Genomic DNA, 57,671 nt, shown 5'->3' with positions numbered 1-57,671 from the left:
ATTCCCATTCCTGGTATCAGGATCAAAGGAACACCTGCATACAGTCCCATTAACATGGTTCCTAAAAAACTAACGAGAATAGTGGCAATCATACCAGCTTCCAGAGAAACTCCAGCCTCATTTAGAATGGAGCCATTTACTACGACAATATATACCGTGGTTAAATATCCAATTAACCCAGCAACAATTTCTGTACGAAGATTAAGTTTCCCTTTTTTATCTGGTCTTTCATTCGAAAAAGCCATGATATCTCCTCATCGTACTTACATCCCTCTCCCACCCGATTATGGCAAGGAAGATGAGTACCTGCTGAAGTTCCCTTCAACCAATTACTCTGTCGTACTTTGCCTGTAATCCACAAATGATTATTCTACACTTTTTTGTTATAATTTACAATAGAACGATAACCTATACGTTAAAATGGCGGTGAGATAATGAAATATAATTCAGTCTTTGATATTATTGGTCCGGTGATGATTGGGCCGTCTAGTTCACATACAGCAGGTGCAGCTCGCATTGGGAAAGCTGCCCGAAACCTATTTGGTCAAGAGCCAACATGGGCAAAAATACATCTCTATGAGTCTTTTGCCAAGACTTATAAGGGTCACGGCACAGACTTTGCGCTTGTAGGCGGATTACTTGGCTATGAAGCCGACGATAAAAGGATTAGTAAATCACTAGAAACAGCGAAGGAACGGAATATAACTGTTGAATTCATCGAAGATAGTGCTGCAGTTAGTCATCCCAATACAGCTAGATTAATTATTGGGAATGCATCTGGATCACTTGAACTTGTCGGTATATCAATTGGTGGAGGTAAAGTGGAGATTACGGAGCTAAATGGGTTTGATTTGAGGCTATCAGGAAATCATCCAGCTATCTTGATTATGCATAATGATCGATTTGGTGCCATAGCCTCTGTTACAAGGATATTAGCTAAATACGAAATAAATATTGGGCATATGGAAGTTAACCGGAAAGATGTGGGTAAGGAAGCATTAATGGTAATTGAAGTAGACCAAAATGTGGAGGATGCCGTTCTGAAGGAATTAGAAAGCGCTGATCATATAGTAAGAATAGCAAAAATTGACAGCTAGTTCTGTCGAGAAGGAGGGATCCACGTGTTTCGAACAGTAAAGGAATTAGTGGAGATAGCTGAAACGGAAGAAATACAATTGTCCGAAGTCATGATAAGACAGGAAATGGACGTGAAAAATAAATCCCGTGAAGAAATATATGAAGAAATGGAAAGAAATCTTCAGGTAATGGAAAAGGCGATTGAGGATGCGTTGCAAGGGGTTCAGTCGGTTACGGGCCTTACAGGCGGGGATGCGGTCTTAATTCAAAAGTATATGAAAGAAAAAAATCCGCTTTCAGGAAATTTAATGCTTGATGCAGTAAGTAAAGCGATGGGCACAAATGAAGTAAATGCAGCCATGGGTACAATTTGCGCTACACCGACTGCAGGTAGTGCGGGCTGTGTACCAGGCGCGCTTTTTGCTGTAAAAGAGCAGCTAAACCCGACTCGCGAACAAATGATTCGCTTTCTATTTACAGCAGGGGCATTTGGCTTTGTAGTTGCAAATAACGCTTTTATTTCAGGAGCTGCAGGAGGATGCCAAGCAGAGGTGGGATCTGCTGGCGCGATGGCAGCAGCAGCTATAGTTGAAATGGCTGGCGGTACTCCACAGCAATCTTCTGATGCTTTTGCAATGACGCTGAAAAATATGTTGGGCTTGGTTTGTGATCCTGTTGCAGGATTGGTTGAGGTTCCTTGTGTTAAACGTAATGCTGCAGGCTCCTCCTTGGCAATTGTTTCGGCGGATATGGCCTTAGCCGGTGTAACAAGTCGTATTCCGTGTGATGAAGTAATAGGTGCCATGTACCGAATTGGAAAGCAAATGCCTTCTAGTTTAAGAGAAACAGGGGAAGGCGGGTTAGCGGATACGCCGACTGGCCGGTTATTAAAAGAAAAAATATTTGGTATGTCTGTATAGGAAGTGTTAGTCATATGCTGAATGAATCAATAGAAACTTTAAAAGGTGTCGGTGAGAAGTATGCCGAGTCACTGGCATCTCTAGATATAAAAACAATTGAGGATTTGATGTATTATTTTCCATACCGTTTTGATGTGTTTGAAGTTAAGCCGCTTGCTGAACTGATACATGATGACAAGGTAACAATTGAGGGTAGGGTAGTACATGATCCTTCCCTCTCTTTCTTTGGGAAAAAGAAATCGCGATTATCCTTTACACTAGAGGTAGAAAATATAGCTGTCAAAGCGGTCATGTTTAATCGTGCCTTTGCCAAAAAACAGATTAATGCAGGGGATACGGTTACATTGGTGGGAAAATGGGATGCACATCGCCTACAAATAACCGTAAGTCAATATAAAAAAGGACCGGCAGCTTCACAAGAAGAAATCCAACCGGTTTACGCTGTGAAGGGTGACATTACGCCTTTTCGCTTGAAAAAAACAGTGAAAACAGCACTAGAAGCTTACGGAGATCAGTTGGATGAAATATTGCCAGAAAACTATTTAAACGCGTATAAGCTTCCGGATAGAAAACAAGCTGTTACCTCCATGCATTTCCCTGCCAACAGATTGGCTCTTAAACATGCGCGTAGGAGGTTTATATACGAAGAATTTCTACTCTTTCAACTTAAAATGCAACTCTTACGAAAATGGAAAAGAGAAGCAACGGATGGAAATGCACAGCAATATGACAAACAACAGGTGGAAGATTTTATTGGTTCGTTCCCATTTCCCTTAACAAATGCACAACAAAAGGCATTGGGGCAAATCTTAAACGATATGCGTTCACCATATCGGATGAGTCGTATGCTGCAAGGAGATGTAGGTTCAGGTAAAACGGCTGTTGCCGCAATCTGCTTACTGGCATCGATTACAGCAGGAAAACAAGGCGCTTTAATGGTGCCAACGGAAATTTTAGCAGAGCAGCATTATCAATCTTTATCTGATTTGTTTGGGGAGCGTGCAAACATCACCTTATTAACTGGTTCTGTAAAAGGGAAAAAGCGAAAAGAAGTATTACAGGCTATTGCAGAGAAAAAGGTGGATATTGTGATCGGCACGCACGCTCTTATTCAGGAAGAGGTCACATATCACAACCTAGGTTTTGTCATAGTTGATGAGCAGCACCGATTTGGAGTAGCACAACGACGAATGTTAAGAGAAAAGGGCCTTTACCCTGATGTGTTGTTTATGACGGCAACGCCGATCCCTCGTACACTTGCTATCACAGCATTTGGTGATATGGATGTATCCGTTATCGATGAAATGCCTGTAGGAAGAAAAGAAATTGAGACTTATTGGACGAAAGAAAATACGTTAGACAGGGTGCTTCGCTTTATTGAAAAGCAAGTAGCAGCAGGAGAGCAAGCTTATGTCATTTGTCCGCTAATTGAAGAATCGGACAAGCTAGACATTCAAAACGCTGTAGAATTACATCAACAACTTGAAACATTTTATCCTCCTGAGGTGAAGGTAGGTTTGATGCATGGACGCTTACATACAGAAGAAAAAGATGACGTCATGCAACAGTTTTCAAAAAATGAAATTCAGATTCTTGTCTCTACAACAGTTGTTGAGGTAGGTGTAAATGTTCCCAATGCTACCATTATGGTAATTTATGATGCGGAACGTTTTGGGCTTTCCCAATTACACCAATTACGAGGTAGAGTCGGTCGAGGTGATAAGCAGAGTTATTGTATTTTAATTGCTGATCCAAAGGGTGAAGTAGGAAAAGAACGTATGCGTATTATGACAGAAACTACGAATGGATTTGAGCTATCGGAAGAGGACTTGAAATTAAGAGGGCCAGGAGATTTCTTTGGTAGGAAACAAAGTGGGATGCCGGAATTTAAAGTTGCTGATATGGTCCATGACTATCGCGCCTTAGAAACTGCCCGAAATGACGCTCAGGAAATTATCGAGAAAGGAATGCTGGATACAAATCCTGCTTTTTCTGCGCTGAAAAGTATGCTGGAAAAGGACGCTGCACTCACGGATAAATTAGATTAGATCCTTGCATAAATGTACAAGGTATTATATATTACTATTAGGACCAAGTCTTAATATGTAGTTTCTACGTAATTAATTCGATGTGGACGGTGTATCAATGCGAAGAACGAAAACAGAACGCCAGCTGATGCTGAAAGAAACAATTGAACAAACACCTTTTATCACAGATGAAGAGCTATCAAGGAAATTTTCTGTTAGTATCCAAACAATTAGGCTGGATAGATTGGAGTTATCGATTCCCGAACTGCGCCAGCGTATAAAGTCGGTTGCGACAGATCAGTGGAATGAAACGGTAAAAGCTCTACCGCTAGAGGAAGTCATTGGTGAGGTTATTGACCTTGAACTAGATCAACGGGCTATCTCTATCTTGGATATTAGCAGTGATCTTGTATTTTCAAGGAATAAAATAGCACGGGGACATCATTTGTTTGCCCAAGCTAATTCACTTGCTGTTGCGGTTATCAATGATGAACTTGCACTAACTGTTAAAACTGAGCTTAAATTCATTCGTCAGGTCAAACAGGGAGAACGGGTGATAGCCAAGGCTACGGTAGAAGGAAAAGATGATAGTGGCAAGTCAATTGTTCACGTTAACAGCTTTGTAGAAAACGAACTGGTTTTTACAGGTGTATTCCATATGTACCAAACTAGTGGACACAAAGGAGAACAAGATGATGAGATTAGCAATTGATGCAATGGGTGGAGATCATGCACCAGAAGAAATCGTACGTGGTGCTATCGAAGCAGTTTCCGAAATTGACAATTTGCATATCACGTTATATGGTGATAAAGCAAAAATTAACCAATACTTATCTACGAACGAAAATATTGATGTTGTACATACAACCGAAGTTATAACAAGCGATGATGAACCAGTAAGGGCAGTACGTAAGAAAAAAGATGCTTCTTTAGTGGTAATGGCCAAAGCAGTAAAGCAAAACCAAGCAGATGCGTGTATCTCTGCGGGCAATACTGGTGCCTTAATGAGTGCAGGTTTATTTGTCATTGGTAGAATCCCGGGGATTGAACGACCGGCATTAAGTCCAACGCTACCAACCCTTGATGGGAAAGGATTTTTACTTTTAGATGTAGGGGCGAATGTTGATGCAAAGCCTTCACATCTTTTACAATACGCCATAATGGGCTCTGTATATGCACAGAAAGTTAGAGGGATTGCTGAACCAAAGATAGGTTTACTTAATGTTGGCACAGAGGACGGCAAAGGAAACGATCTGACAAAACGAGCTTTTTCTCTCATGAAGGAAGCACCAATTAACTTTGTTGGCAATGTAGAGGCACGTGATTTATTGTCAGGTGTAGCTGATGTTGTTGTTACGGATGGATTTAGTGGGAATGTTGCTTTAAAGACGATTGAAGGAACTGCTGAATCAATGTTTTCTATGCTTAAGCAAGTGTTTATGGGATCGCTCAAAACAAAGCTTGCAGCCGGTGTTATGAAAAAAGATTTAACTAAACTGAAAAATCAACTTGATTACTCAGAATATGGTGGAGCTGGATTGTTTGGACTGGGTGCACCTGTTATTAAAGCACATGGTTCATCCAATAGCAGAGCAATATTTAATGCAATAAAGCAAGCGTGCCATATGGTGGAATTTAATGTGACAGACACGATAAAAGAAACAATTGAAGCAATGGAAATAGATAAGGAGGATAACGTATGAAAAAAGTAGCATTTATGTTTCCGGGACAAGGGTCACAGGCTGTTGGTATGGGAAAAGATATCTTTGAAGAGTTTTCCGATGTGCAACAGTTGTACCAGGAAGCTGATCAAGTACTGAATAAAAATCTGTCCGAATTAATGTTTGAGGGACCAAAAGATGAACTAACCGAAACAGAGAACGCACAGCCTGCCCTCCTTCTATCAAGTATTGCTTTGCACTCGTTATTGCTTAAAGAAGAAATCCAGCCCGTAATGGCTGTTGGACACAGTTTAGGCGAATATAGCGCATTAGTTGCTGCGGGCGCTTTATCTATTGAAGAGGCATTGCCGTTAGTAGCCACTAGAGGTAGGTTAATGGAAGAAGCCTTTCCTAAAGGACAAGGTACAATGGCGGCGGTTTTAGGTCTTGACGAAGAGGCTATTGCTTCAACGCTTGCCAAAGTGGAAAATGAAACAGTTAATATTGCTAATCTGAATTGCCCAAGGCAAGTTGTTATCTCAGGTTCACAGGCAGGTGTAGAGCTAGCTACGTCTCTATTAAAAGAGCACGGTGCTAAACGAGTGCTTCCTCTTAATGTGAGTGGGCCATTCCATTCCACATTAATGCAACCAGCAAGTGAAGCATTTTCTAAGTACTTGGATGAAGTGAAGATCAACGATGCTTCTATCCCTGTATACGCAAATGTCTCTGCCGCACCTGTAACCGAAAGTAGGAAGATTAGAGAATTATTAATCGAACAATTATATTCCCCAGTTCGCTTTGAAGAATCTATTCGCCATATGCTTAATCAAGAGGTCGATGCATTTGTTGAAGTAGGAAATGGTAAGGTGCTAAGTGGTCTTGTGAAAAAAATTGATAAAAGTGTTAAGACATTTGCTGTACAAGATACGGCATCCCTTCATGAATTTATTTCGTGGTATAAGGAGGAAGCATAATGTTACAAGGGAAAAATGCCTTGGTAACCGGAGCTTCGCGTGGTATTGGACGGGAAATAGCTTTGGAACTGGCAAGACAAGGAGCGAATGTTGCCGTTAATTTCTCTGGTAACGAAGCAAAAGCTCAGGAAGTCGTTGAAGAGATTAAAGCAATCGGCTGTAATGCTATTAAGGTACAAGCAGATGTAGCAAATGAAACAAGTGTTAAAGAAATGGTTAAAGAGGTAATTGGTGAGTTTGGCACCTTAGATATACTTGTCAACAATGCTGGTGTAACCAGAGATAATTTATTGATGCGTATGAAAGAAGAAGAATTTGATCAGGTTATTAACACAAATCTTAAAGGCGTATTTGTTTGTACCAAGGCGGTAACACGTCAGATGATGAAACAAAAATCTGGCCAAATCATTAATGTTTCATCCATTGTTGGAGTAAGTGGTAATCCTGGACAAGCTAACTATGTAGCTGCAAAAGCAGGCGTGATTGGCTTAACCAAAACAACCGCTAAGGAACTTGCTTCACGTAATATTCGTGTTAACGCGGTAGCTCCAGGGTTCATATCAACTGATATGACAGATGCATTGACCGAAGAACAGCAAGCAGGAATGCTAGACATGATTCCACTAGGGAAATTAGGGAAACCTGAAGAAGTGGCAAAAGTTGTTCGATTCCTTGCTTCAGAAGATGCTTCTTATATTACTGGCCAGACCATTCATATCGACGGTGGAATGGTTATGTAATAAAAGCAATAGTGACTTTCTTTGAAAGGAGGTGAAGAGAGAATGGCAGACGTGTTTGATCGTGTAAAAGCTATTATCGTAGATCGTTTAGACGTTGACGAGTCAAAAGTAACGATGGAAGCTTCATTTAAAGATGACCTAGAGGCGGATTCTTTAGATGTAGTGGAATTAGTTATGGAATTGGAAGACGAATTCGATATGGAAATCGCTGACGAAGAAGCTGAAAAAATTAATACAGTGGGTGACGCTGTAAACTACATAAACAGTTTATAGTCCCGCAAACCTAAAAATTATAAAAAAATTGAAAGTCTCGCATTTTAGCGAGACTTTCGTATATAACAACAAACTTAGGGGGTGAAAATGAATGGAAATCGCGCAATTAGAAAAAGAATTAGCTATACGGTTTGACAATCATGAGCTGATTAAACAAGCCTTTACACATTCATCTTATGTGAATGAGCATCGTAATGAAACGGTTGTAGATAACGAACGTTTGGAATTTCTGGGAGATGCTGTACTTGAACTTGGTGTATCACAGTATCTTTTTAAGGAAAATGAAGAAATGCCAGAAGGAGAAATGACAAAGCTCCGAGCAGCAATTGTATGTGAGCCATCCTTAGTAAATTTTGCGAGGGATTTAGATTTTGGTAAGTTCATTCGTCTTGGCAAAGGGGAAGAACAAACGGGTGGTAGAGAACGGCCGGCCTTATTGGCAGACGTTTTTGAAGCATTTCTGGGAGCACTTTATTTGGACAAAGGCTATTCAGAGGCATTAGCCTTTTTGGAACGTCATGTCTTTCCGAAAATCACTACAGGTGCTTTTTCGCATGCGATGGATTATAAAAGCCAGTTACAAGAGCTTGTACAACAATATAAACATCAAACGATTACGTATAGGATTATTGATGAAACAGGCCCTTCCCATGACAGGGAATTTTTAGCCGAAGTACAGATAAGTGAAAAGGTTACAGGCACAGGTAAGGGGAGAACAAAGAAAGAAGCTGAGCAAAGAGCAGCAAAGGCTGCCCTAGACAAATATCAACCATAATATAAGTAAAGCAAAGGGCCGCTCCAGGAAGAGCATCCTTACCACTTTCATACAATTTGAAAAGGCTGTGAGATTTATTTGCTCACAGCCTTAATCTGGTTTATTAGTTTTTTCTTACGGAACGTAATTCTTCAATAAACGCCTGTGCCTCTGAAGCACTTAGACGCCCTTTCTGTACAACAATTTCATACATCAGTTTCAAGTCATCATATTTATTCAAATCATAATCTTCCGGATCTAAAATTGTTCGGTTAACTACATCAAGCCGTTCTCCTAATTGTTCTAGAATGAAAGACATATTTTCTTTGTTTGGATTTTCTAAATTCATAACAACACCCCGTATAAATAATTATCTCATTTTCTTTTTATCATAACATAATTGAACACATTGAAGTACAAAGATTGCGATTATCCTATGAATGAACATTCGAACATTATCCTTTTTTTCCTTCTAAACATGTCAGTATGCTATGATTGTGGTAAAATAAATGCGGTAAAAAACTACATAATAACATGACAAGCATATAAAAGACGCTTTCGCTATTCTGGTAGTTGGCACTATAATGGGATTTTATAGTAGCCTAAAATCGATTGATAACAAAAACCAATTATATATTTTTAATAATTAACGTAATAGTGTTTTATATAAATGTACGTGTTCAATAAAGAGGACGAAAAGCCGGTAGGTAAAAAAGCAATGCTATTGGAAGCATAGAGGATAGGGAGTATGATTTTATAAACTGGTATGCTAGACATATTATATTAATATCAGTGTTTCTAAAAACCTACCCATGTACCTTTTACACGGTTTTTCAAATAGGAGAATGTATATGTATTTAAAAAGGCTGGAGAGTGTTGGCTTTAAGTCATTTGCTGAAAGAATCTCTGTGGACTTTGTTCCAGGAGTCACGGCAGTAGTAGGGCCAAACGGCAGCGGGAAAAGTAATATAACAGATGCGATTCGCTGGGTACTGGGCGAACAATCAGCTAAATCACTGCGCGGATCTAAAATGGAAGATATTATTTTTCAAGGTAGTGATTCTAGAAAGGCATTGAACGTTGCAGAGGTAACCCTTGTCCTTGATAATCAGGATCAAGCATTGCCGGTTGATTATGAGGAAGTAAGTGTTACAAGAAGGGTTTACCGATCAGGGGATAGTGAATTTTACATGAACAAACAAGCCTGTAGGTTAAAGGATATTGTTGATCTGTTTATGGATTCAGGACTTGGTAGGGAAGCCTTTTCTATCATTAGTCAGGGGAAAGTCGAAGAAATATTAAGCTCTAAGGCTGAAGAAAGACGTACTATCTTCGAAGAGGCTGCAGGAGTACTCAAGTACAAGCAAAGAAAGAAAAAAGCAGAATATAAACTGGCTGAAACACAGGAAAATCTTAATCGTGTAGAAGATATTATTTATGAAATAGAGCAACAAGTAAACCCATTAAAGGCTCAGGCTGATAAGGCAGAAAGATATGTGAGTTTAAAGGAAAAGCTAAAACAAGAAGAAATTTCCTTTCTGATTACCGAAATTGAAAACTTGCATAATGAGTGGCAAAATCTACTGGATGACGTCGAAAAAGACAAACGTATCGAGTCGGAAATGAAACGAAACATTCAGCAAAAAGAGGCTGCAATGGAGGAAGAACAACAGGCAATAAATCGGTTGGACAACAAGATTGAAGAAATGCAAGCCCAGCTTCTTTCTGCTACAGAAGAACTTGAGAAGAGTGAAGGGAAAAAGCAGCTGCTTTTTGAAAGATCGAAGCATTTTTCTGAGAATAAAGAAAAACTAGAAGCACAAAAACATGAGGCCTCTACTCGTGTTGGGACATTGCATGATCAATTGGTTGTAGAACGAAAAAGTCTACATGAACTTCAGGAATTACGCAAAGAAACGCTGAAGCGTGTTAAACAGTTAGAAAAGGATTTAACAACAAACCAAGAGGACATAGCAGAAAAAATTGAGGATTTAAAATCAGAATACATTGAGTATCTTAACAAGCAAGCAGCAAAACGAAATGAAAAACAATCGATTGCCCAACAGATGCAACAAATGAACGGCAAAAAGGATAAGCAGGATGGGAAATTCCAAGACCTTGTTAAATCACGGCAAGAACTGCTTGGCAGTTTAGAAGTATATGAAGCCGATTATCAAAAACAGGAAAAAGACGTCAAAGATCATAAAGCGGAAATAGAATCGATTAAGACAGAGCTACGAAACGCAAGAAACACGTTTCAAGAACAGCAGACAAAGCTTTATCAAGGATATCAGTATATTGAAAAATTGAAATCGAAAAAAGAAATGCTTGAGGAAATGAAGGAAGATTTCCAAGGCTTTTTCCAAGGCGTAAAAGCAGTTTTAAAAGCACGCGAAGAGAAAAGGCTACAAGATATTCACGGTGCGGTAATAGAGCTTGTTGATGTGCCTAAGAAATATATTACAGCAATGGAAACAGTATTAGGAGGGCAATCACAGCATATTGTGGTCCAGCATGACCAAGCTGCCCGCAGAGCAATCTCCTGGCTTAAACAAACAAATAATGGACGTGCTACTTTTCTCCCAATGGAGTCCATTCAAGAGCGCTTTGTTTCAAAGGATCTGTTAACAAAAATAGAGAATCATCCGGGCTTTATTGGGATAGCTTCACAGCTTGTTTCTACAGACCCTGCATATCAACGTGCTGTCAACCACTTGATGGGTCACGTTATTATTGCGGACACGTTAAAAGATGCAAATGACATTGCCCAACAGGTTATGCGTAGGTACCGTATTGTGACGTTGGAAGGTGATGTGGTAAATCCTGGAGGCTCCATGTCAGGTGGTGCACAGAAGAAGACGAACCAATCCCTTTTCTCCCGGGAACAAGATTTACAAGAAATGACAGAAAAACTAACTGCTTTCCAGGAGAAAACCATTGCATTTGAAAAGCAGGTTGCAGAACAAAAAGCAAACGTTGCAAAGCTTGAGAAGAAACTCCCTAGTAAAGAAGATGAGCTATCCCAAAAGCAGAGGCTACTGCAGGAGACACATGATCAGTTACGTGAGTTGCAATTGAAAAAGGAAACGCTAGATGACAACTTAACGATTTATGATCAAGACAAACAACAGTTTAATGAGGATACAGAGCATTTCCAACAGCGGGAAGAAAAGCTAACTGAAGAATTGACTCAGATAAAGAACGCATTAGAGAACATTCAGTCGGAAATCGATCAGTTATCAAGCAAAGAAGCCACTATGAAAGAGAATCATGGGGAGATGCAACAAGAGCTTCATGAAAAACAAGTGCTGTTAGCTGAGCAGGAAGAGCGATTGAAAAATCAGCGGGAGAAGTCAGATAGTGTTGAAAAGCAATTATCTGAAGCAAAGCAGCAGTATGACCGTTTTGCCGGCGAACTAAATGACTTGTTAGAATATGAGCTATCAGAGGAAAGCGAGCAAGAGATTGAAGTTACAATTGAACGAAAAAGTGAAGAAAAACAAAGCTTAACAGCAGATATACAAAAAGAGCGTACGGCACGTCAGAAACGTACACAATTACTTCAAGAGAAGGATAAAGAACTGAAAGAAGAGAATAATGCACATCAAGAGCAGGTAAAGCGGATAAATGAACAGGAAGTGAAGGTTAACCGAGTTGATGTTGATTTAGAAAATCGCCTTTCTCATCTCCAGACTGAATATACCATTACATTTGAAAAAGCGCAGGCATCCTATGAGAAGGCAGAAGATATGGAAGCAGCCAAAGCTAATGTACAGCAATTAAAACAGGAAATTGATCAACTGGGTACGGTAAACCTTGGAGCAATTGAAGAGTATGAACGAATTTCAGAGCGCTATTCCTTTCTAACAGATCAGCAAGCAGACCTTGTGGAAGCTAAGCAAACACTGTATGCAGTTATAGCTGAAATGGATGAGGAGATGAAAAAGCGCTTTGACGATACGTTTTCCAAAATTAAAGCAGAGTTTACCGAGGTATTCCGCCAGCTATTCGGTGGAGGCAATGCTGAATTGAAGCTAACAGATCCAAAAAATCTTTTGGATACAGGGGTAGACATTATCGCGCAACCACCTGGTAAGAAACTCCAACACCTTGGTTTATTATCTGGTGGTGAAAGAGCGTTAACTGCTATTGCTTTATTATTTGCTATTCTAAGGGTTCGTCCCGTTCCTTTCTGTGTATTGGATGAAGTAGAGGCAGCCTTGGATGAAGCAAACGTCGCCCGTTTCGCGAAATACGTGAATCATTACAGTAAGAACACGCAATTTATCGTGATTACACATCGCCAGGGTACAATGGAGGAAGCCGATGTGTTGTATGGTGTTACCATGCAGGAATCCGGTGTTTCTCGACTGGTTTCTGTCCGACTTGAAGATACGAAAGCATTAGTTAAATCATAAGGGGGTTACAATCATGGGTTTTATGGATAAATTTAAAAGTCGTTTTAAACAAGACGAGAACGCAGAAGAAGTCTCTACGAAATATAAAGAGGGAATGAAAAAATCACGACAGACCTTTTCGGGGAAAATTAATGATTTAATTGCACGTTATCGAAAAGTAGATGAGGACTTTTTTGAGGAGCTTGAGGAGGTTCTAATTTCTGCAGACGTAGGCGTAACAACTGTTATGGACCTGGTGGAAGAACTTAAAATGGAAGTAAAGCGACAAAATATTAAAGATACAAAGGATATTAAGGAAGTCATCTCTGAAAAGCTTGTTGAAATTTATTACGGTGAGGATGACGAAAAGATTGAGGGCTTGAAACTAGATGGAGAAGACCTTTCTGTTATTTTGGTCGTTGGCGTGAACGGCGCTGGAAAGACAACTTCTATCGGTAAGCTCGCGAATCAGTTAAAATCACAAGGCAAAAAGGTTGTTCTAGCTGCAGGGGACACATTCCGTGCAGGAGCGATCGAACAACTGGAAGTATGGGGAGAACGAGCAGGCGTAGATGTAATTAAGCAAGGAGCAGGAAGTGATCCTGCAGCTGTTATCTTTGATGGCATAAAATCAGCTAAGGCTAAAAATGCAGATGTGCTAATATGTGATACAGCTGGTAGGCTGCAAAACAAGGTAAACCTAATGAATGAGCTTTCTAAAGTGAAGCGTGTGATTGAGCGAGAAGTGCCAAATGCGCCCCATGAAGTACTCCTCGTCCTTGATGCCACAACAGGTCAGAACGCGCTTAACCAAGCGAAGACATTCTCTGAGGCAACGAATGTGTCCGGGATTGTCCTAACAAAATTGGATGGTACAGCAAAGGGGGGAATTGTGTTAGCGATCCGTAAAGAACTTAATATTCCTGTGAAGTATGTAGGTCTTGGTGAAAAAATAGATGATCTTCAAGAATTTAATGCTCACGCGTTTGTTTATGGTTTATTTGCCGATATGCTTGAAGAAACAGAATAGAAGATGGCTTGACAATTCCGGCAATACTTCGATATCATGGAATGTAAAGCAAATTCACTTAACAAGGGAAGTGCCTTATGCTGGAAAAAACAACGCGAATGAATTATTTATTTGATTTTTATCAGGCATTACTGACCCAAAAGCAACGAAATTATATGGAAATGTACTATCTAGAAGACTATTCTCTTGGAGAAATCTCCGAACAAGCAGAGGTTTCTAGACAAGCAGTTTATGATAATATTAAGAGAACCGAATCCATGTTAGAAACATATGAAGAAAAGCTTCACTTGTATGAAAAGTTCCAACAGCGGCTTACTTTAATCAATGAATTAGAGTCGGTTATTGCAAATAAAGAAGAGAAGCTATTTTTTGATAAATTGAATCAACTAAAAGAATTAGATTAGGAGGACACCCTCTATGGCATTTGAAGGACTGGCCGACCGCCTGCAGAGTACGATAAAGAAGATTACAGGTAAAGGGAAAGTTAGTGAGCAAGATGTAAAAGAAATGACACGTGAGGTTCGTCTTGCTTTATTAGAGGCAGATGTTAACTTCAAAGTAGTCAAGGATTTAATAAAGCGTATTAAAGAACGGGCAATTGGACAAGAAGTAATGGAAAGTCTAACTCCAGGACAACAAGTTATTAAGGTTGTTAAAGAAGAACTTACGGAATTAATGGGTGGAGAAAACAGTAAAATTGCGGTAGCTGATCGGGCACCGACAGTCATTATGATGGTGGGACTTCAAGGGGCAGGTAAAACGACTACAACTGGTAAGCTAGCGAACCTACTACGTAAAAAGCATAACCGCTCCCCATTGCTCGTGGCATGTGATGTATATCGTCCTGCAGCGATAAAGCAATTAGAAACACTTGGAGAGCAATTAACAATGCCTGTATTCTCCATGGGAACTGAGGCTAATCCAGTTGATATTGCTACAAAAGCTATTGAAAAAGCTAGGGAAGAGCATCATGATTATGTGATCATTGATACAGCAGGTCGCTTACATGTCGACAATGAGCTTATGGATGAACTGCAAGAAATCAAAGCAAACGTAAAACCAGATGAAATCTTTCTAGTAGTCGATTCCATGACTGGTCAAGATGCTGTTAATGTTGCTGAGAGCTTTAATGAACAACTTAATTTGTCAGGTGTCGTGTTAACGAAGCTAGATGGTGATACTAGAGGTGGCGCAGCCCTCTCTATTAAGGCTGTAACAGATAAGCCTATTAAGTTTGCCGGGATGGGTGAGAAATTAGACCAGCTTGAAGAATTCCACCCTGAACGAATGGCATCGCGAATTCTTGGGATGGGAGATGTATTATCCTTAATCGAGAAAGCGCAAACCAATGTAGATGAAAAGCAGGCGAAAGAACTAGAGGAAAAAATGCGGACAATGTCCTTTACCTTCGATGACTTTCTAGAACAAATGGGACAGGTCAAGAACATGGGCCCATTAGATGACTTAATGGCCATGATTCCTGGGGCTAGTAAAATGAAAGGACTGAAAAACGCACAACTTGATGAGAAACAACTTTCTCATGTAGAAGCTATTATTCAGTCTATGACAAAAAAAGAGCGACAGGACCCAGGTCTGATGAACGCAAGTCGCAAAAAAAGAATTGCAAAAGGTTCTGGTACTTCTGTTTCCCAGGTAAACCGACTGCTTAAACAGTTTGACGAAATGAAAAAAATGATGAAACAAATGACAAACATGCAAAAAGGGAAAAAAGGCAAAGGGATGAAGTTCCCGTTTATGTAAAAGCGCCTTTATTTAAAAGGAATTTTACATTGTAATGTAAAAACACTTTACAGACTTCCTTGTTTCTGATAGAATCTAAAATTGTGTAAAACATTAATATTTGGAGGTGCAAAATAAATGGCTGTTAAAATTCGTTTAAAACGTATGGGATCAAAAAGAAATCCTTTCTATCGTATCGTTGTAGCTGATTCACGTTCTCCTCGTGACGGACGTCAAATTGAGCAAATTGGAACATATAATCCTGTTGTAAACCCGGTTGAAGTGAAGATCGATGAAGAGAAAGCACTTAGCTGGATGACTAATGGAGCAAAACCAAGTGATACAGTACGTAACCTGTTTTCAAATGAAGGCATCATGAAGAAATTCCACGAACAGAAAAATCAGTAAAGTAGTGTGATATCATGAAAGCCCTAATTGAATCAATCGTTTCGTCATTGGTAGATTATCCTGACGATATTAAGATAACGGAGACAGAAGAAGAAGCCAAGCTGGTTTATCATTTAACTGTTCACCCGGATGATGTCGGAAAGGTTATCGGCAAGAACGGACGTATTGCCAAAGCGATACGCACAGTAGTCTACGCTGCAAAGACAGACGCTAAGAAACGTATTTATTTGGATATTATGTAAAGGGAAAGGGGAACCTTTCCCTTTTTACACATGTAAGAAAGTGTACGTGTGGAGACCTACAGGAAGTAGGTTTCTGCCGGCATTAACCTAGCACAGGTTGTTCTTAGTCGGCGTTCATTAAAAAGCCATAAAGCTTTTCTTATGACTAGAGAAACTAGGAGACGTTGTGAATCGCCCTAGGATAAAGAAGACTTGCCGATTGAATAACCAGAGGACTAGTCGCACGATGCTTTTCTTAACACCTCAGGAATTTCTGAACAAAAGATCATTTTTGAGAGTGAGGATAAATTGTGAAAATTATTACAAAAGTTATTGTGAAGCAAGTAGTCACAGAAAAAAGCAAGGAAACATTGCAGACTAACTTCTATAATCATAAAATGCGGCTTGAACAAGAGTGTCAACAACTGTTGTTTGAACAGCGGAAATTTGAAAATAAATCGAGGGCTTCCAAACAGGATGTCAGTCACAGGTTTCAACAAGAAATAAATAATCGCAAAGAAAAAATCAAACTGGCTGATTTTAAACTGGAACAACTTGAGATGTTGGAGTTGGGCAGTGAGATCACAGAAAAAGAAGTTGAAGCTCTTGTTGAAGTATCCGAAGGCTCGCATTGGGATGAAATCATAGGAGAAAAAACCATTATAATAAAAGATAATGTGGTAATCAGAATTGACGAATAGTAGGTGATACTAATGAGCCAAAAAATGTACAATATTGGGAAAATCGTGAATACACATGGCATTCGTGGCGAAGTAAAAGTAGTCAGGATTAGCGACTTTGAAGAACGCTTTGCAGTAGGAAACCAGGTTTACGCAGTAAAAGAGAAAGCAGCACCGGTTGCTTTAACAATAGCTGCACATCGAATCCATAAAGGTTTTGATCTGCTTCAGTTTGAAGGATATGCAAACATTAATGATGTTGAGCATTTCAAAGGAGGCTATCTCAAAATTACCGAGGAGCAATTGACCGAACTGGAAAGTGGTGAATATTATTACCATGAGATAATAGGATGCGACGTCGTGACAGCTTCTGGCGAAAGCTTAGGTATTGTAAAAGAGATTCTCTCACCTGGTGCTAATGATGTATGGGTGATAAAGCGTCCAAAAGAGAAAGATTTATTAATTCCATACATTGATGAAGTAGTGAAAGAAGTTTCCATTGAGAATAAAAAGGTTGTTATCGAGCCAATGGAAGGGTTGCTTGATTAATGCATATCGATGTTTTAACGCTATTCCCAGAAATGTTTGAAGGGGTCTTTCACTCTTCTATTCTTCAAAGGGCGCATGAAAAGGAGACGTTTTCCTACAAGCTTGTTAACTTTCGGGATTACACAACGAACAAGCATAACAAGGTAGATGATTATCCATATGGCGGGGGTGCTGGGATGGTACTCACCCCACAACCTCTATTTGATGCGGTAGAAGATGTCACCAGCAAAAGTACTGCGAAGCCACGTGTTGTGTTAATGTGCCCACAGGGTGAGCCATACAATCAAAAAAAGGCAGAAGAATTGGCTGAGGAAGATCACTTAGTATTTATTTGTGGCCATTATGAAGGCTTTGACGAAAGAATACGAGAGCACCTGGTCACAGATGAGATCTCCATAGGAGACTATGTGTTAACTGGTGGTGAGCTAGGTGCCATGGTAGTGATGGACAGTGTTATTCGCCTGCTTCCTGATGCTTTAGGTAACAAAGAGTCCGCACCACAGGATTCCTTTTCGACAGGGTTACTGGAGCATCCACATTACACTAGACCAGCTGATTTTAGAGGAATGAAGGTTCCAAATGTTTTATTGTCTGGTGATCATGCGAAAATTGAGGCGTGGAGAAAACAGCAGGCGCTGAAACGAACCTATGAGCGTCGAAAAGAGCTACTTGAAGATAAGGTTCTATCCAAAGAGGATGCTCTCTACTTAAAGCAACTAGACTCGGAAGAAAACTCTGAATCATAATCTAAAAGATTTGCTACAAAACAACTTGAAGTATACCTAAGGTTATGGTATATTTAATCTTGTGCTAAAAGTGTCGACTTTTTGTACTATAAACGATGTTCCGCTGTCATTTATTGAGAAAGAGCATTGGTTTGGAAGGAGTGTAACAAGATGCAAAAACTAATTGAAGACATTACAAAAGATCAGCTTCGTACGGATCATCCAGATTTTCGTCCAGGAGATACTTTAAAAGTCCACGTGAAAGTTGTGGAAGGTACTCGTGAACGTATTCAGGTATTCGAAGGTGTTGTCATCAAACGTCAAAACGGTGGAATTAGTGAAACATTTACTGTAAGAAAAATTTCTTATGGTGTAGGTGTTGAACGTACTTTCCCAGTACATTCCCCTCGTATTGATAAAATTGAAGTTTCTCGTCGCGGTATCGTACGTCGTGCTAAACTTTACTATCTACGTAATCTACGTGGTAAAGCTGCACGTATTAAAGAACGCCGTTAAAGCTGAATACAGCTGTTGTAACAAAAACCACTGGAAAGGAGCTTGGCAATATGCACAAGCTCCTTTTTGCTTATTTACATTAAACTTAATTTAACCTACATATTTGCTAGTATAGAATGAAATGTTCTTTATATTGTATTATCCAAGTAATGTCGGATTAAACTAATAATAGATTGCCTGGCATGGAGGGATTGGATGGGAAAGCAGAAAAAGAAAAAAAGTGAGTGGTTGGATTGGCTGAAGGCTCTTTTAATAGCTTTTGGATTAGCTTTTATTGTGCGTACCTTCTTGTTTGCCCCTATTGTAGTGGATGGACCTTCCATGCTCCCAACACTGCATGATCGGGATCAGATGATTGTTAATAAAATTGGCTATCGTTTTGGAGATCCAGAACGGTTTGAAATTGTCGTTTTTCATGCTTCAGATCAAAAGGATTTCATAAAACGTGTGATTGGTCTACCAGGGGAACATATTGCCGTAAGAGATAATGTCCTTTATGTTAATGACCAGCCTGTAGAGCAACCTTTTTTAACAGAGTATAACAATGAAATTCTAACTAATGATTTTGAGCTGGAAGAACTGCCAGGAGAATATAAAACCATTCCAGAAGACCAAGTCTTAGTATTAGGTGATAACCGTGGGAACTCAACAGATAGCCGTATTTTAGGAATGATTTCAATGGATCAAATTGTAGGGAAAACGAGTGTGCGATATTGGCCGTTTGACCGTATAGATATTATGAAATTAGGAGAGTAGAACAATTATGACAATACAATGGTTCCCCGGACATATGGCGAAAGCACGCCGGGAAGTAGAAGAAAAATTAAAGCTCGTTGACTTTGTCATGGAACTAGTGGATGCACGTGCGCCTTTATCCTCGCAAAATCCTATGCTTCAGCAAGTTTTACAACAGAAGTCAAAAATGGTCGTTCTTATGAAGAAGGATTTGGCAGACAATCGCCAAACTGAGGAATGGATCTCATACTTTAAGGAACGGTCCATCCCCGCTATAGCAATTAATGTAAATGACAAATCAGATATAAAAAAAGTGATTCAACTTGCGAAAGATCTTGGACAAGAAAAGCTGGATAAACTTATTAAAAAAGGAATCCAACCGCGTCCATCAAGAGCCATGATTGTGGGGATACCAAACGTTGGTAAATCTACCTTAATTAATCGACTTGCCAACAAGAAAATTGCTAAGACAGGTGACAGACCAGGTGTTACGAAGCAACAATTATGGATTAAAGTAAAAAAAGATTTTGAGTTACTTGATACACCAGGTATTTTATGGCCAAAATTCGAAGATGAGCTTGTTGGATATAGATTAGCCGCAATAGGTACAATCAAAGACCAACTTCTTTCCATGCAGGATATCGTCGCTTTTGTTATTTCTTATCTACAAAAACATTATCCTGAAAGATTAGAGGAACGCTATCCGATAGACCGTGATATGACGGATATGTGGGAGATCTTTGAAGCGATAGGAAAACAACGTGGAGCCTTGGAAAGTGGCGGGGGCGTTAACTTTGAAAAAGTGTCAGATCTAGTGATACGTGACTTACGTACAGGAAGACTTGGTAATATTACACTAGAGAACCCTGAAGAATAGAGACATACATCTACTGGATGCATGTCTTTTTCATTTGTCCTTTAACAACCTATCTTGTTAGAGTTTAAATTATAATTTTATGTTAAAAAGTACTTCAGCTTTTGGGTTGCGAAATATGACATTTTGTTTTATTTTTACTATTTATTAACCGATATAAGGAAGAAAGCAGGTTGACGTATGCAAAAAGATTCAATAGCTTTGCTAAAACAGTTATTTGAAGAAGATAAACTAACGGAGCAAAAGATAGCGGAAATGCGGCAGGATGAGCGCAAAGGCGTCCAAACATTGATTAAACGATATGACGTTAAGCAGGATAGAATGAAAGCATTAGAACAACAATTCTTAGCCATGTCAGAATTCGAACTTAAACTCCGGAATAATGGTTATGTGAATATAGCTGGAGTAGATGAAGTGGGAAGGGGCCCATTGGCAGGACCAGTTGTTGCCGCTGCCGTAGTTTTGCCGCAAGACTTTAAGCTACTAGGTTTGAATGATTCTAAGCAGTTAAGTGAGTCTACAAGAGAAGCTTATTATGAAGTGATTAGAGATAATGCTATTAGCTATGGGATTGGTATTATCCATAATGACGTAATCGATAGCGTGAATATTTATGAAGCAACCAAGCTTGCTATGAACGAGGCAATTAATCAATTGAATCCAATTGCCGATTTTGTGTTAGTAGATGCTGTGCCATTGAAAGGGTTAAGTTGCCCATCTGAACCCATCATAAAAGGAGATTCGAAAAGTATTTCTATTGCCGCTGCCAGCATTCTAGCGAAGGTAACAAGGGACCGTTTTATGAAAGAGATACATATGAGCTATCCTGCATATGATTTTGCTTCCAACATGGGCTATGGAACGAAACACCATATGGAGACCTTAAGCAATCAAGGTGCAACGCCATATCATCGTAGGTCTTTTGCACCGGTCGGTAATGTAGAAGTGAAATAGGAGGACAATCCATTGGGCATTCAAAAAACAGGTCAAAGCTTGCGTGTGCTTCAACCAACGCCGAATACAATTAAACCCGGACAAGTTATTAAGGGTAGCATTTTAAAGATCTATCCAGAAAATAAGGCTGAAATACAGCTGGGATCGCAAAAAATGGTTGCTCAATTAGAGGCTTCCCTCTCTGCTGGTGGGAAGTATCATTTTATGGTGCAATCAACAGATCCTGTCATCCAATTAAAAGTGATAGGGGAGCAACTACAACAGCAGGACCATCTTAATAGTCTCAACCTGCTCCAACAGCTTGGATTAAAGGCATCCAAGCGGAATATTGTTTTTCTGCAACAGCTTATCGCAAAGAAGATTCCATTTGAAAAACCTCAGCTCACGCAATCTTTGCATCTTCTTGAAGGTTCTAAGGATAAACAACTGACAGGAAAGATACTTGTAGAAATGATTTCAAATCGTTTGCCCATTACAAAAAATGTGCTGGAAGCTCTTCAGGCTGTATCCAATTCTAGCTTTTCAGGTCGTTTAGCAAACGCTATGCTAGAATTGGATCGAGCTAATGTCCAACCAAACATAAGTCAAAATCTACAGAAGCTAGTCAGCAATCATGCAGTCATTTCAAAAGAAAGCCAGTTATTAGGGGAGAGAATAAACAATCAGAATCTATTTCACCTACTGAAACTTTCGGGTGCGATTGAACCTGCCCAAACATTTGAGGCTTGGAAAGCGAATACTACAACTGAACATAGCGGAAGACAAATAGATGTACCTTTCCAACTCTCAGAAGCACAGTTGCGGAATCTGCAAACTGTAATAGATAATAGAGCTACTTTGCAGCAGAATGCAAAGCTTCTTTTAAATAGTTTCCATAATTTATCACAGTCCATTGCTAATGTAGAAACCATAGATACCCAACTTTTTTCCCGGTTAAAAGAGCAGTTTACCCAGTCGGTACTACCATATCTGCCAAAGGATACTACTTTCCCAGTATCTTCTATGCTGCAAAACAATCGGCATGCTCTATCCCAGATATATCAATTTTTGCAAAATGCGGCTTCCGATACTCCGGAAAGTATAGAAGTCACGCTGAAGCAGTTACGAGACGTAAACCTACTGACGGCGGCTTCGCCAAAGGAACAATTTTTGCAGCATCTTAAACACACGCTTTCCTTCACAGGATATTCGTATGAGCATGATTTGGCGAACAAGGTAATGCAGGAACAAACCTCTTTAAAAGGTGTACTCTTACAGCACATGCAACAGGGCGAACACAATACAACTGAACAAAGCAAACAACTCCTTCACTTTATTAACGGTCTTCAGTTACAATCTGTTCAAGATACAGGTAATTTTATGTATGCTAGTTTGCAACTCCCAGGCGAAAAGTTAGGACTAGCTAAAGATCTTCAGCTAGAGTTTGAAGGAAGAAAAACCGAAGATGGGGAAATAGATTCTAGTCATTGTCGGGTTTTGTTCTATTTGGATTTAGCTAACTTAAATCAAACGATTATTGATATGACGGTACAAAACAGAAATGTATCCGTTACAATATACAATCAAAGTGAAGAAGAGTTGAGACCTTTAGCCAAAGACTATCAGGCTGTATTAAAAAAAGGGCTGAACGAACTAGATTATCATTTATCAAGTGTGATGTTTAAGCCTGTTCGAGAAGAAGAATTAACTGGGTCAAAACGACAACAATCACATCCTAGCTCGTACCAAGGAGTTGATTTTCGAATATGACAGAGAACAGGAAAAAAGCAGCGGCGTTATCCTATGATTCGCAAAAAGGAACTGCTCCAATCGTTTCAGCTGCTGGCAAAGGGATAAGGGCAGAGGCGATCATACAAAAGGCCGAAGAACACAATGTACCTATTATGGAAGACAGCTCTATGGTTGAGATATTGGCAGAGCTGAATATTAATGAAACCATTCCAGAAGAATTATACCAAGCGGTAGCAGAGGTGTTTGCTTTTGTCTATAGAGTGGACCGCAAATTGGATAAATCGTAACCCCATTTCAAAGATTGTAATTGCAAGTATTCTATTATTCTTGTGAAAGTTCGTTTTTTTTAATACAATGGAAATGCAGTGAATTTTGATGGGAGGATAAAGGATGAACATTCATGAATATCAAGGCAAAGATGTCTTGCGTCAGTATGGTGTAAACGTTCCTAATGGTTATGTTGCCTATACAGTTGATGAAGCTGTACAAGCGGCTGAAAAACTAGGTACTGATGTAACAGTAGTAAAAGCTCAGATCCATGCCGGCGGCCGCGGTAAAGCGGGCGGCGTTAAAGTTGCCAAAGGCTTGGATGAAGTGCGTACATACGCTGATGAGATACTTGGAAAGACATTAGTAACACATCAAACTGGCCCAGAAGGTAAAGAAGTAAAACGCTTGCTTATTGAAGAGGGTTGCGATATTAAAAAAGAATATTATGTTGGTGTGGTTCTTGACCGTGCCACTTCTCGTGTTGTTATGATGGCATCTGAAGAAGGTGGAACAGAAATTGAAGAGGTAGCAGAAGCTACGCCAGAAAAGATTTTTAAAGAAGTAATTGACCCTGTGGTAGGACTATCAGGCTATCAAGCTCGTAGACTTGCATTCAACATTAATATTCCAGATGAATTAATGGGCAAGGCTGTGAAATTTATGATGGCGCTTTATGAAGCATTTGTTGCAAAGGATTGTTCCATCGCGGAAATTAATCCATTGGTAACAACAGGCGACGGAGAAGTCCTTGCCCTTGATGCTAAATTGAACTTTGATGATAACGCTTTATTCCGCCAAAAGGATATTCAGGAATTGCGTGATCTAGATGAAGAAGATGAAAAAGAGATTGAGGCAAGCAAATACGATCTTAGCTATATCTCGCTGAATGGGAATATTGGCTGTATGGTTAACGGTGCAGGACTTGCCATGTCTACAATGGATATTATTAAACATTATGGCGGAGACCCCGCAAACTTCCTTGACGTTGGGGGCGGCGCTACAGCAGAGAAAGTAACAGAAGCATTTAAGATTATTTTATCTGATGCCAATGTAAAAGGGATTTTTGTTAACATCTTCGGTGGAATCATGAAATGTGATGTAATTGCTGAAGGTGTTGTGGAAGCAACTAAGCAAGTTGGTTTGGAAATTCCGCTTGTTGTTCGTCTGGAAGGAACAAACGTTGAATTAGGAAAGAAAATTCTCGAAGAATCAGGCTTAAATATTACATCTGCTGGATCTATGGCAGACGGCGCTGAGAAAATTGTTTCTCTAGTAAAATAAAAACGTAATAGTTTGCATGGAAAGGACGGACAAGTATGAGTGTATTTGTTAATAAAGATACAAAAGTAGTTGTACAAGGGATTACTGGTGGTACAGCGAAATTCCATACCAAGCAAATGCTAGAGTATGGTACTAATATCGTTGCAGGTGTTACACCCAAAAAGGGCGGTTCAGAAGTAGAAGGCGTTCCTGTGTTTAATACAGTTAAAGAAGCAGTTGAAGAAACTGGCGCAAACGCTTCCGTTATTTATGTTCCGGCACCATTTGCAGCAGATGCAATATTAGAAGCAGTAGATGCCGAGCTAGACTTAGCTATATGTATTACAGAGCATATTCCTGTAATGGATATGGTAAAAGTTAAACGTTATATGGAAGGGAAAAAGACTCGCCTGGTTGGACCAAACTGCCCTGGGGTCATCACCCCGGAAGAATGTAAAATTGGTATTATGCCTGGCTATATCCATAAGAAAGGTCATATTGGAGTTGTTTCCCGTTCAGGAACATTAACCTATGAAGCCGTGCATCAATTATCTGAAGCTGGCTATGGCCAGTCCACTGCTGTAGGAATTGGTGGAGACCCGGTAAATGGGACGGACTTTATCGATTCACTAAAAGCATTTAATGAAGATAGTGAAACAGAAGCCGTCATAATGATTGGTGAAATTGGTGGTACTGCTGAAGAAGAAGCAGCAGAGTGGGTGAAAGCCAACATGAAAAAACCTGTAGTAGGATTTATTGGTGGAGCTACTGCCCCTCCAGGAAAAAGAATGGGACACGCTGGTGCCATCATTTCTGGCGGAAAAGGTACTGCTGACGAAAAGATCCGCGTGATGAATGAATGTGGTATCCAAGTTGCAGAAACACCTGCTGTAATGGGCGAGACCATGATTCGTGTGCTGGAAGAAAATGGTTTAAAAGAGAAGTGTAAAACACATTAAAAATTTGATAGTGAAGAAGCCCTGGAATAAAGAAATTCCCGGGCTTTTTCTCCATGAGAGGATGTTTAAATTGAGTCGGCGCAGTAACAGGTTAATACATCTATCAAGGTGCAAAGGCATTACAAGACGTATAATGCAGTATATTATCCAAAAAGACACGGAACTAAAAGAGATTTACTATCTCTCCCCTAAAGAATTAACCCAAATTTACCACATCCCCGAACAGAAAGCAGTCCCTCTTTATCATGACCTTCATAACCCCGGCCTCATTGAACAAATTAAACAGGATAAAACACAGTGCTCTATTATTACCATTCTTGATCAAGCGTACCCCTCCATGTTAAAAACAATAAAAGACCCACCACTAGTCTTATATACAATAGGCAATAATGAATTGTTATCTTGCTCTCCTTGCATAAGTGTTATTGGAACTAGAAGGCCAACAAGTGAAGCAAGACAAAAAACACACTTTATTGTGAAGCCTTTAGTGGAGGAGGGCTGGGTTATTATAAGTGGAATGGCGAAAGGAATAGACACCTATGCTCATAAGGTAGCATTAGCTCAAAACGGAAAAACAGTTGCTGTACTCGGTAGTGGTTTTGAACATATCTACCCAAAGGAAAATGAGGATTTATTTACAGAAATTTGTAAAAGTGGTATAGTCCTCTCTGAGTACCCTCCCAACGTACCAGCCAGTCGGCACCATTTTCCTGAACGTAACCGACTTATAAGTGGCTTGACATTTGGAACGGTAGTGATAGAAGCCACAGAGAAGAGTGGTACATTAATTACAGTAGACCAAGCATTAGATCAGGGAAGGGAAGTATATGCCCTGCCAGGGTCTCCATTAGTGGCACAAACAAAAGGTTGCCATCGTATGATACAAGAAGGTGCAAAGCTTGTAATGGATGCAAAATGTATCCTAGAAGACTGGAACGATCAAGGGGCACATTTAGCTTCCGTATGGAAGGGATAATGGTTAGAAAAAGAAGGTAATGTTATACCCTTCTTTAAATTGTATGTTTGACAAATGAAACGTATATATTTACTATTAGTGAAGATTTCCAATTTAAATTAGTTGTAACCTCATTGTGGGAGGAAATATAATGTCAGATTATCTAGTAATCGTAGAATCGCCGGCAAAAGCGAAAACGATTGAACGTTATTTGGGGAAGAAATATAAAGTAAAAGCATCAATGGGACATATACGTGATCTGCCAAAAAGTCAGATGGGCGTTGATACAGAAGATGAATATAAACCAAAGTATATTACGATACGCGGAAAAGGCGATGTACTAAAAGAATTGCGCTCTGCAGCAAAGAAAGCTAAAAAAATCTATCTTGCGGCCGACCCCGATAGAGAAGGGGAAGCAATTGCCTGGCACCTTGCCCACATTCTAAATGTTGATGAGACATCGAAGTGCCGTGTTGTATTTAATGAGATTACGAAAGAAGCGATTAAAGAATCCTTTAAAAATCCGAGAAGTATTGATACAGATTTAGTAGATGCGCAACAAGCACGAAGAATTTTAGATAGGCTGGTCGGTTATAACATCAGTCCATTGCTTTGGAAAAAAGTAAAAAAAGGACTTAGTGCAGGCCGTGTACAATCTGTAGCTGTTAAAATGATAATTGATCGAGAAAAAGAAATTGAAAACTTCCAACCAGAGGAGTATTGGTCAATTGAAGGAAGCTTTAAAAAGGACGATGAGTTGTTTAATGGATCTTTTTATGGCATTGATGGCAAGAAACAAGAGTTAAAAACAGAAGATGATGTCAAACAAATTCTTGGGAAGCTTGATGAAAAAGCATTTAAGATTGATAAAGTAAATAAAAGAGAACGGAAAAGAAATCCATCTCAACCATTTACTACATCTTCCTTACAACAGGAAGCTGCAAGAAAGCTGAATTTCCGAGCGAAGAAAACCATGATGGTAGCACAGCAATTGTACGAAGGTATAGATTTAGGAAAAAAATCAGGTGGTATCACTGGACTTATCACGTATATGCGTACTGATTCAACACGTATCTCTGATACAGCGAAGAAGGAAGCAAAAGAATATATAGAAGAAAATTACGGGGAAGCGTACTTGGGGACAAGTAAACCTGCCAAAAAGAAAGAAGGAGCTCAGGATGCACACGAAGCAATCCGACCGACTTCAGCCTTACGCAATCCAAAATCATTAAAAGCGATCTTATCGAGAGATCAGCTTCGACTTTATAAATTGATTTGGGAACGATTTCTTGCCAGCCAAATGGCTCCCGCAGTCTTGGATACCATGACCGTTCACATGCTAAACAATAAAGTGGAGTTTCGGGCTACTGGATCCAAAGTGAAGTTCAAAGGGTTCATGAAAGTTTATGTAGAAGGAACCGATGATGATAAAAAAGAAGAAAACAAATTCTTACCGGACCTTCACGAAGGACAGACCGTTCTAGCAGAAGAAATTGAGCCAAATCAACATTTTACTCAGCCGCCGCCCCGTTATACGGAGGCAAGACTTGTTCGTACTATGGAAGAGTTAGGGATAGGGAGACCTTCAACCTATGCTCCAACCCTAGATACGATACAGCGAAGAGGCTATGTAACAATTGATAACAAACGTTTTATCCCAACAGAGCTTGGGACCATTGTATTAGAGCTTGTCGAAGAGTTTTTCCCTGAAATTATTGATGTAGAGTTCACAGTTAAAATGGAAGGGGACCTTGATGCAATCGAAGAAGGTAAGACCGAGTGGATTACCATTATTGACGGATTTTATAAAGGTTTCGAAAAGCGACTAGAAACTGCTGAAAAAGAAATGGAAAAAATTGAAATCCGTGATGAGCCAGCAGGTATTGACTGTGAGAACTGTGGGCATGAGATGGTTTATAAAATGGGAAGGTACGGAAAATTCCTAGCATGCTCTAATTTCCCAGAATGTCGAAACACGAAGCCTATCCTTAAAGAAATCGGTGTGAAATGCCCGAAATGTAAAGAAGGCAACGTTGTGGAAAGAAAATCAAAAAAAAGACGCGTCTTTTATGGTTGCGACCGATTCCCGGAATGTGACTTCCTTTCATGGGATAAACCAATATCAAGACCATGTCCAAAATGTGACTCCTTATTAGTGGAAAAGAAAAGTAAGAAGGAAACACAAATCCAATGTACTAATTGTGAATATAAGGAATCAGCGCAAGCATAGACGAGAAGGTCTTTAACTGTCCGTAGCTATTAACGGGCAGTTTTTTTGATTGATGTGGAGTTTAATTTCAGTTCTTCTATAGGCGTTTCTAAATTCATTAAATAGGGAACCTTTACAATAGAAGATAAAAGGAGGTAATCCAATGGACCGTAAACAGCATTATTTCGTAAAGATTCCAGAAAAGGAAATTAATGAGATGTCCATACCGGATAGATCCGCTGAATATGAAATTGTGGCAACTCATGATGAGGTTGAAGAATTACGAGAACTTTTTCTAGAAGAGAACAAAAATGCAAAAAACTCAGTTGAGTATTTATCCAAGCCATTTGATGAATGGGGAGCAGATGATGAAAGAAATAGCTATGATGATCACCTGATTACTGTTTATCGTAATGTATATAGATTAGGAACTGATCAAACCAAAGAAAAAATTAAAGAGTTAGGAATACTGAAGTAATAATTTGGCAATATTATGAAGAGAAGATTGTGTCTATAGACTATTTTCTAAAAAATTCTTCTCGTTCACTAAATAAGTATAAGAACGGTTAAACATTAGGTGAAGACTAGTTTAAATAATTATTCATATTGTCTAAAGGCAAAATTGTTGACTATTTGAGTGGAAACAGATATAATTACGCCTTGGTAAGTGTAATTCCTTGACAGTCAAAACCTTACTAGTAAAGCACTCATTTGCTATGACACAGGATAAATCATTGAAAAACACGATTGCTCAATCGGTAATTCAGAATTTTGTTGCAATTTTGTTAAATTTATTGCACTACATGATTTTCTATGATATGATTTATTCGCTAATCAATGGGGTGAAGTTTTGCTTGATTTTGATGAAGCAATTAAAGCATTTACATCCTACCTACAGATTGAGAAGAATGCGTCCCCTTATACTGTGAAATATTATCAGAATGATCTGGAAATTTTTTTCACTTTTCTGCAAGGGGAAGGCATCACGGATCTGGGGGATGTAGACCAGAAAGTTGTACGAATATATCTAACGATGCTATATAACAAACAGCTAAGCCGGAGATCTGTTTCCCGCAAAATTTCAACGTTGAGAAGTTTCTATAAATATTTAGAAAGAGAGAATGTCTTATTCTCCAACCCTTTTGTCCACATATCCCTACCGAGGACCGAGAGCCCAGTTCCTGGATTCTTATATAAACAGGAACTTGAAAAGCTTTTTGAGATTAATGATCTTAATGAACCGGCAGGACAACGAAATCAGGCATTAATTGAGTTGCTCTATGCTACAGGCATGAGGGTGAGTGAATGTCAGGGGTTAAGGCTCCAAGATATCGATTTTTCGATTGGCACTATCTTTGTTCGAGGTAAGGGGAGAAAGGAACGGTACATTCCATTTGGAAGATTTGCAGAAATCGCTTTGGAAACGTACATAACGGAAGGGCGTCCAGCATTACTGAAAAAGGCGGAACAGCAGAACGAAGCTGTTTTTTTAAATGCACGTGGAAATCCTATAACGGCGAGAGGGATTAGATTAATCCTTAATAAAATGGTTGAAAAGGCTGCATTAACAGTCCATGTACACCCTCATAAGTTACGGCATACGTTTGCGACCCATCTATTAAATGAGGGGGCAGACTTGCGTAGTGTGCAGGAACTTCTGGGTCATGAAAATCTGTCTTCTACACAAATTTATACACACGTTACAAAGGATTATTTGCGAAGTGTTTACATGAACAGCCACCCAAGGGCAAATAATCAATCAAACGATTAGAAGAGGTGATTATTTTGGCAAACGAGATGCATGCAACGACTATATTTGCCATCAGCCATAAAGGACAATGCGCAATGAGCGGTGACGGTCAAGTAACCCTAGGAAACGCAGTTGTTATGAAACATAAGGCTAAAAAAGTACGTACATTATTTCGTGGTCAAGTTCTAGCTGGCTTCGCTGGTTCTGTGGCAGATGCTTTTACGCTATTCGAGAAATTTGAAGGAAAACTAGAAGCTTTTAATGGTAACCTAGCACGGGCTGCGGTGGAGTTGGCACAGGAATGGAGAAGTGATAAAGTTCTTCGTAAACTGGAAGCCATGCTGATTGTCATGAATAAAGAGAATATGTTCTTAGTCTCAGGTACAGGTGAAGTAATTGAACCTGACGATGGCATCCTCGCCATAGGATCTGGTGGAAATTACGCATTAAGTGCTGGTAGGGCGCTTGCCAGAAAAGCGGATCATCTAACTGCAGAGGAAATTGCAAGATCAGCTTTGGAAATAGCGGGAGAAATTTGTGTGTTTACGAACGATCAGATAACCTTAGAGGTGCTTGACTAAAAGGAGGGCTTTCGACGATGGGTATTGATTACACTCCGAAACAGATTGTCAGTCAATTGGATAAATATATAATCGGTCAGGGAAGCGCAAAACGCTCTGTTGCAATAGCTCTGCGCAATCGTTATAGAAGGATGCAGCTTGATGACTCGATAAAGGATGAAATAGTTCCTAAAAATATCCTGATGATCGGACCTACTGGAGTAGGTAAAACGGAAATTGCCAGACGGTTAGCGAAATTGGTTGGCGCCCCTTTTGTAAAGGTGGAAGCGACCAAGTTCACTGAAGTGGGTTACGTTGGAAGAGATGTAGAATCCATGATCAGGGACCTTGTTGAAATGTCATTGCGTATGGTGAAAGAAGAGAAAATGAAAGAGGTTAAGGGAAAGGCTGAAGAGGAAGCAAACAAACAATTAGTTAAATTGCTTGTGCCTCAGGCTAAAAAAGAGTCCTCTATGAAAAATCCTTTTGAAATGCTCTTCTCTGGCAATGATGACACTGACAAAAGTGAATCGAATGCAGAAAATGATGAGGAAATTAAAAACAAAAGAAAACGCATAGAGCACCAGTTAGCGCTAGGTGAACTGGAGGATCATATGGTTTCCATTGAAATTGAGGAACTTCCGCCTTCCATGTTTGACATGCTCCAAGGTTCGGGAATGGAACAAATGGGGATGAACATGCAAGATGCATTTGGGCAATTCATGCCAAAGAAAAAGAAAAAGCGCAAACTCCCTGTATCAGAGGCGAGAAAGGTTCTGACCCAGCAAGAGGCAGGGAAGTTGATCGATTTGGAAGAAGCAGCCCAAATTGCTGTGGAAAGGGCAGAACAATCCGGAATTATTTTTATAGATGAAATTGATAAAGTAGCCGGAAAGCAAGATAACACAGCAAATGTGTCGCGTGAAGGTGTTCAGAGAGATATCTTGCCAATTGTGGAAGGGTCAACTGTGGTCACAAAGCATGGCCCTGTAAAGACAGATCACATGCTCTTTATAGCAGCAGGTGCATTTCATATGGCGAAGCCTAGTGATCTGATTCCTGAACTTCAGGGGAGATTTCCTATTAGAGTGGAATTAGATAAACTATCAGTTGAAGATTTCAAACGAATACTTGGTGAGCCGTCTAATGCTTTACTCAAACAATATTCTTCCTTGTTGCAAACAGAGGGTATAAATGTTGTTTTTACGGACGAAGCTATAGAAAGACTAGCTGAAATTGCTTATCAGGTAAATCAAGAGACTGATAATATCGGTGCTAGAAGATTGCATACCATTTTAGAAAAACTTCTAGAAGACTTATCATTTGAAGCGCCTGATATTAATATGGAGCAAATTGAAATAACCCCAACTTACGTGGATGAAAAACTAAGTACTATTGCTAAAAACAAGGACTTAAGTCAATTTATACTATAATACCAAACAATTGAATGGAGGATTATTAATGGAACTATTAGGACGTGCAAGAAAAATTAATGCAATGCTACAAAAGGCAACAGGGAAATCGGTGAATTTTAATGATATGTCAGCTTCTTTACGAGACGTAATTAAAGGGAATGTTTACATTCTAAGCAGAAGAGGTAAATTATTAGGGTTTGCTATTAACCAAGAAATAGAAAATGAACGTATGAAAGATATGTTAGAACAAAGACAATTTCCAGAAGAATATACGGCAGGGTTGTTTAACATCCATGAGACCACTCCAAACCTGGATATCGACAGTCCACAAACTGTATTCCCTGTAGAAAATCGTGAATTGTTCAAATCAGGGTTAACCACGATTGTTCCTATTATTGGAGGCGGAGAGCGCCTTGGTACATTGGTACTTGGAAGGTTAACAGATAGCTTTAATGATGACGATCTATTGCTTGCAGAATATGGTGCAACAGTAGTAGGTATGGAAATTCTACATGAGAAAACCGAAGAAATTGAAATGGAAGCGCGCAGTAAAGCAGTTGTGCAAATGGCAATAAGCTCTCTTTCATACAGTGAATTAGAAGCTATTGATCACATTTTCGAAGAGCTGAATGGTAACGAAGGCTTGCTTGTTGCAAGTAAGATTGCTGATCGAGTAGGTATCACCAGATCTGTTATCGTAAATGCACTTAGAAAGCTTGAAAGTGCCGGTGTTATTGAATCTCGTTCCCTAGGAATGAAAGGAACATATATTAAAGTGTTAAACAGTAAGTTTCTAGTTGAACTTGAGAAACTTCGTTCAAGATAAAACAAAAAAGCTCCGTAAGACTTTAGTCTTACGGAGCTTTTTTTGTGCGGGCCTTTGTATTCTGTAAAATGAAAAAGCTAATTGCTCTTTTCGATTAAATTCGACGAATTTGTAATGTAAAGGGGAGAAAAAAGAAAAGTTAAGTAAAATTAACAAACAAAATACGATCTTATTGATAAATTAGACCTAGTTATATTTAACTATATTATGTTCTTAATAAGGAAAATGTCGAAAAGTGATAGACTTTGCAGTATTTATAAATTACAATATTCGTAGGATATTAATATTTATGACCGTCGAAAAAAAGGTTAAGGAGGGAAATGGATGGACTTATTTGGAGGCACTATTTCCACTTTGGAAAAATCATTGCAATACGCGTCAGCAAAGAATCAAACCATATCAAACAACATCGCGAATGTTGACACGCCAAACTATAAAGCAAAAGATGCTGAGTTCAAAAATATATTAAACGACAGTATGTCAACAAGCGTACAAGCAAAAAAGACTCATGAGAAGCACTTATCTTTTAATGGTACTTCTGATTCATCTTACCAAATAGTTACAAAAAACGACACATCCTACAATAGTAACGGAAATAACGTGGATGTGGACAAGGAGATGGCAGAACTTGCCAAAAACCAAATCTATTATCAGGCATTAGTAGATCGGATAAATGGTAAGTTTGGAAGTCTGCAAAAAGTTTTACAGGGAGGTAGCTAATAATGTCCATTTTTAATTCGATAAACGCAAGTGCGAGTGCTCTTACTGCTCAACGCCTTAGAATGGATGTTGTATCCTCAAACATTGCAAACGCTCAGACTACTAGAGCAACAATTAACGAAAATGGTGAATATGAGCCATACAGAAGGAAAATGGTTACAGTCGAGCCAAACGGCGGTAGTTTTAAATCGTTTTTACATAAAGCATCAGGAACATCACAAAACAATACCGGAAATGGCGTTAAGGTTACTGGGATTACGGAAGATGAAACCCCTTTTAAATTAGTATATGATCCAACACATCCAGATGCAGATGATAACGGGTATGTCCAAACACCGAATGTTGATCCATTAAAAGAAATGGTTGACTTAATGAGTGCTACTAGGTCCTATGAAGCAAATATAACTTCATTGAATGCAAGCAAGGGTATGCTCATGAAAGCATTGGAAATCGGTAAATAATTATGCTGGGAGTTTTAAATAATGATAAATAACATAACGCTAGGAACTATGGCGGATCAACAGATTAGTAAGTCTGCAGTATCACCAGGACAGGCGCAGGCAAGTTTTGCAAATACATTAAAAGCAGCGATTAATAATGTGAATGATAGCCAGATTGCTTCAGATAAAAAAACAGAAGCACTTGCCAATGGCCAAATTGATGATTTGCATGACGTGATGATAACTGCACAAAAGGCAAGCATAACATTAGAAACGAGCGTACAAATGCAACGTAAAGCTATAGATGCCTACAATGAAATAATGAGGATGCAGGTTTAAGTCCATTCGTTTTAAAAGCAAGAGTATATTTGTGTACTTCTTAACACACATTCTAATTTCAGAAATAATAATGGATTCCGAACTCGAAATATATCCTTAAAATTTGCAAAATGTAGATAATGTAATAAATGTTTTAATCAATTTTGGCATCATGGTGGGGGAATATATGAAAGAGAAGATAATGAACTGGAAAGAAAAAACGACTGGGTTCTGGAAAAAGCGCTCCAATACACAAAAGGGCGTCTTTCTTGGATCTGTATTACTAGTCATCCTACTGATTGGTGGGATCTTATTTTTGTCACCCGGGGCGAGGTTGGTTCCCTTATATAGCAACCTTTCCTTGCAGGAAGTAGGGCAAATAAAAACAGAGCTTGAAACAAGAGGTATACAATATGAATTACAAGACGGTGGAACAACTGTAAATGTTCCAGAAGAGCGAGTAGATTCACTGCTTGTTGACCTTGCCGGACAGGGCTTACCAAATAGCGGGAACATCGATTATTCCTTTTTTAGTGAGAATGCATCTTGGGGAGTAACGGATAACGAGTTTAATGTAATGAAATTGGATGCGATGCAAACCGAATTGGCTAACTTAATGAAAGGGATTGAGGGAATTGAAAATGCCGAAGTCATGATTAATATGCCTGAGGATCCCGTTTTTGTTAGTGATGCAGCACAAGAAGGCAGTGCATCCATTGTCTTAAATACACAGCCGGGATATCAGTTTGAAGGAAACCAAATAGAGTCGCTTTACCACTTAGTGTCAAAAGCAGTACCTAATCTGCCGGCAGACAACATCGTGATTATGAACCAGTACTTTGAATACTTTGATAGAAACAGTCAGACTGCAGGTGGCTCGCAGGATGCACATACATACCAGCAATCCGTTAAGAAGGACATAGAAAGAGATATCCAAAAAAGATTACAACAGATGCTTAGCGCAATGGTAGGTGGCGAAAATGTAATCGTATCTGTAACATCTGATATTGATTTCACTCAAGAAAACAGAACGGAAAATCTTGTAGAACCTGCTGATGAGGAAAACATGGAAGGTCTGCCAGTGAGCGTTGAAACAATCCAAGAAACGTATAGTGGAAACCCTCCTGTTGGTGGGAATGCTGGAACTGGTGATGAAGACATACCGAATTATGAGGGTGTTGAAGAAGGCGAAGACGGGGATTATGAGCTAATTAAGGAAACGGTGAACAATGAATACAACCGTATTCAAAGAGAAATTGTAGAAAGTCCTTATAAAGTACGTGATCTCGGAATACAGGTAGCTGTTAATAATGTTAAAAATGATGATGGCGAAACTGTTGAGTATTTAACTCAACAGGAACAAACGACTGTTGAAGAAGGTATTTCTTCTATTTTAAGTTCCATTGTGACCACTACGGTTGATGCAGAATTTGAGCCAGCTAATGCCGCACCAGGAGAAAACGTCTCCATCACTTTCCAAGAATTTAGTGGAAAACAAACGAATAGCGCTGCACCCACCTCAGCTGGCATTCCGCTATGGATGTATATAGCAGGAGGAGCATTACTACTAATTATTATTGTATTGGTTGTTATGTTGCTGCGTAACCGTGGAGAAGAAGAAATCATTGAAGAGAGCTATATTTCAGAGGAAATACCTGCTGAAGTTCCAGAATTACCTGAAAATGAACAGACAGAGGCAGATGTCCGTAAAAAACAATTAGAAAAAATTGCAAAAGATAAGCCGGAAGATTTCGCGAAACTATTACGAAGCTGGATCGGGGAAGATTAGGAGGGGATTAAATGGTAAGACAAAAAGGCGCCTTAACAGGCAGGCAAAAAGCAGCGATACTTTTGATCTCCTTAGGCCCAGATGTTTCTGCTCAGGTGTACAAACATTTGACAGAAGAGGAAATTGAAAAACTTAGCTTGGAAATTTCCTCAGTTAAAAAAGTAGATAATTCATTAAAAGACGACGTTTTAGATCAATTTCACCAAATTGCAGTAGCCCAGGATTTTATCTCACAGGGTGGGATTGGATATGCAAAAACAGTTTTAGAAAAAGCTTTTGGAAGTCAGGAAGCTTCTAATATAATTAATCGACTTACATCTTCCTTGCAGGTGAGACCATTTGACTTTGCGAGAAAGGCAGATCCGCAACAAGTCTTAAATTTCATTCAAAACGAACATCCGCAAACAATTGCGCTTGTTCTCTCTTATTTGGATTCAGAGCAATCAGGGCAAATTTTATCAGCACTGCCACAGGAAATGCAGGCCGATATTGCAAGAAGAATTGCTACAATGGATTCTACCTCGCCCGAGATCATTACACAGGTTGAACAAGTTTTAGAAAAAAACATCTCTTCTTCTGTAACAGAGGACTACACACAAACGGGTGGAATCCAAGCAGTCGTAGAAGTGCTGAATGGAGTAGATCGGAGTACAGAACGTACTATTTTAGATGCTCTTGAAATACAGGATCCAGAGCTTGCTGATGAGATCAAAAAACGAATGTTTGTTTTCGAAGATATTGTTATTCTTGATAACAGAGCAATTCAACGGGTGATACGAGAAGTTGAAAATGACGATTTACGATTGTCACTTAAAGTAGCTAGTGATGAAGTGAAAGATATTGTGTTTAAAAATATGTCACAGAGGATGGCAGAGTCCTTTAAAGAAGAGATGGAATATATGGGGCCAGTACGTTTACGTGATGTAGAGGAAGCACAAACAAGAATTGTTGGTTCTATTAGAAGATTAGAAGATATAGGTGAGATCGTCATTGCAAGAGGTGGAGGAGATGATATCATTGTCTGATTCTAACGTGACTTGTGGCAAGGTAATCAAAATCAAACCAGTCATAACACGAAATGATGTAGCAGCAGGGATAGAGACAGAAGATCAAGTCCAGGTAGAACTTCGGGAGGCACAACAGTCTCTAGAAGAAGTGAAGGAAAACACTGCCAAAATGCTACAGCAGACACATGATGAAATCGAACAAGCGAAGCTAAACTGGGAAGAAGAGAAGAAAAAATTAGTCGAACAAGCAAAAAGGGAAGGATACCAAGACGGTTTTAATGCAGGTAAAGATGAAGGTCTGTTGGTATACCGAACAAAGTTAGATGAGATGAACCAGTTAACAGATCGGGCAATGAAGGAGTTTCAACAAACAGTAGAAAAAAGTACTGATGAAATTATAAGTATCGCGTTAAATACCGCTGAGAAAATAATTGATCAAAAGATCACAGAGGAGCCCACCTCGTTTCTACACATTGTAAATAAAGCAATAAAGGAATTAAAGGATCAATCTATCATATCGATTTACCTAAATCCTGCAAATTATGAGTTTGTCGTTCAACAAAAGGAAGAACTGTTACAAATTTTAGATGACGACACAAAGCTCGCTATTTATTTAAAGGATACAGTGGAAGAAAACGGTTGTCGTATCCAACACCCGTTTGGTGAATTGGATATTGGAATAGATACACAGTTAAAGCAAATTAGAGAAGTATTACATGAAATTGTATTGGAGAAAAAGCAATGAATATCTCAGACTACCTATCAACAGTAAAACAGGCAGACACCTATAAACGTTATGGAAAAGTGCTTCGAGTGGTTGGATTAATGATTGAGTCACAAGGCCCTGCTGCCAATATAGGGGAAGTATGCTATATTCATTCATCTGAGAACCGATCTCCGATTCTTTCAGAAGTTGTTGGTTTTAATAATGAAAAAATAATTCTTATGCCTTATTCAGAAGTAAATGAAATTGGACCTGGATGTCTTGTAGAATCGACTGGAAAACCACTTAGTATAAAAGTGGGAAGAGGTCTAATTGGAAATGTTGTTGACTCACTTGGAGAAAAACTGGACCATTCTTCACTTCCAAAAGGATTAACCCGGTACTTAACCGACCAGTCTCCGCCTAATCCAATGGAAAGGCCACCCATTTCCGAGCCAATACAAGTAGGTGTAAAGGCCATTGACTCCCTTCTTACTGTAGGAAAAGGCCAACGTATTGGAATATTTGCAGGTAGTGGTGTTGGAAAAAGTACACTATTAGGAATGATTGCTAGAAACAGTGACGCAGATATAAATGTCATAGCACTAATTGGTGAAAGAGGCAGAGAAGTTCGAGAATTCATTGAAAAAGATCTTGGGCCAGAAGGACTTAAACGGTCGATCGTTGTGGTAGCTACTTCAGATCAACCCGCATTAATGCGGATAAAGGGTGCCTATACAGCAACAGCAATAAGTGAGTATTTCAGGGATCAGGGTTATAGCGTGAATCTCATGATGGATTCCGTTACAAGGGTAGCGATGGCCCAACGAGAAATTGGACTTGCTACAGGAGAACCCCCAACCACAAAAGGGTATACCCCTTCTGTATTTGCCACGCTTCCTAAATTACTCGAGCGAACGGGTACAAACAAAAACGGAACCATTACAGCTTTTTATACTGTATTGGTAGACGGTGATGATATGAATGAACCGATAGCAGATACGGTTAGAGGGATATTAGATGGTCACTTTGTTATGGATAGAAAACTGGCAGAGCGTGGCCAGTTTCCTGCAATTAATGTTCTCAAGTCGATTAGCCGTGTAATGAATGGAATTACTGTAGCTTCTCACAAACAAACAGCTCAGGAAATTCGCTCTCTAATGGCAAAATATGAAGAGAATAGCGAATTAATTCATATTGGTGCCTATAAAAGGGGCACTGACCAAATGATCGACAGAGCAATCTCCTATCAACCTAAGATACAGTCCTTTTTAAAACAGGATGTTCATGAAGTATTATCACGTACCGAATCAATTGAACAAATGACAGCATTATTAAATGGAGGCATGAATTAATGGCGGAAATACTAGCTTTATCAAAGATTCGTAATGTCCGAGAAGAAGAAAAAAATGATGCGCAAAAGGCCTACCATCAATCAACAGAATTTTTCGAGGACATCGCCACAAAAATGTTCCAGTTATTAAAGAAGAAGGAAAACGCTGAAAAAGATTATGAAGATGCAATTCAACAAGCTATCACGCTTGATAGAATAAGAGAGCAAAATGCATATATCGAGCGATTAAATAAGCAAATCATGGACATGCAAAATGCCGTTCAGAATGCAAGAAATGATATGGAATTGAAGCAGAGTTTACTTACTGAAGCACATGTAGAAATGAAGAAATTCGATAAGATTATTGAAATGAGACAGGAAGAGAAGAAAGCAATCCAGGAGAAAATGGAGAAATCCTCGATGGATGAAGTCTCGATACAGCAATATTTAAGTCATATAAACAGGTGATGACATGGAAAAAGACCTAAAAACAGAAAAAAAGAAAATGAATCCATTTCTCTGGTTTCTTTTTGCAATCGTAATTCCGCTATTGATTGCAGTCGTGATTGCGGTAATTGCCTTTAGTATGGCAGGAGTAAACGTAATGGACTGGGTAAAGGAAAAAGGAAGTAATATTCCAGTTGTGTCCTCGCTTATAGAATCGCCAGAAGGGGAGTCAGTAGAACAAACACCAGATCAAACTTCAGAGCAGCTGGCTGCCAAAAATGAGCAGATTGAGCAACTTAACCAGCAAGTACAGGATATGGAAACAACGATTGATCGATTAGAAGAAGAAGCGGTAATTCTAGAAAATCGTAATAAACAGAATGAAGCTACTGCTGAGGTGGAAGCTGATAATGAATCAGAAAATAGTTCAATTAGTACAATCGCAAGCTCTTTTAAAGACATGGACAGTGAACAGGCTGCTCTAATCATACAGGATTTAGATAATCAAACAGCTGTCTCTATTTTAGAAGAACTTTCAAATAAAGTAAGAGGCGCCATTTTGGCAGAAATGGAGCCAGCTAAAGCGGCAGATTTAACAAAAATATTCATAGATGCTGGAAACTAGATAATTTGAAAGGGGGTGAAACTTAATGAATGCAATCGGAATGTTTTTCCAGCAAATGCAATCTGTAAAAGTACCTACTGCCTCCGAGAAGACCTCTAGCAGAAGTGATATATTTCAATCAATGCTAAATGGTGAGCATGGTAACGAAGCAAATGGTTTAAAAGAGATGATTCTATTAGCAGGACAGAATAGTAATAACAAGGCTGCTGAACTAGCAACAGCGTCTGATCACGATACGCTGACCAAATCTATACAACCTGCTTTATCGCTTATATTTCAGTCTGGTGAAGAGAAAAACAACGGAGAGAAAATTCGATTGACCGAGGAAGAACAGGAAAAGCTCATGGATCTGCTAACCACCCTAATGGAATCGGAGAATAACCAAGAAAAACTTGAAATTGGAATGAAACTCGATGAGATGATAAATTTACCACCATTATTTAACGAATTTGTTCAGCTGTTAAGTGAAGTAGCTCCTGTTTTATCGGAAATAACTTCTAAACAAGATGCTGAAAAGGCAGCACCCAAATTATTACAACTGTTGCAGCAATGGACTTCACTTGAAAAGAAAGCAGGCGTAGCGAACAGTGGGGACGCGGTGCTTAATCTGATGAAAAAAGACGGTACTAGTTTACAAGGGGTCTGGAAGGATCTGCTTCAATCCTTTGAAAAGCGAAATCAGATGGCTACAAAACTTCAATACAACGCTGATTCAAAGGTGACCACTAGTGATATTGCCAAGTGGCTATCAAGCGCAATGGAACAACAATCGCAACCTACTGTAAAAACGGATGGCATTAGTAATACTGCATCTGTCATAAACGGACCAATGAGCCAGGTAGAACAGCTTGTTATCCATGTTAATTCTACCCAATCTACGAAGTCACCGGATAAACAATTACTGGAGCAGTTTCAGCAATTAATCCAATCAAGCAAGTTTGCTGCTAAATCCAATGGAACAACACAGCTGTCCATTTCATTACGACCAGAAAATCTTGGAGACATGATGGTGAAATTAACACAGATAAATGGGGAATTGACGGTGAAAATACTTGTTTCTTCTCAGGCAACAAAAGAGATGATGGAAGGGAATATTCATCAACTACGTAATATGTTCTCTCCACACCAAGTGGTGATTGAGAAACAGGATATGGCTGTTCAACAAAGCCAGAATCTCCAAGAGGATCAGGATAACCAACAATCTGATCAACAACAAGATCGATCTGGAGATACTAGGCAGGATGAAGAAAGTAATGCAGAAGATGATTTTGCAACACAGTTTCATGAATTATTAATGAATGAGAAAGTGTAGGTGGAAAAAATGCCCGTTAACCTAGACCCGTCATTGTATTTGAAAAATCAAAGCAGTGCAAGAACACCAAGCACAAATTTAGGAAAAGATGAATTTCTAAAGATTCTTATGGCACAGTTGCAGAATCAGGACCCAAGCAACCCCATGGATGACAAGCAGTTTATTTCACAAATGGCCCAATTTTCTTCGCTAGAGCAGACAATGAATATGGCAAAATCAATAGATAGTCTTGTAGAGAGTCAAATGATTTCTCCAGTCATTAAGTATAGTCATATGATTGGAAAGGAAGTAAGCTATCGGGCTGTAGATGAAGAAACCGGGGAAAAAGGTGAAGAGATTTCAAGTCAAGTGGTTTCAGTGAGTCAGCATGAGGGTTGGGCTGTTTTAGAACTGAAAAACGGAGACAAAATATACGCTGATGCTGCTATTCAAGTAAGTGATCCAACCGAAGAGGTGGAAGAAGAAGCATAATGGCACAAAAAAGGATGTGAGCATATGGATCACCGAATTCATCAATTGCCGCACCAGCATGCCCTGAATGTCACTACGCCTGTCAGGCAGCCAAGTAGTAAATCGACCATTATTTTTAAAGATGTTCTTACAGAACAGACAGGTTTAAAAATTAGTAAGCATGCCTCGGAGCGGCTTCAAGAGAGAAACATTGAAATTGATACAAAGCAATGGGAACAAATAAATGATAAAGTAAAAGAAGCAAAAGCTAAAGGCATAACAGATTCGTTGGTCATTACAGAACAAGCAGCACTACTTGTAAGTGCAAAAAATAATACGGTTGTAACTGCAATGAACAGGCAGGAAGCGACAAGTCGAATTTTCACAAACATTAATGGAACAATACTGATGGATAAATAGGCTGGACCCTTCTGGGAGGCCAAACCGCTGTTGAAGGATAGATACAGCGTAAAACGATATAACCAAAAAGGGGAAATGATAAATGTTACGTTCTATGTATGCTGGGATTTCAGGTATGAAAAACTTTCAAACAAAATTAGATGTAATTGGAAATAATATTGCCAATGTAAACACTTCAGGCTTTAAAAAAGGAAGGGTAACCTTTCAGGATATGATGAGTCAAACGACAGCTGGTGCACAAGCTGCAACTGACACACGAGGTGGAGTTAACCCGTCCCAGGTAGGGCTTGGTTCACAGCTTGGAACAATTGACAACATTCACACACAAGGCTTTAGACAGACTACCAACAGTCCCCTGGATTTTGCTTTAGAAGGGGACGGAATGTTTGTTGTTCAGGATGGTAATCAAACGTTTTACACAAGAGCAGGAAACTTTTACCTAGATAGTGAAGGAGCTATTGTTAATCCACAAGGTTATTACCTACAAGGTATGGACGGTAATATAAATATTCCGGATACTGCACAAAGCTTCAGTGTTCAAAGCAACGGAACAGTTTCCTATATTGATGAAGAGGGTGACCCTCAAGAAGCTGGTCAGATCGCGATTGCATCTTTCTCGAATGCCGCTGGTTTGGAAAAGGCAGGAAGTAACTTATTCCTTAATAGTGAAAATGCTGGATACAACGGTATAGTTGCTCCTGAAACAGAAGGAACTGCATCCATTGTAAGTGGTTCACTGGAAATGTCGAACGTTGATCTCTCAGAAGAATTTACCGAGATGATCACGGCACAACGTGGATTCCAGGCAAATACACGTATTATTACAACATCAGATGAAATACTTCAGGAACTAGTAAATCTAAAACGATAAGGAGGTAGGGAGTGCCGTATCCTGGCACTCCCGCCCATTTTATGATTGAGTTAAGACGTTTAAATAATGAAACATTTACGCTTAATGCGTTAATGATCGAACAGATTCAATCATTTCCTGACACTACGATAACATTGTTAAACGGCAAAAAGGTTGTTGTAAAAGACAGGGAACATACGGTAATTGAACTGGCAACAGATTTTTATAAAAAAATCGGCTTGCAACAATCATTGAATAAAGCAGGTGATGGTAAAAATGAGTAAGTTAGTAAAGGTGATGCTTTCCTCCATAGCAATACTGATTGTTGGGGCAGCTGCAGCTTTCCTGGTTATCCTTAATTTTAATGATAAAAATGAAGGTGAAGCAAAAACAATCGATGATATTGTGGAGTATTCCTATGAATCACCTGAGGTAACAACAGATCTGGATGATGGCAGCTTTGTGCGTATTCAGTTTCAGATTATAACGGATAGTAAAGATGCTAAGGAAGAAATTGCTAAACGAGATTTCCAGCTTAAAAATATCCTTATTAAAGAGTTAGCTGTGTTGAGTGAAGAGGATTTTAAAGCAGGCTTATCTGAGTTGGAAGAAACCGTCCAATCAAAGTTAAATGAAGTTATGACAGATGGAAAGATTACTGATGTTTATACAATCAATAAGATTTTGCAGTAAACATAGATGTAATACTCCAACATGGAGGTGAGTTAGTTGGTAGATGAAGTTCTTTCACAAAATGAGATAGATGCCCTTTTGTCTGCTATCACGTCAGGGGAAATGGACGCAGAAGAACTTAAAAAAGAAGATAAAGAGAAGAAAGTACGTGTCTATGATTTTAAGCGGGCACTACGTTTTTCAAAAGATCAGATTCGCAGCATTTCCAGAATTCATGAAAACTACGCTCGGATGCTTACAACTTTTTTCTCTGCTCAATTGCGGACATATGTAAATATCAATGTGGCATCAGTAGACCAAATCCCATACGAAGAATTTATAAGATCAGTTCCAAAAATGACAGTACTTAATACATATAGTGTTGCTCCGCTTGAGGGAAGGATCGTTATGGAAATTAATCCAAACATTGCCTATGCGTTGCTGGACAGAATATTAGGTGGTAAAGGGTTTAGTGCAAATAAAGTGGACAACTTGACGGAAATCGAAACGATACTAATGTCACAAATATTCGAAAAAGCAATTGTAAACTTGCAAGAAGCGTGGGCTTCTATAGTAGAAATTGATCCTGTATTGGAAGAATTCGAAGTGAATCCACAGTTTTTACAGATGGTTTCACCAAACGAAACGGTAGTTGTCGTTTCTTTAAACACAGCCATTGGTGATACGAGTGGATTAATTAACATCTGTATTCCCCATATCGTGCTAGAGCCAATTATTTCAAAGTTATCTGTTCACTATTGGATGCAGACGTCGACTAAAGAAAGAGACGATGAAGCATATAGCAAGTTGTCTACGAGCCTGGAAACAGCAAAAGTAGAAGCAAAGACCTTGCTGGGTACTACAGACATAAACATTGAACAATTTCTTAATCTTAAACCAAATGATGTAATTGGGCTAGATCAAACAATAGATCATCCACTTATAATGGAAGTTAATGATAAACCAAAATTTTATGTACAGCCTGGCAAGCAAAAAAATAAATTGTCAGTGCAAATAATGGAAGAAATTAAAGGGGTGAACATAGATGATGAATGATGGAATGCTGTCACAGGATGAAATTGATGCATTATTGAAGGTTGGCGAAGATGATGCGGACGATGCTGAAGTCACTTCACCTGTACATCAGACTTTAACCACAATAGAAGAAGATACATTAGGAGAGATAGGCAACATATCCTTCGGGAGTTCTGCTACGACACTATCAACTTTGTTAAATCAAAAAGTAGATATTACAACACCAACCGTATCTGTAATTCAGAAGGCAGATCTAGAAAAAGAGTTTAACTTTGAACCAGTCAGCGTTGAAGTAAGCTATATTGATGGCTTTACTGGGAAAAATGTATTTGTACTAAAATCACCAGATGCTGCGATTATTTCTGATATTATGTTAGGGGGAGATGGAACTTCTCCTGCAGAAGATTTAAATGAAATTCATTTGAGCGCTGTCCAGGAAGCAATGAACCAAATGATGGGAGCAGCTGCAACAAGCATGTCAACAGTCTTCAACAAGAAAGTTGATATTTCACCACCCAATATACTATTAGAAGACCCCGAGGATGACACCAAAGCTAGATTTACAGAAGATGCCTATGTAAAGGTCTTTTTTGAGCTTAAAGTTGGCGATCTAATAGATTCTAATATTATGCAACTTATGCCGATGAGCTTTGCAAAGGGATTGGTGGATGAATTGCTCAATGGAAAAGCTGAGGAAGAAGCCGCTGTGACGGTAGAAGAGCTAGAAAGAAGCTTTGAAACCGAGACGGAAGAACCTGTGAAACAACAATATGAGACAAATCATCAAGAGAATCCAAGCATTTTAGGAAATACTGCAAATCAACATAGTGCCGTCCAACCTGCAGCGTTTTCTAGCTTTGAGCCTGTAGAATTAAACAAATCAGAACATCGTAACTTGGGTATGTTGATGGACATTCCTTTAAAAGTAACGGTTGAGTTAGGAAGAACGAAACGAACGATCCGGGATATTCTGGATTTATCTGCCGGATCTATTATAGAGCTAGATAAATTAGCTGGAGAGCCTGTAGATATTCTAGTAAACGAAAAACTTATTGCCAGAGGAGAAGTCGTGGTAATTGATGAAAACTTTGGTGTACGGGTTACAGATATCCTAAGCCAGTCAGATAGGTTACGTAAACTTAAATAACATTTTGCTAAAGGGGATTTTTGAATGGGACAACGAATCTTGATTGTAGATGACGCAGCTTTTATGAGAATGATGATTAAAGATATTTTAACTAAAAATGGTTTTGACGTAGTGGGGGAAGCACAAGATGGTGTACAAGCTGTTGAAAAATATAACGAATTAGAACCTGATTTGGTCACAATGGATATCACGATGCCTGAAAAAGATGGCATAACCGCGTTAAAGGAAATTAAAGCAAAGCATCCAAGTGCAAAAATAATTATGTGCTCTGCAATGGGACAGCAAGCGATGGTAATTGATGCCATCCAAGCAGGCGCTAAAGATTTTATCGTTAAACCGTTTCAATCAGACCGGGTTATTGAAGCAATACAGAAGGCATTGAATTAGGAACAAGTGAGTATGTTAATTAAAAAAATAAGTCTAGTTATCTGTTTCATCGCCATTTTCTCCTTTTCTTTTCTATCTAACGAAGTCTCTGCTAGTTCTTCTAATGTGACGGACTGGCTAAATGAAGAAGAGGAAGGAGAAAATAGCCCACCTGAACAAGAAGGAAACAATCAAGAAGAGCAGGTAGAACAGGGGCAAGTGGAAGAAAGTGGATCCATGCTGTTTGATCTTATAAAAATGTTCTTTGCTTTAGTATTAGTATTGGCACTCATCTATGTGCTTTTAAAGTTTTTGAATAAGAGAAACAAGTTATTTACGAAGGTAAGAGCTCTTGAAAGCCTTGGTGGAGTAACAGTAGGACAAAATAAATCTGTTCAAATTGTGCGCTTAGGGGATCGTTTTTACCTGCTTGGTGTTGGCGATAATGTTGAACTTTTACAGGAAATTACAGATGCAAATGTGAAGGCAGAATTATTAAGACAGGATGAAGTACAGCAAGGGACAGGTGGAATCTTTGCAGATCTATTTCAATCAAAAGGAAAGTCTACAACATCGACTATGAAATCAGATAAAACAGATTTTAAAGATCTTTTTTCAGGTGAATTGAAAAAGCTAAAGAACAATCGCAACAAATTGATTCAACAGCAAAAGCAAAAGGAAGATAGACATGAATGAATTCGTAGACATGTTTTCTAGTTCGGATCCTTCGAATGTAGCGACATCTGTAAAACTATTACTCTTATTGACAGTTTTGTCTCTTGCTCCAGGTATATTAATTCTGATGACGAGTTTTACAAGAATAATTATAGTCTTGTCATTTGTAAGAACATCACTTGCAACGCAACAAATGCCGCCAAATCAGGTACTAATTGGTATTGCCTTATTTCTAACCTTTTTTATTATGGCACCTATTTTTGGAGAGGTATACGATGAAGCACTTCAACCACTATTCGATGAAGAAATAACCCTTGATGAGGCCTATGATAGAGCGAGCGCTCCGATGAAAGACTTTATGGCAGAGCATACAAGACAGAAAGACCTTGCCTTATTTATGAATTATGCTCAGCTAGAAAAGCCAGAAACAGTTCAGGAGATACCGCTGACAACGCTTGTCCCGGCATTTGCGATCAGTGAATTGAAGACTGCATTTCAAATGGGATTCATGATTTTTGTTCCTTTTTTAATTATTGATATGGCTGTCGCAAGTGTCCTTATGTCAATGGGAATGATGATGCTGCCACCTGTTATGATCTCCCTGCCATTCAAAATTCTATTATTCGTACTAGTTGATGGTTGGTATATGATTACACATTCGTTGTTGGATAGTTTCTAAGTTGGATATTTTAAGAAAAGTAGGTGATTTTGGTGAGCAGTGAATTTGTATTGGGCCTTGCAGAGAAGGGTGTATATACCATTCTCTTAATCACAGGCCCCTTGTTGATACTAGCGCTTGCTGTTGGCTTGCTGGTAAGTATTTTTCAGGCGACAACCCAAATACAGGAACAGACCTTGGCCTTTGTTCCGAAAATTGTAGCAGTATTGGTTGGACTCATTTTTTTTGGGCCATGGATGCTTACAGAAATGGTTAAATTTACTTCCGACATATTTCAAAATTTAAATCAGTTTGTAGGGTAACCCATGCTTGAATTAATTAATGTCAATAGCTTGCCAGTTTTTATTCTTGTCTTTGTTCGAGTGCTAGCCTTTTTTGTCACGTTGCCACTGTTTGCTTACGGGACTATACCAACACCATTTAAAATAGGCCTTAGTTTCTTTTTAGCCTTTATTATGTTTTATACAATTGGTACCACAGATATTGTTTTTGATGAATTGTATTTGTTCCTTTTAATAAAAGAAGTATTGGTTGGACTATTGATTGGTCTGATTGCATACATCATTCTTTCAGCAGTTCAAATCGCTGGTGGATTTATAGATTTTCAGATGGGGTTTGCAATAGCTAATGTTATTGATCCGCAAACTGGCGCACAAAGTCCATTAACGGGTCAATATTTTTATATCTTTTCCTTACTCTTTTTATTGGCTGTAGATGGGCACCATTTATTAATAGACGGTATATACAATAGTTATTCGTTCATCCCTGTTGATTCTTTTATACCATTTGGCAACCAATCTATTGCTGATTTTGTTATTGATACGTTTAATACGATGTTTCTGATAGCTTTCCAAATCGCCATACCGATTGTTGGCTGCCTGTTCTTAGTTGACGTAGCACTAGGTATTATAGCGAGGACAGTCCCACAACTAAATGTATTTGTAGTAGGACTTCCACTAAAAATACTTGTTAGTTTCCTAACATTATTCGTTTTTCTAAGCCTCTATATTGTACTTGTTAAAAAATTATTTACATATCTGTTCCAAACAATGCAGGGACTGATGCAATTATTCGGGGGTGCGTAACTTGCTAAAGCTTGACTTACAATTTTTTGCAGGTGAAAAGACCGAAAAAGCAACTCCGAAAAAGCGTCAAGATGAGCGGAAGAAAGGTAAGGTTGCGAAGAGCCAGGATATTAATACAGCAATATTGTTGCTTTTTACTTTTATTATACTCATCGTTTTTGGTAGCTCGATAAAGAATAGTATGATGGATTTCTTTACACATACTTTTACGGAATACATTCAATGGGATGTTACGGAAAACACAGTTCATCAAGTTTTTACCGGTGCAGCGATTGAAGCTGCCAAAATGCTGGCGCCTATTATGGTAATCTCGATAGTAGCTGGATTGGCGGCAAATTTTTTGCAAATTGGATTCCTGTTTACAACAGAGCCTCTTAAATTCGATCTGAAGAAAATAGATCCAATTCAAGGTGCTAAAAGAATATTCTCCATCCGAGCACTTGTTGAATTGCTGAAATCCTTACTAAAAATTGTGTTCATCGGCACCATAACATTTCTTGTAATCTGGATAAATAAAGATGAAATGATGATGCTATCGTTTAAAACAGTGGACGGTGCACTAGCCTTCTTTGGTCAGGTAACGGTTATCATGGCTATATCAGCGATAATTGCTCTTCTTTTTCTTGCTGTTTTCGACTATGCTTACCAGCGTTACGATTTTGAAAAGAATATGAAGATGTCTAAACAGGATGTAAAGGATGAATATAAAAATATTGAAGGGGACCCATTAATTAAGTCCAAAATAAAAGAAAGACAACGTCAAATGGCAACACGCAGAATGATGAGCGAGGTCCCTAACGCAGACGTCGTCATCACGAACCCGACTCACTTTGCCATAGCGATTAAGTATGATGAGACGAAAGCAGATGCCCCGTATATTGTCGCAAAGGGATCAGACGATATCGCAATGAAGATAAAAGAAGTTGCTAAGTCAAATGGGGTAACCACAGTAGAGAATAAACCACTGGCCCGTGCCCTATATAAAGCAGCTGAGATCGGGGATATCATCCCAGAAGAGTTCTTCAAAGCTGTGGCTGAAGTGTTGGCGTATGTATATAAACTAGAGAAAAAAGCTTAAGCAATGAGGAGAGACAATAATGAAAGCTCGTGATTTATCCGTCCTTTTAGGTGTTATATTAATAATCGTAATGCTTGTCATTCCATTACCGGGATGGCTATTAAGTATTTTTATTTTATGTAATATAACCCTTGCACTAATCGTTATACTTGTATCAATGAACACACAGGAAGCATTGCAGTTTTCCATATTTCCATCTCTCTTGCTGCTTTTAACGCTTTTCCGCTTAGGGTTAAATGTTTCTACTACCAGGTCGATTCTTTCTGAAGCTGAAGCAGGCGGTGTCGTTGAAACATTTGGTACATTTGTTATCGGTGATAATCCTCTTGTAGGTTTCGTCGTATTTATCATACTTGTTATCATTCAGTTTCTTGTAATCACGAAGGGTTCAGAACGTGTATCAGAAGTGGCAGCAAGGTTTACTCTCGATGCAATGCCAGGAAAGCAAATGAGTATTGATGCCGACCTGAATGCTGGACTGATTTCTGAGCAGCAAGCAAAAGACAGGCGGGAAAAAGTAGAGAATGAGGCAGATTTTCACGGTTCTATGGATGGAGCAAGTAAATTTGTAAAAGGTGATGCTATTGCTGGTATTATCATCGTTCTCATTAACATTATCTTTGGCTTAATTATTGGAATGGTACAAATGGACATGCCATTTCAAGAAGCAATTAATACATATATGAGGTTGACAGTTGGGGATGGCCTTGTTAGTCAGATACCCGCCTTATTAATTGCAACAGCAACTGGGATTGTTGTAACACGTGTTGCAGGTACAGGGAACCTTGGAAGTGATGTTACAGGTCAGCTACTGCAATATCCAAAGCTATTATTTATTGCAGCCGGGACCATCTTCTTGCTTGGTTTAACACCGATTAACTTCTTCCTTACTACTGTCATTGCCGGAGTGCTTGCATTAAGTGGATACTTGTTATTGAAACAGGCTGAAGAGCCGGAGGTTGATGAAGTAGAAGAAGAGGTTCAAACAGAAAGCAGTGCAATGAAGACTTCGGAGAATGTGGTTAGTTTAATTAATATGGATCCTATTGAATTTGAATTTGGTTATGCTTTAATACCCTTAGCAGATACGAACCAAGGTGGAGATTTGTTGGACAGAATTATTATGATCCGCCGACAATTGGCTATCGAATTAGGAATTGTCATACCAGTTGTTCGTATTCGTGATAACATTCAACTAAATCCTAATGAATACCAGATGAAAATTAAGGGAAATGAAGTGGCAGAAGGGGAGTTACTGCTTGATCATTACCTTGCCATGTCTCCTGATATAGCAGACGATGAAATCGATGGAATCGATACAAAAGAACCAGCGTTCGGTCTACCAGCTAAATGGATAAACGAAGAAGTGAAAGATGAAGCAGAATTGTCAGGTTATACTGTTGTGGATCCACCCTCAGTTGTATCCACCCACATTACGGAAGTGATAAAGAAACATGCACATACTTTACTAGGCCGACAGGAAACAAAACAATTAATTGATCACCTAAAAGAAAGTTATCCAATATTAGTAGAGGAAGTTACACCAGAGCCTTTATCTGTTGGAGATATTCAGAAAGTATTGGCAAAACTTTTAAAGGAAAATGTTTCCATACGTAACCTGCCAGTAATCTTTGAAACCTTAGCAGACTTCTCAAAATTAACAAATGATACGGAGCTACTAGGTGAATATGTAAGACAAGCCTTATCCCCACAGATTACCAAGCAATATGCAGAAGATGATTCTTCATTTAAGGTATTGACTGTCTCAGGGAAAGTCGAGAAACTTATAGCGGAAAACATCCAGCAGACAGAGCATGGGAATTATTTAGCGTTGGATCCTGATTCCCAACAAGAAATTGTAAAATCCCTACACAATGAAGCTGAAAAGTTATCGTTACAGGAAGAAACTGCAATCGTACTTTGTTCCCCAGCGGTCAGAATGTATTTGAAACAGCTTGTTGAACGTTTCCTTCCACAGGTTGTAGTGCTATCTTATAATGAATTGGAGCCAACAGTGCAAGTCCAAAGCGTAGGGGTGGTGAATATTCAATGAAGGTAAAAAAATATACAGCGGCAACCATGCCAGAAGTAATGAAGCTGGTAAGGAAAGAATTAGGTACAGGAGCTGTTATCTTAAATTCCAAAGAGGTAAAACACAAAGGCTTTTTAGGACTTTTTAAAAAAAGCAGAATCGAAGTGGTCGCGGCGCTTGATCCAGATCCAATTCGACCAAGCAATAACCAGACGATTCAAAACAAAGTAGCCGAGACAACAAAAATTGAAACCAAGCAAGACGGTTCTAAAAAAGACTCTGATAACCTTGTCTTAGAGGAAATAAAGCAACTAAAAAAAATGCTACATTACTCAACAGATGAAACCAGTCATTATCCAATGAACTATCGACTTGTTTATCAAGGCTTACTTGCACAAGAAGTAAATCCGATTCTTGCCAAACAGCTTGTAGATAAAGTAATGGATAAGGCTGGAAATGTAGAACCCGATAATGTAAATTATCGTGATATAGTTGACACCTTAGCGACAGTTTTAAAGACAGAGCTGTCTGGTTTTCCGTATAAAGGTATAGAAGATACGAAGAAAATTGCACAGTTTGTAGGTCCGACTGGTGTCGGGAAGACAACAACCATTGCTAAAATCGCAGCAAAATGTATGCTAGAGGACCAGAAGAAAGTAGCGCTTATAACTTCGGATACGTATCGTATTGCGGCTGTAGAGCAATTGAGAACGTATGCCAAAATATTGGATGTACCAATGGAGGTTGCATATACAGCAGATGACTTTAAGCAAGCATTTGAAAAATATGCTAATTACGATGTCATCCTTGTTGATACTGCCGGCAGAAATTTCCGAGATGAACAGTATATAAGACAGCTAAAGGAAACTACTCGTCCTGAGTGGAAGATGGATACGTACCTCGTCTTGGCTCTAACAGCAAAAGCAGAAGATATTACCACCATTTACGACCAGTTTTCTCAGATTGGCATCAAAGAAGTAGTATTTACAAAGGCTGATGAGACTAGACAGTATGGTAGTTTTCTAAATATATCACTTGGCAAACAGACTGGAATTGCCTACGCAACCAATGGTCAGGACGTTCCTGAAGACCTGTTAAAATTGTCTCCTTCCCTAATAAGTGATTACATTGTGGACGGTTTGCGAGATGTTTGAGGATCAAGCATCAAGTCTTCGAAAAAAGCTAAAACAAGATCCTTCACATGATTTAAAACAAGCAAAAACTGTTTCTATTATTAGCGGCAAGGGGGGCGTAGGTAAGTCTAATGTAGCACTCAATTTATCATTAGAGTTAGTCAGACAAAAAAACCGTGTCCTCTTATTCGATTTGGATATCGGCATGGGGAACATTGACATTTTGATGGGGGTGCCAGCAAAAAAGTCAATTGTTAATCTCTTGCAAAATTATGAAAGAATTGAAGATATCATTGAAACGGGTCCTAAGGGGTTAGGATACATTGCAGGTGGTTCAGGGCTGAATGAATTGTTTTCACTTAATAAAGAAAGCAGAGAATATTTTTTTGAACAGTATCATAAGCTAGTTTCTTCCTATGATTATATTATTTTCGATATGGGGGCGGGGGCCACTAAGGATACCATGTCATTTATCTTGGCATCTGATGAATGTATTGTTGTAACTACTCCAGAGCCAACTTCCATTACAGATGCGTATGGCATGATTAAACATATCGTATCCAACAATCTGGACATGCCAATGAAAGTTATTATGAACCGAGCTTCAAGTATTAAAGAAGGTGAACGGGCTTTACAGCGGTTCCGTGAAGTGGTGATGCGTTTTCTTGAGGTTAATGTGCATGCACTGGGCATATTACCTGATGATAAACATGTATCCCAAGCCGTTATTCGTCAGATTCCTTATACTTTATATAATGAAAATGCTCCTGTTAGTAAGGCTATGAAACAATTAGCCTATCATTATACGGATAATTTACCGCATGATTTTCAACAATCTGGCCGTAAGACTTTCCTACAAAAACTAAAACAACTGATGACAGAGAGGTAACGAATTATGAAATCTATTCGTGTGCTGGTAATTGACGATTCTGCATTTATGCGAAAGGTTATTAAGGATATGCTGGAATCGGACCAACGTATTCAAGTAATAGCTACAGCCCGTAATGGTGAGGACGGGATTAGGAAAATAAAAAAGTTGTCACCAGATGTTGTAACATTGGATATTCATATGCCTGTAATGGATGGTATTACAGCACTTCAATATATTATGGGTGAATGCCCTGTTTCTGTTGTAATGTTGTCGAGCGCTACTGCAGAGGGAGCAGACAAAACCTTACAGGCAATCTCTAATGGGGCTGTTGATTTTATAACGAAGCCATCAGGAAATTTATCGATGGAGAATGGTCAAATAACACAAGAAATTATTAGTAAAGTAATAGCCGCGTCAGGAGTATCTATTACGGAAAAACCTGAAGAGCCTGCGATACAATCTACTGACATTCCTGTTCAAGACAGAAAACAGACACATAGCAAAACGATTGTAACCATTGGTACGTCAACGGGAGGTCCACGTGCATTACAGCAAGTAATACCTTGCCTGCCAGCTGACTTTTCAGCACCGATTTTGATTGTTCAACATATGCCTCCTGGCTTTACCAAGTCTCTTGCAGAGCGTCTGAATTCAATGTCAGCAGTTCATGTGAAAGAGGCAGTTCATGGTGAAGTCCTTGAGGATGGAACAGCATATATTGCTCCTGGTAATTATCATATGCACGTTAAAAAACGTGGAATAGCAATGGTTGTGGAATTATCTCAAAAAGAACCAGTTAACGGGCACAGGCCTTCTGTTGATGTGCTGTTTGATTCTGCAGGTGACTTAGACAAAACAAACAAAATTGCCGTTATTTTAACGGGAATGGGAAGCGATGGATCAAATGGTATTAAGAGGATGAAAATGAAAGATCCCTCTACAATAACCATAGCGGAATCAGAAAAGACAGCCATTATTTATGGGATGCCAAAATCCGCGGTTAAAACGAACTGTGTTAATCATATAGTGGCCTTAAACCAGGTTGCAGATACGCTTGAAAATCTGGTGAATGCTTAAGAACATACAGACTTTGTTTCTTAGTCTACAAGTATTTTTAGAATTGCCAATTAGGTTTATTATCAAAATATAAAACAAATCGGAGGCGTGTAAGATGGAAACAGGAACTTCACTTAATAGAAAAGTTATTATATTTCAATTGCAAAATGAAGAGTATGCAGTATCAGTACAGCAAGTAGGGGCAATAGAAAGGGTGCTCCCGATTACAAGAGTACCTCAAACTGCTGACTTTGTTAAAGGTGTGATAAATCTGCGTGGAGTGGTAACACCAGTCATTGACTTGCGCGTCAGATTTAATCTCGAAGCAACAGAATACAATGAATCCACTAGAATTATTATTATTAATTTGGAAGACATGGAGGTTGGTTTGATCGTAGATGCTGCCAATGATGTAATGGATATTTCTGAAGAGGCAATCGAACCACCACCCGAAGTAATTGGAACTGTAGATGTGGACTATATCGAAGGTGTTGTAAAAATGGAAGATCGATTGTTCATACTTCTTGATCTTGAGAAGGTTTTAACTGTTGATCAAATGAAGGAATTACATGGAGTGGAAGGGTCTTAACAAATGAATGACTTTACAAACCTAACCAACGTGCAAAAAGATGTGCTTCGAGAAATAGGTAATATTGGAGCAGGAAATGCAGCAACCTCCATGGCGAAATTACTTAATAAGAAAATTGATATGCAAGTCCCTTCAGTTAAAGTGGTAAGTTTTGATGAAGTAATGGAATTAATTGGAGGGCCAGATGAACTAATTGCTGCAGTGTTTTTCCGGATACAAGGAGAAGCGCCTGGGACCGTGTATTTTATATTATCTATTGAAGAGGCGGAATTCTTGGTTAATGAAATAGTACCTGGTAATGAAGTGAATTTACTCGGGGAGTCAGCCAACGAGTTTGCTATCTCTGCATTGCAGGAGGCAGGTAATATTTTGACTGGTTCTTATCTATCGGCGTTGTCTGACTTTACTAGTATAAATATGCAGCCATCTGTACCTTATCTAAGTATTGATATGGCCGGTGCTATTTTAACAGTAGGGTTATTAGAGTTATCACAGGTCTCAGATTATGCCATCATTATTGATACCAAGATTAATGAACAAGAAGATCAAAAAGGTGTTCAGGGGAATTTCTTACTAATACCTGATCCAGCTTCACTAACTAAGTTATTTCATGCATTAGGAATTACGGAATATGACTGAGGTTAAATCTATCGTGAAAGTTGGTATAGCAGATTTAAATATGGTAAGAGCACCAGGTATTATCCGGACTTCTGGACTTGGATCATGTGTAGGTGTAGTAATTTATGATGATGTAAAGCGGATAGCAGGACTCTCTCACGTCCTTCTACCTGATTCTAATTTGGCAAAACAGGCTGAGCTAAATGTTTATAAATATGCGGATACTGCCATTCCGATCCTAGTTAATAAATTAATTGACGAGGGTGCTAGAAAGTATGCACTAAAAGCAAAACTGGCTGGTGGGGCGCAAATGTTTCACTTCACATCTAATTCTGACATTATGCGAATTGGCCCACGAAATTCTGAAGCAGTATTAGCAATTTTACAAGACTTGCGCATTCCTGTTATCGCAGCCGATACGGGTGGTAACGTCGGGAGAACAATAGAGTTTAATCCTAAAACAAGTAAATTGAAAATAAAAAAAGCTAGTAAAGAGGAACAACTGATTTAATAAAATGAAACTTCAATCAGGGGGGCATTCTTCCCCCACTGATTGTTAGTTGAACGAATCGGGGTGTTGACGTCCGTTTACTCCCACTTAAACATCACTGTCTCACCTCATGTTTTGAAGTGGGAGTCTTACGGACGGTTGCACCGGGATGAAAGCTAGTTGGTTTAATAGTAGAGAGGGAGGAGTTAATGATGACGGTGAACAAGTCTTCTCATGAACAAAAGTTGTGGCATGATTGGCAGACCCGAAAGGATAATGATGCTGCAAATGAACTCATTCAAACATATATGTATCTTGTAAGCTACCATACTGAGCGAATCTCCAGTCATTTGCCGAGTAGTGTGAATAGGGATGATGTTAAGAGTTTTGGATTGCTCGGATTATATGATGCGCTTAAAAAGTTCGAACCAGCTCGAGATCTTAAGTTTGATACATATGCTTCCTTCCGTATCAGAGGAGCAATTATGGATGGGTTGAGAAGAGAAGACTGGCTTCCTAGATCATTACGAGAGAAAAC

The 57,671-nt window shown here is 39.0% G+C and carries 66 protein-coding genes (2 of these 66 cut by a window edge); 64 read left to right on the top strand and 2 right to left on the bottom strand.

Features of this window, described 5'->3' with window-relative positions; genetic code table 11:
- Positions 1-245: the 5' portion of an NCS2 family permease gene (locus AC6CHS_RS03980; protein ID WP_498234253.1), read on the bottom strand. It extends 1,039 nt beyond the left edge of the window; 245 of the gene's 1,284 nt are visible here — the first part of the coding sequence; its start codon is at positions 243-245; its stop codon lies off the left edge, out of view.
- Between the two features lie 189 nt (positions 246-434).
- On the opposite strand from AC6CHS_RS03980, the gene sdaAB reads away from it, so the two are divergent.
- From sdaAB to rnc, 9 genes are all read left to right on the top strand, one after another.
- Positions 435-1,097, top strand: a complete 663-nt coding sequence (gene sdaAB / locus AC6CHS_RS03975) for an L-serine ammonia-lyase, iron-sulfur-dependent subunit beta (protein WP_106896620.1) — start codon at positions 435-437, stop codon at positions 1,095-1,097.
- 24 nt (positions 1,098-1,121) lie between these two features.
- Positions 1,122-1,997, top strand: a complete 876-nt coding sequence (sdaAA, locus tag AC6CHS_RS03970; RefSeq protein WP_106896621.1) for an L-serine ammonia-lyase, iron-sulfur-dependent, subunit alpha — start codon at positions 1,122-1,124, stop codon at positions 1,995-1,997.
- Positions 1,998-2,011: 14 nt separating this feature from the next.
- Positions 2,012-4,045, top strand: coding sequence for an ATP-dependent DNA helicase RecG (gene recG / locus AC6CHS_RS03965; RefSeq protein WP_498234250.1), 2,034 nt, complete (start codon positions 2,012-2,014; stop codon positions 4,043-4,045).
- A gap of 97 nt (positions 4,046-4,142) precedes the next feature.
- On the top strand, positions 4,143-4,736 hold the full coding sequence (gene fapR, locus AC6CHS_RS03960) for a transcription factor FapR (protein ID WP_498234248.1): 594 nt from the start codon (positions 4,143-4,145) through the stop codon (positions 4,734-4,736).
- Entirely contained in the window at positions 4,720-5,727 is a 1,008-nt protein-coding gene (gene plsX / locus AC6CHS_RS03955) for a phosphate acyltransferase PlsX (RefSeq protein WP_498234246.1), read from the top strand. The genes fapR and plsX overlap by 17 nt, the downstream gene beginning before the upstream one ends.
- Positions 5,724-6,662 carry an ACP S-malonyltransferase gene (gene fabD, locus AC6CHS_RS03950; RefSeq protein WP_498234245.1) on the top strand — a complete coding sequence of 313 codons (939 nt, stop codon included), beginning with the start codon at positions 5,724-5,726 and terminating at the stop codon, positions 6,660-6,662. Before plsX ends, fabD begins: the two co-directional genes overlap by 4 nt.
- Entirely contained in the window at positions 6,662-7,402 is a 741-nt protein-coding gene (gene fabG / locus AC6CHS_RS03945) for a 3-oxoacyl-[acyl-carrier-protein] reductase (protein WP_498234243.1), read from the top strand. Before fabD ends, fabG begins: the two co-directional genes overlap by 1 nt.
- A gap of 42 nt (positions 7,403-7,444) precedes the next feature.
- Positions 7,445-7,675: an acyl carrier protein gene (acpP, locus tag AC6CHS_RS03940; RefSeq protein WP_036573112.1), complete on the top strand. Its 231-nt coding sequence runs from the start codon at positions 7,445-7,447 to the stop codon at positions 7,673-7,675.
- Positions 7,676-7,766: 91 nt separating this feature from the next.
- Positions 7,767-8,450, top strand: a complete 684-nt coding sequence (gene rnc / locus AC6CHS_RS03935) for a ribonuclease III (RefSeq protein WP_106896627.1) — start codon at positions 7,767-7,769, stop codon at positions 8,448-8,450.
- A 103-nt stretch (positions 8,451-8,553) separates the two neighbouring features.
- Here the strand turns inward: rnc and AC6CHS_RS03930 are convergent, their stop codons facing one another.
- Positions 8,554-8,778, bottom strand: a complete 225-nt coding sequence (locus tag AC6CHS_RS03930; RefSeq protein ID WP_498234240.1) for a DUF1128 domain-containing protein — start codon at positions 8,776-8,778, stop codon at positions 8,554-8,556.
- A gap of 502 nt (positions 8,779-9,280) precedes the next feature.
- Here AC6CHS_RS03930 and smc point away from each other — a divergent pair.
- The 55 genes from smc to AC6CHS_RS03655 all read left to right on the top strand — a co-directional run.
- Positions 9,281-12,847, top strand: coding sequence for a chromosome segregation protein SMC (gene smc, locus AC6CHS_RS03925; protein ID WP_498234238.1), 3,567 nt, complete (start codon positions 9,281-9,283; stop codon positions 12,845-12,847).
- Positions 12,848-12,860: 13 nt separating this feature from the next.
- Entirely contained in the window at positions 12,861-13,856 is a 996-nt protein-coding gene (ftsY, locus tag AC6CHS_RS03920; protein ID WP_498234236.1) for a signal recognition particle-docking protein FtsY, read from the top strand.
- Positions 13,857-13,933: 77 nt separating this feature from the next.
- Positions 13,934-14,260, top strand: a complete 327-nt coding sequence (locus tag AC6CHS_RS03915; protein ID WP_498234234.1) for a putative DNA-binding protein — start codon at positions 13,934-13,936, stop codon at positions 14,258-14,260.
- 13 nt (positions 14,261-14,273) lie between these two features.
- Positions 14,274-15,617, top strand: coding sequence for a signal recognition particle protein (gene ffh, locus AC6CHS_RS03910; RefSeq protein WP_498234232.1), 1,344 nt, complete (start codon positions 14,274-14,276; stop codon positions 15,615-15,617).
- Between the two features lie 117 nt (positions 15,618-15,734).
- Complete coding sequence (gene rpsP / locus AC6CHS_RS03905) at positions 15,735-16,004, top strand: 30S ribosomal protein S16 (protein WP_036573102.1); 270 nt, start codon at positions 15,735-15,737, stop codon at positions 16,002-16,004.
- 14 nt (positions 16,005-16,018) lie between these two features.
- On the top strand, positions 16,019-16,246 hold the full coding sequence (locus AC6CHS_RS03900) for a KH domain-containing protein (protein ID WP_106896633.1): 228 nt from the start codon (positions 16,019-16,021) through the stop codon (positions 16,244-16,246).
- 290 nt (positions 16,247-16,536) lie between these two features.
- Positions 16,537-16,926 (top strand): YlqD family protein, encoded by a 390-nt coding sequence (locus tag AC6CHS_RS03895; protein ID WP_036573100.1) that lies wholly within the window; start codon positions 16,537-16,539, stop codon positions 16,924-16,926.
- 12 nt (positions 16,927-16,938) lie between these two features.
- The gene (gene rimM, locus AC6CHS_RS03890) at positions 16,939-17,454 is read left to right on the top strand and encodes a ribosome maturation factor RimM (protein WP_498234230.1); all 516 of its coding nucleotides are present in this window, start codon (positions 16,939-16,941) and stop codon (positions 17,452-17,454) included.
- Entirely contained in the window at positions 17,454-18,200 is a 747-nt protein-coding gene (gene trmD / locus AC6CHS_RS03885) for a tRNA (guanosine(37)-N1)-methyltransferase TrmD (protein ID WP_498234228.1), read from the top strand. Before rimM ends, trmD begins: the two co-directional genes overlap by 1 nt.
- A gap of 150 nt (positions 18,201-18,350) precedes the next feature.
- A complete protein-coding gene (gene rplS / locus AC6CHS_RS03880; protein WP_036573097.1) occupies positions 18,351-18,695 on the top strand; it encodes a 50S ribosomal protein L19 in 345 nt (114 codons plus the stop codon).
- A 195-nt stretch (positions 18,696-18,890) separates the two neighbouring features.
- Complete coding sequence (gene lepB, locus AC6CHS_RS03875; protein WP_036573095.1) at positions 18,891-19,451, top strand: signal peptidase I; 561 nt, start codon at positions 18,891-18,893, stop codon at positions 19,449-19,451.
- 7 nt (positions 19,452-19,458) lie between these two features.
- Positions 19,459-20,307 carry a ribosome biogenesis GTPase YlqF gene (gene ylqF / locus AC6CHS_RS03870; RefSeq protein WP_498234227.1) on the top strand — a complete coding sequence of 283 codons (849 nt, stop codon included), beginning with the start codon at positions 19,459-19,461 and terminating at the stop codon, positions 20,305-20,307.
- A 177-nt stretch (positions 20,308-20,484) separates the two neighbouring features.
- A complete protein-coding gene (gene rnhB / locus AC6CHS_RS03865; RefSeq protein WP_498234225.1) occupies positions 20,485-21,258 on the top strand; it encodes a ribonuclease HII in 774 nt (257 codons plus the stop codon).
- A gap of 12 nt (positions 21,259-21,270) precedes the next feature.
- Positions 21,271-23,007, top strand: a complete 1,737-nt coding sequence (locus AC6CHS_RS03860; protein ID WP_498234223.1) for a hypothetical protein — start codon at positions 21,271-21,273, stop codon at positions 23,005-23,007.
- Positions 23,004-23,276 (top strand): EscU/YscU/HrcU family type III secretion system export apparatus switch protein, encoded by a 273-nt coding sequence (locus tag AC6CHS_RS03855; RefSeq protein WP_498234221.1) that lies wholly within the window; start codon positions 23,004-23,006, stop codon positions 23,274-23,276. Before AC6CHS_RS03860 ends, AC6CHS_RS03855 begins: the two co-directional genes overlap by 4 nt.
- A gap of 103 nt (positions 23,277-23,379) precedes the next feature.
- Entirely contained in the window at positions 23,380-24,540 is a 1,161-nt protein-coding gene (gene sucC, locus AC6CHS_RS03850) for an ADP-forming succinate--CoA ligase subunit beta (RefSeq protein ID WP_036573087.1), read from the top strand.
- A 35-nt stretch (positions 24,541-24,575) separates the two neighbouring features.
- Entirely contained in the window at positions 24,576-25,478 is a 903-nt protein-coding gene (sucD, locus tag AC6CHS_RS03845; RefSeq protein ID WP_161464705.1) for a succinate--CoA ligase subunit alpha, read from the top strand.
- A 70-nt stretch (positions 25,479-25,548) separates the two neighbouring features.
- Complete coding sequence (gene dprA, locus AC6CHS_RS03840) at positions 25,549-26,454, top strand: DNA-processing protein DprA (RefSeq protein WP_498234219.1); 906 nt, start codon at positions 25,549-25,551, stop codon at positions 26,452-26,454.
- A 130-nt stretch (positions 26,455-26,584) separates the two neighbouring features.
- The gene (gene topA / locus AC6CHS_RS03835) at positions 26,585-28,663 is read left to right on the top strand and encodes a type I DNA topoisomerase (RefSeq protein WP_498234217.1); all 2,079 of its coding nucleotides are present in this window, start codon (positions 26,585-26,587) and stop codon (positions 28,661-28,663) included.
- Positions 28,664-28,805: 142 nt separating this feature from the next.
- Positions 28,806-29,120, top strand: coding sequence for a hypothetical protein (locus AC6CHS_RS03830; RefSeq protein ID WP_498234215.1), 315 nt, complete (start codon positions 28,806-28,808; stop codon positions 29,118-29,120).
- 372 nt (positions 29,121-29,492) lie between these two features.
- Positions 29,493-30,413, top strand: a complete 921-nt coding sequence (gene xerC / locus AC6CHS_RS03825) for a tyrosine recombinase XerC (protein ID WP_498234213.1) — start codon at positions 29,493-29,495, stop codon at positions 30,411-30,413.
- 14 nt (positions 30,414-30,427) lie between these two features.
- A complete protein-coding gene (gene hslV, locus AC6CHS_RS03820; RefSeq protein WP_106896644.1) occupies positions 30,428-30,973 on the top strand; it encodes an ATP-dependent protease subunit HslV in 546 nt (181 codons plus the stop codon).
- Between the two features lie 17 nt (positions 30,974-30,990).
- A complete protein-coding gene (hslU, locus tag AC6CHS_RS03815) occupies positions 30,991-32,385 on the top strand; it encodes an ATP-dependent protease ATPase subunit HslU (RefSeq protein ID WP_498234211.1) in 1,395 nt (464 codons plus the stop codon).
- A gap of 28 nt (positions 32,386-32,413) precedes the next feature.
- Positions 32,414-33,193: a GTP-sensing pleiotropic transcriptional regulator CodY gene (gene codY, locus AC6CHS_RS03810; protein ID WP_498234210.1), complete on the top strand. Its 780-nt coding sequence runs from the start codon at positions 32,414-32,416 to the stop codon at positions 33,191-33,193.
- Between the two features lie 324 nt (positions 33,194-33,517).
- A complete protein-coding gene (gene flgB / locus AC6CHS_RS03805) occupies positions 33,518-33,913 on the top strand; it encodes a flagellar basal body rod protein FlgB (protein WP_498234209.1) in 396 nt (131 codons plus the stop codon).
- 2 nt (positions 33,914-33,915) lie between these two features.
- Positions 33,916-34,374: a flagellar basal body rod protein FlgC gene (gene flgC / locus AC6CHS_RS03800; RefSeq protein ID WP_498234207.1), complete on the top strand. Its 459-nt coding sequence runs from the start codon at positions 33,916-33,918 to the stop codon at positions 34,372-34,374.
- A gap of 21 nt (positions 34,375-34,395) precedes the next feature.
- Positions 34,396-34,692 (top strand): flagellar hook-basal body complex protein FliE, encoded by a 297-nt coding sequence (fliE, locus tag AC6CHS_RS03795; protein WP_498234206.1) that lies wholly within the window; start codon positions 34,396-34,398, stop codon positions 34,690-34,692.
- Between the two features lie 166 nt (positions 34,693-34,858).
- Positions 34,859-36,460, top strand: coding sequence for a flagellar basal-body MS-ring/collar protein FliF (gene fliF / locus AC6CHS_RS03790; protein WP_498234205.1), 1,602 nt, complete (start codon positions 34,859-34,861; stop codon positions 36,458-36,460).
- An 11-nt stretch (positions 36,461-36,471) separates the two neighbouring features.
- Positions 36,472-37,485: a flagellar motor switch protein FliG gene (fliG, locus tag AC6CHS_RS03785; protein WP_036573075.1), complete on the top strand. Its 1,014-nt coding sequence runs from the start codon at positions 36,472-36,474 to the stop codon at positions 37,483-37,485.
- Entirely contained in the window at positions 37,478-38,212 is a 735-nt protein-coding gene (gene fliH, locus AC6CHS_RS03780; RefSeq protein WP_498234204.1) for a flagellar assembly protein FliH, read from the top strand. The genes fliG and fliH overlap by 8 nt, the downstream gene beginning before the upstream one ends.
- Positions 38,209-39,525 carry a flagellar protein export ATPase FliI gene (fliI, locus tag AC6CHS_RS03775; RefSeq protein WP_498234202.1) on the top strand — a complete coding sequence of 439 codons (1,317 nt, stop codon included), beginning with the start codon at positions 38,209-38,211 and terminating at the stop codon, positions 39,523-39,525. Before fliH ends, fliI begins: the two co-directional genes overlap by 4 nt.
- Positions 39,525-39,971 carry a flagellar export protein FliJ gene (gene fliJ, locus AC6CHS_RS03770; RefSeq protein ID WP_498234200.1) on the top strand — a complete coding sequence of 149 codons (447 nt, stop codon included), beginning with the start codon at positions 39,525-39,527 and terminating at the stop codon, positions 39,969-39,971. Before fliI ends, fliJ begins: the two co-directional genes overlap by 1 nt.
- Before the next feature lie 4 nt (positions 39,972-39,975).
- Complete coding sequence (locus tag AC6CHS_RS03765; RefSeq protein ID WP_498234198.1) at positions 39,976-40,575, top strand: MotE family protein; 600 nt, start codon at positions 39,976-39,978, stop codon at positions 40,573-40,575.
- 25 nt (positions 40,576-40,600) lie between these two features.
- Positions 40,601-41,887: a flagellar hook-length control protein FliK gene (locus tag AC6CHS_RS03760; protein WP_498234196.1), complete on the top strand. Its 1,287-nt coding sequence runs from the start codon at positions 40,601-40,603 to the stop codon at positions 41,885-41,887.
- Positions 41,888-41,896: 9 nt separating this feature from the next.
- Positions 41,897-42,358 (top strand): flagellar hook assembly protein FlgD, encoded by a 462-nt coding sequence (flgD, locus tag AC6CHS_RS03755; protein ID WP_498234194.1) that lies wholly within the window; start codon positions 41,897-41,899, stop codon positions 42,356-42,358.
- 24 nt (positions 42,359-42,382) lie between these two features.
- Positions 42,383-42,757: a TIGR02530 family flagellar biosynthesis protein gene (locus AC6CHS_RS03750; protein ID WP_498234192.1), complete on the top strand. Its 375-nt coding sequence runs from the start codon at positions 42,383-42,385 to the stop codon at positions 42,755-42,757.
- A gap of 82 nt (positions 42,758-42,839) precedes the next feature.
- On the top strand, positions 42,840-43,628 hold the full coding sequence (gene flgG, locus AC6CHS_RS03745) for a flagellar basal body rod protein FlgG (RefSeq protein WP_498234190.1): 789 nt from the start codon (positions 42,840-42,842) through the stop codon (positions 43,626-43,628).
- A 41-nt stretch (positions 43,629-43,669) separates the two neighbouring features.
- Positions 43,670-43,891, top strand: a complete 222-nt coding sequence (locus AC6CHS_RS03740) for a flagellar FlbD family protein (protein ID WP_498234188.1) — start codon at positions 43,670-43,672, stop codon at positions 43,889-43,891.
- On the top strand, positions 43,884-44,300 hold the full coding sequence (fliL, locus tag AC6CHS_RS03735) for a flagellar basal body-associated protein FliL (RefSeq protein ID WP_498234186.1): 417 nt from the start codon (positions 43,884-43,886) through the stop codon (positions 44,298-44,300). Before AC6CHS_RS03740 ends, fliL begins: the two co-directional genes overlap by 8 nt.
- Before the next feature lie 36 nt (positions 44,301-44,336).
- Complete coding sequence (gene fliM, locus AC6CHS_RS03730; RefSeq protein WP_498234184.1) at positions 44,337-45,335, top strand: flagellar motor switch protein FliM; 999 nt, start codon at positions 44,337-44,339, stop codon at positions 45,333-45,335.
- A complete protein-coding gene (fliY, locus tag AC6CHS_RS03725) occupies positions 45,325-46,461 on the top strand; it encodes a flagellar motor switch phosphatase FliY (RefSeq protein WP_498234182.1) in 1,137 nt (378 codons plus the stop codon). Before fliM ends, fliY begins: the two co-directional genes overlap by 11 nt.
- 24 nt (positions 46,462-46,485) lie before the next feature.
- Positions 46,486-46,848: a response regulator gene (locus AC6CHS_RS03720; RefSeq protein ID WP_036573058.1), complete on the top strand. Its 363-nt coding sequence runs from the start codon at positions 46,486-46,488 to the stop codon at positions 46,846-46,848.
- A 12-nt stretch (positions 46,849-46,860) separates the two neighbouring features.
- Positions 46,861-47,523 carry a flagellar biosynthetic protein FliO gene (locus AC6CHS_RS03715; RefSeq protein WP_498234180.1) on the top strand — a complete coding sequence of 221 codons (663 nt, stop codon included), beginning with the start codon at positions 46,861-46,863 and terminating at the stop codon, positions 47,521-47,523.
- On the top strand, positions 47,516-48,181 hold the full coding sequence (gene fliP, locus AC6CHS_RS03710; protein WP_036573056.1) for a flagellar type III secretion system pore protein FliP: 666 nt from the start codon (positions 47,516-47,518) through the stop codon (positions 48,179-48,181). Before AC6CHS_RS03715 ends, fliP begins: the two co-directional genes overlap by 8 nt.
- A 32-nt stretch (positions 48,182-48,213) precedes the next feature.
- On the top strand, positions 48,214-48,483 hold the full coding sequence (gene fliQ / locus AC6CHS_RS03705; RefSeq protein WP_036573055.1) for a flagellar biosynthesis protein FliQ: 270 nt from the start codon (positions 48,214-48,216) through the stop codon (positions 48,481-48,483).
- Positions 48,484-48,486: 3 nt separating this feature from the next.
- On the top strand, positions 48,487-49,266 hold the full coding sequence (gene fliR, locus AC6CHS_RS03700) for a flagellar biosynthetic protein FliR (protein WP_498234177.1): 780 nt from the start codon (positions 48,487-48,489) through the stop codon (positions 49,264-49,266).
- A gap of 1 nt (position 49,267) precedes the next feature.
- Positions 49,268-50,344, top strand: coding sequence for a flagellar biosynthesis protein FlhB (flhB, locus tag AC6CHS_RS03695; protein WP_498234175.1), 1,077 nt, complete (start codon positions 49,268-49,270; stop codon positions 50,342-50,344).
- A 19-nt stretch (positions 50,345-50,363) separates the two neighbouring features.
- Positions 50,364-52,397, top strand: coding sequence for a flagellar biosynthesis protein FlhA (gene flhA, locus AC6CHS_RS03690; protein WP_498234173.1), 2,034 nt, complete (start codon positions 50,364-50,366; stop codon positions 52,395-52,397).
- A complete protein-coding gene (flhF, locus tag AC6CHS_RS03685; protein ID WP_498234171.1) occupies positions 52,394-53,530 on the top strand; it encodes a flagellar biosynthesis GTPase FlhF in 1,137 nt (378 codons plus the stop codon). The genes flhA and flhF overlap by 4 nt, the downstream gene beginning before the upstream one ends.
- Positions 53,523-54,398 carry a MinD/ParA family protein gene (locus AC6CHS_RS03680; RefSeq protein WP_498234169.1) on the top strand — a complete coding sequence of 292 codons (876 nt, stop codon included), beginning with the start codon at positions 53,523-53,525 and terminating at the stop codon, positions 54,396-54,398. The genes flhF and AC6CHS_RS03680 overlap by 8 nt, the downstream gene beginning before the upstream one ends.
- 6 nt (positions 54,399-54,404) lie before the next feature.
- Positions 54,405-55,457 (top strand): protein-glutamate methylesterase/protein-glutamine glutaminase, encoded by a 1,053-nt coding sequence (locus AC6CHS_RS03675; protein WP_498234167.1) that lies wholly within the window; start codon positions 54,405-54,407, stop codon positions 55,455-55,457.
- 94 nt (positions 55,458-55,551) lie between these two features.
- A complete protein-coding gene (locus AC6CHS_RS03670) occupies positions 55,552-56,025 on the top strand; it encodes a chemotaxis protein CheW (RefSeq protein WP_238019251.1) in 474 nt (157 codons plus the stop codon).
- Positions 56,026-56,028: 3 nt separating this feature from the next.
- Positions 56,029-56,664 (top strand): chemotaxis protein CheC, encoded by a 636-nt coding sequence (locus tag AC6CHS_RS03665; protein ID WP_498234166.1) that lies wholly within the window; start codon positions 56,029-56,031, stop codon positions 56,662-56,664.
- Positions 56,657-57,154 (top strand): chemotaxis protein CheD, encoded by a 498-nt coding sequence (locus AC6CHS_RS03660; RefSeq protein ID WP_498234165.1) that lies wholly within the window; start codon positions 56,657-56,659, stop codon positions 57,152-57,154. The genes AC6CHS_RS03665 and AC6CHS_RS03660 overlap by 8 nt, the downstream gene beginning before the upstream one ends.
- A 191-nt stretch (positions 57,155-57,345) precedes the next feature.
- On the top strand, positions 57,346-57,671 hold the start of the coding sequence (locus AC6CHS_RS03655) for a FliA/WhiG family RNA polymerase sigma factor (RefSeq protein ID WP_498234163.1). 454 nt of this gene lie beyond the right edge of the window; 326 of the gene's 780 nt are visible here — the first part of the coding sequence; the start codon lies at positions 57,346-57,348; its stop codon lies off the right edge, out of view.

Source organism: Oceanobacillus sp. GQ8, assembly GCF_059758495.1.
Note: the sequence above shows the minus strand (reverse complement) of the source record. Positions and strands in the feature narration are given on the sequence as shown.

Bases quoted from the DNA above. Each gene is read 5' to 3' on its own strand.
- topA (WP_498234217.1), top strand. From the start codon at position 26,585: ATGTCAGATTATCTAGTAATCGTAGAATCGCCGGCAAAAGCGAAAACG.
- fabD (WP_498234245.1), top strand. From the start codon at position 5,724: ATGAAAAAAGTAGCATTTATGTTTCCGGGACAAGGGTCACAGGCTGTT.
- fliF (WP_498234205.1), top strand. From the start codon at position 34,859: ATGAAAGAGAAGATAATGAACTGGAAAGAAAAAACGACTGGGTTCTGG.
- fliI (WP_498234202.1), top strand. From the start codon at position 38,209: ATGAATATCTCAGACTACCTATCAACAGTAAAACAGGCAGACACCTAT.
- rnc (WP_106896627.1), top strand. From the start codon at position 7,767: ATGGAAATCGCGCAATTAGAAAAAGAATTAGCTATACGGTTTGACAAT.
- AC6CHS_RS03915 (WP_498234234.1), top strand. From the start codon at position 13,934: ATGCTGGAAAAAACAACGCGAATGAATTATTTATTTGATTTTTATCAG.
- fliL (WP_498234186.1), top strand. From the start codon at position 43,884: ATGAGTAAGTTAGTAAAGGTGATGCTTTCCTCCATAGCAATACTGATT.
- rimM (WP_498234230.1), top strand. From the start codon at position 16,939: ATGAGCCAAAAAATGTACAATATTGGGAAAATCGTGAATACACATGGC.
- sucC (WP_036573087.1), top strand. From the start codon at position 23,380: ATGAACATTCATGAATATCAAGGCAAAGATGTCTTGCGTCAGTATGGT.
- AC6CHS_RS03720 (WP_036573058.1), top strand. From the start codon at position 46,486: ATGGGACAACGAATCTTGATTGTAGATGACGCAGCTTTTATGAGAATG.
- recG (WP_498234250.1), top strand. From the start codon at position 2,012: ATGCTGAATGAATCAATAGAAACTTTAAAAGGTGTCGGTGAGAAGTAT.
- sdaAB (WP_106896620.1), top strand. From the start codon at position 435: ATGAAATATAATTCAGTCTTTGATATTATTGGTCCGGTGATGATTGGG.
- fliJ (WP_498234200.1), top strand. From the start codon at position 39,525: ATGGCGGAAATACTAGCTTTATCAAAGATTCGTAATGTCCGAGAAGAA.
- AC6CHS_RS03675 (WP_498234167.1), top strand. From the start codon at position 54,405: ATGAAATCTATTCGTGTGCTGGTAATTGACGATTCTGCATTTATGCGA.
- lepB (WP_036573095.1), top strand. From the start codon at position 18,891: ATGGGAAAGCAGAAAAAGAAAAAAAGTGAGTGGTTGGATTGGCTGAAG.
- flgG (WP_498234190.1), top strand. From the start codon at position 42,840: ATGTTACGTTCTATGTATGCTGGGATTTCAGGTATGAAAAACTTTCAA.
- hslU (WP_498234211.1), top strand. From the start codon at position 30,991: ATGGGTATTGATTACACTCCGAAACAGATTGTCAGTCAATTGGATAAA.
- fapR (WP_498234248.1), top strand. From the start codon at position 4,143: ATGCGAAGAACGAAAACAGAACGCCAGCTGATGCTGAAAGAAACAATT.
- acpP (WP_036573112.1), top strand. From the start codon at position 7,445: ATGGCAGACGTGTTTGATCGTGTAAAAGCTATTATCGTAGATCGTTTA.
- AC6CHS_RS03665 (WP_498234166.1), top strand. From the start codon at position 56,029: ATGAATGACTTTACAAACCTAACCAACGTGCAAAAAGATGTGCTTCGA.
- AC6CHS_RS03760 (WP_498234196.1), top strand. From the start codon at position 40,601: ATGAATGCAATCGGAATGTTTTTCCAGCAAATGCAATCTGTAAAAGTA.
- rplS (WP_036573097.1), top strand. From the start codon at position 18,351: ATGCAAAAACTAATTGAAGACATTACAAAAGATCAGCTTCGTACGGAT.
- AC6CHS_RS03830 (WP_498234215.1), top strand. From the start codon at position 28,806: ATGGACCGTAAACAGCATTATTTCGTAAAGATTCCAGAAAAGGAAATT.
- rnhB (WP_498234225.1), top strand. From the start codon at position 20,485: ATGCAAAAAGATTCAATAGCTTTGCTAAAACAGTTATTTGAAGAAGAT.
- AC6CHS_RS03740 (WP_498234188.1), top strand. From the start codon at position 43,670: ATGATTGAGTTAAGACGTTTAAATAATGAAACATTTACGCTTAATGCG.
- AC6CHS_RS03765 (WP_498234198.1), top strand. From the start codon at position 39,976: ATGGAAAAAGACCTAAAAACAGAAAAAAAGAAAATGAATCCATTTCTC.
- AC6CHS_RS03855 (WP_498234221.1), top strand. From the start codon at position 23,004: ATGACAGAGAACAGGAAAAAAGCAGCGGCGTTATCCTATGATTCGCAA.
- AC6CHS_RS03900 (WP_106896633.1), top strand. From the start codon at position 16,019: ATGAAAGCCCTAATTGAATCAATCGTTTCGTCATTGGTAGATTATCCT.
- AC6CHS_RS03715 (WP_498234180.1), top strand. From the start codon at position 46,861: ATGTTAATTAAAAAAATAAGTCTAGTTATCTGTTTCATCGCCATTTTC.
- fliR (WP_498234177.1), top strand. From the start codon at position 48,487: ATGCTTGAATTAATTAATGTCAATAGCTTGCCAGTTTTTATTCTTGTC.
- AC6CHS_RS03750 (WP_498234192.1), top strand. From the start codon at position 42,383: ATGGATCACCGAATTCATCAATTGCCGCACCAGCATGCCCTGAATGTC.
- flhF (WP_498234171.1), top strand. From the start codon at position 52,394: ATGAAGGTAAAAAAATATACAGCGGCAACCATGCCAGAAGTAATGAAG.
- plsX (WP_498234246.1), top strand. From the start codon at position 4,720: ATGAGATTAGCAATTGATGCAATGGGTGGAGATCATGCACCAGAAGAA.
- flgD (WP_498234194.1), top strand. From the start codon at position 41,897: ATGCCCGTTAACCTAGACCCGTCATTGTATTTGAAAAATCAAAGCAGT.
- fliP (WP_036573056.1), top strand. From the start codon at position 47,516: ATGAATGAATTCGTAGACATGTTTTCTAGTTCGGATCCTTCGAATGTA.
- flgC (WP_498234207.1), top strand. From the start codon at position 33,916: ATGTCCATTTTTAATTCGATAAACGCAAGTGCGAGTGCTCTTACTGCT.
- fliE (WP_498234206.1), top strand. From the start codon at position 34,396: ATGATAAATAACATAACGCTAGGAACTATGGCGGATCAACAGATTAGT.
- ftsY (WP_498234236.1), top strand. From the start codon at position 12,861: ATGGGTTTTATGGATAAATTTAAAAGTCGTTTTAAACAAGACGAGAAC.
- codY (WP_498234210.1), top strand. From the start codon at position 32,414: ATGGAACTATTAGGACGTGCAAGAAAAATTAATGCAATGCTACAAAAG.
- sucD (WP_161464705.1), top strand. From the start codon at position 24,576: ATGAGTGTATTTGTTAATAAAGATACAAAAGTAGTTGTACAAGGGATT.
- AC6CHS_RS03660 (WP_498234165.1), top strand. From the start codon at position 56,657: ATGACTGAGGTTAAATCTATCGTGAAAGTTGGTATAGCAGATTTAAAT.
- smc (WP_498234238.1), top strand. From the start codon at position 9,281: ATGTATTTAAAAAGGCTGGAGAGTGTTGGCTTTAAGTCATTTGCTGAA.
- ffh (WP_498234232.1), top strand. From the start codon at position 14,274: ATGGCATTTGAAGGACTGGCCGACCGCCTGCAGAGTACGATAAAGAAG.
- fliY (WP_498234182.1), top strand. From the start codon at position 45,325: ATGATGAATGATGGAATGCTGTCACAGGATGAAATTGATGCATTATTG.
- flgB (WP_498234209.1), top strand. From the start codon at position 33,518: ATGGACTTATTTGGAGGCACTATTTCCACTTTGGAAAAATCATTGCAA.
- AC6CHS_RS03670 (WP_238019251.1), top strand. From the start codon at position 55,552: ATGGAAACAGGAACTTCACTTAATAGAAAAGTTATTATATTTCAATTG.
- fabG (WP_498234243.1), top strand. From the start codon at position 6,662: ATGTTACAAGGGAAAAATGCCTTGGTAACCGGAGCTTCGCGTGGTATT.
- flhA (WP_498234173.1), top strand. From the start codon at position 50,364: ATGAAAGCTCGTGATTTATCCGTCCTTTTAGGTGTTATATTAATAATC.
- fliG (WP_036573075.1), top strand. From the start codon at position 36,472: ATGGTAAGACAAAAAGGCGCCTTAACAGGCAGGCAAAAAGCAGCGATA.
- AC6CHS_RS03930 (WP_498234240.1), bottom strand. From the start codon at position 8,778: ATGAATTTAGAAAATCCAAACAAAGAAAATATGTCTTTCATTCTAGAA.
- AC6CHS_RS03680 (WP_498234169.1), top strand. From the start codon at position 53,523: ATGTTTGAGGATCAAGCATCAAGTCTTCGAAAAAAGCTAAAACAAGAT.
- ylqF (WP_498234227.1), top strand. From the start codon at position 19,459: ATGACAATACAATGGTTCCCCGGACATATGGCGAAAGCACGCCGGGAA.
- trmD (WP_498234228.1), top strand. From the start codon at position 17,454: ATGCATATCGATGTTTTAACGCTATTCCCAGAAATGTTTGAAGGGGTC.
- rpsP (WP_036573102.1), top strand. From the start codon at position 15,735: ATGGCTGTTAAAATTCGTTTAAAACGTATGGGATCAAAAAGAAATCCT.